General features: G+C 69.7%; 47 protein-coding genes (2 of these 47 running past the window's edge). 28 read left to right on the forward strand and 19 right to left on the reverse strand.

What is annotated here, in order from left to right; all coding sequences use genetic code 11:
- Window positions 1–371: the 3' portion of a hypothetical protein gene (locus ACFWNN_RS05005; RefSeq protein ID WP_382438552.1), read on the forward strand. Its footprint begins 85 nt before the window's first position; only the last 371 of its 456 coding nucleotides appear in the window; its start codon lies off the left edge, out of view; it ends in the stop codon at window positions 369–371.
- A gap of 4 nt (window positions 372–375) precedes the next feature.
- Here ACFWNN_RS05005 and ACFWNN_RS05010 read toward each other — a convergent pair whose 3' ends face one another.
- From ACFWNN_RS05010 to ACFWNN_RS05045, 8 genes are read right to left on the reverse strand one after another with little or no spacing between them, the layout of a single operon-like run.
- Window positions 376–1,674, reverse strand: a complete 1,299-nt coding sequence (locus tag ACFWNN_RS05010; RefSeq protein WP_382438553.1) for a rhamnulokinase family protein — start codon at window positions 1,672–1,674, stop codon at window positions 376–378.
- The gene (locus ACFWNN_RS05015) at window positions 1,671–3,695 is read right to left on the reverse strand and encodes a bifunctional aldolase/short-chain dehydrogenase (protein WP_382438554.1); all 2,025 of its coding nucleotides are present in this window, start codon (window positions 3,693–3,695) and stop codon (window positions 1,671–1,673) included. The genes ACFWNN_RS05010 and ACFWNN_RS05015 overlap by 4 nt, the downstream gene beginning before the upstream one ends.
- A complete protein-coding gene (gene rhaI / locus ACFWNN_RS05020; protein ID WP_382438555.1) occupies window positions 3,695–4,849 on the reverse strand; it encodes an L-rhamnose isomerase in 1,155 nt (384 codons plus the stop codon). Before rhaI ends, ACFWNN_RS05015 begins: the two co-directional genes overlap by 1 nt.
- 16 nt (window positions 4,850–4,865) lie before the next feature.
- On the reverse strand, window positions 4,866–5,177 hold the full coding sequence (locus tag ACFWNN_RS05025) for an L-rhamnose mutarotase (protein ID WP_382438556.1): 312 nt from the start codon (window positions 5,175–5,177) through the stop codon (window positions 4,866–4,868).
- A gap of 2 nt (window positions 5,178–5,179) precedes the next feature.
- Window positions 5,180–6,241, reverse strand: a complete 1,062-nt coding sequence (gene rhaS / locus ACFWNN_RS05030; RefSeq protein ID WP_382438557.1) for a rhamnose ABC transporter substrate-binding protein — start codon at window positions 6,239–6,241, stop codon at window positions 5,180–5,182.
- A complete protein-coding gene (locus ACFWNN_RS05035; RefSeq protein WP_382438558.1) occupies window positions 6,238–7,197 on the reverse strand; it encodes an ABC transporter permease in 960 nt (319 codons plus the stop codon). The genes rhaS and ACFWNN_RS05035 overlap by 4 nt, the downstream gene beginning before the upstream one ends.
- On the reverse strand, window positions 7,190–8,239 hold the full coding sequence (locus ACFWNN_RS05040; RefSeq protein ID WP_382438559.1) for an ABC transporter permease: 1,050 nt from the start codon (window positions 8,237–8,239) through the stop codon (window positions 7,190–7,192). Before ACFWNN_RS05040 ends, ACFWNN_RS05035 begins: the two co-directional genes overlap by 8 nt.
- Window positions 8,240–8,285: 46 nt before the next feature.
- Window positions 8,286–9,788: a sugar ABC transporter ATP-binding protein gene (locus tag ACFWNN_RS05045; RefSeq protein ID WP_382438560.1), complete on the reverse strand. Its 1,503-nt coding sequence runs from the start codon at window positions 9,786–9,788 to the stop codon at window positions 8,286–8,288.
- Between the two features lie 125 nt (window positions 9,789–9,913).
- Here ACFWNN_RS05045 and ACFWNN_RS05050 point away from each other — a divergent pair, with 125 nt between their 5' ends.
- Window positions 9,914–10,921, forward strand: a complete 1,008-nt coding sequence (locus tag ACFWNN_RS05050; protein WP_382438561.1) for a LacI family DNA-binding transcriptional regulator — start codon at window positions 9,914–9,916, stop codon at window positions 10,919–10,921.
- Here ACFWNN_RS05050 and ACFWNN_RS05055 read toward each other — a convergent pair.
- Complete coding sequence (locus ACFWNN_RS05055) at window positions 10,918–11,328, reverse strand: hypothetical protein (protein WP_382438562.1); 411 nt, start codon at window positions 11,326–11,328, stop codon at window positions 10,918–10,920. The genes ACFWNN_RS05050 and ACFWNN_RS05055 overlap by 4 nt on opposite strands.
- Before the next feature lie 196 nt (window positions 11,329–11,524).
- Between ACFWNN_RS05055 and ACFWNN_RS05060 the strand changes: the two genes are divergently transcribed.
- The gene (locus ACFWNN_RS05060) at window positions 11,525–12,697 is read left to right on the forward strand and encodes a serine/threonine-protein kinase (RefSeq protein ID WP_382438563.1); all 1,173 of its coding nucleotides are present in this window, start codon (window positions 11,525–11,527) and stop codon (window positions 12,695–12,697) included.
- Window positions 12,698–12,700: 3 nt separating this feature from the next.
- On the opposite strand, the gene ACFWNN_RS05065 is transcribed toward ACFWNN_RS05060, so the two are convergent.
- The 3 genes from ACFWNN_RS05065 to ACFWNN_RS05075 all read right to left on the reverse strand — a co-directional run bounded on the left by ACFWNN_RS05065 (window position 12,701) and on the right by ACFWNN_RS05075 (window position 17,080).
- Window positions 12,701–13,696, reverse strand: coding sequence for a TerC family protein (locus ACFWNN_RS05065; RefSeq protein WP_382438564.1), 996 nt, complete (start codon window positions 13,694–13,696; stop codon window positions 12,701–12,703).
- Between the two features lie 68 nt (window positions 13,697–13,764).
- Complete coding sequence (locus ACFWNN_RS05070) at window positions 13,765–16,056, reverse strand: glycoside hydrolase family 3 N-terminal domain-containing protein (RefSeq protein WP_382438565.1); 2,292 nt, start codon at window positions 16,054–16,056, stop codon at window positions 13,765–13,767.
- Between the two features lie 10 nt (window positions 16,057–16,066).
- A complete protein-coding gene (locus ACFWNN_RS05075; protein WP_382438566.1) occupies window positions 16,067–17,080 on the reverse strand; it encodes a LacI family DNA-binding transcriptional regulator in 1,014 nt (337 codons plus the stop codon).
- 122 nt (window positions 17,081–17,202) lie between these two features.
- On the opposite strand from ACFWNN_RS05075, the gene ACFWNN_RS05080 reads away from it, so the two are divergent.
- The 5 genes from ACFWNN_RS05080 to ACFWNN_RS05100 are packed head-to-tail and all read left to right on the forward strand — an operon-like array spanning window position 17,203 to window position 22,787.
- Window positions 17,203–18,480: an extracellular solute-binding protein gene (locus ACFWNN_RS05080; RefSeq protein ID WP_382438567.1), complete on the forward strand. Its 1,278-nt coding sequence runs from the start codon at window positions 17,203–17,205 to the stop codon at window positions 18,478–18,480.
- Entirely contained in the window at window positions 18,480–19,451 is a 972-nt protein-coding gene (locus ACFWNN_RS05085; protein ID WP_382438568.1) for a carbohydrate ABC transporter permease, read from the forward strand. Before ACFWNN_RS05080 ends, ACFWNN_RS05085 begins: the two co-directional genes overlap by 1 nt.
- Before the next feature lies 1 nt (window position 19,452).
- A complete protein-coding gene (locus tag ACFWNN_RS05090) occupies window positions 19,453–20,268 on the forward strand; it encodes a carbohydrate ABC transporter permease (RefSeq protein WP_382438569.1) in 816 nt (271 codons plus the stop codon).
- 4 nt (window positions 20,269–20,272) lie between these two features.
- Window positions 20,273–21,268, forward strand: coding sequence for an endo-1,4-beta-xylanase (locus tag ACFWNN_RS05095; RefSeq protein WP_382438570.1), 996 nt, complete (start codon window positions 20,273–20,275; stop codon window positions 21,266–21,268).
- 13 nt (window positions 21,269–21,281) lie between these two features.
- Window positions 21,282–22,787, forward strand: coding sequence for a glycoside hydrolase family 43 protein (locus tag ACFWNN_RS05100; RefSeq protein ID WP_382438571.1), 1,506 nt, complete (start codon window positions 21,282–21,284; stop codon window positions 22,785–22,787).
- Here ACFWNN_RS05100 and ACFWNN_RS05105 read toward each other — a convergent pair.
- From ACFWNN_RS05105 to ACFWNN_RS05125, 5 genes are all read right to left on the reverse strand, one after another.
- Entirely contained in the window at window positions 22,774–23,586 is an 813-nt protein-coding gene (locus tag ACFWNN_RS05105; protein ID WP_382438572.1) for an expansin EXLX1 family cellulose-binding protein, read from the reverse strand. The two genes, ACFWNN_RS05100 and ACFWNN_RS05105, sit on opposite strands and share 14 nt — an antisense overlap.
- The gene (gene yjfF / locus ACFWNN_RS05110) at window positions 23,583–24,539 is read right to left on the reverse strand and encodes a galactofuranose ABC transporter, permease protein YjfF (protein ID WP_285632479.1); all 957 of its coding nucleotides are present in this window, start codon (window positions 24,537–24,539) and stop codon (window positions 23,583–23,585) included. The genes ACFWNN_RS05105 and yjfF overlap by 4 nt, the downstream gene beginning before the upstream one ends.
- Complete coding sequence (locus ACFWNN_RS05115) at window positions 24,536–25,519, reverse strand: ABC transporter permease (protein WP_382438573.1); 984 nt, start codon at window positions 25,517–25,519, stop codon at window positions 24,536–24,538. The genes yjfF and ACFWNN_RS05115 overlap by 4 nt, the downstream gene beginning before the upstream one ends.
- Window positions 25,516–27,045: a sugar ABC transporter ATP-binding protein gene (locus ACFWNN_RS05120; RefSeq protein WP_382438574.1), complete on the reverse strand. Its 1,530-nt coding sequence runs from the start codon at window positions 27,043–27,045 to the stop codon at window positions 25,516–25,518. The genes ACFWNN_RS05115 and ACFWNN_RS05120 overlap by 4 nt, the downstream gene beginning before the upstream one ends.
- Window positions 27,046–27,252: 207 nt before the next feature.
- Complete coding sequence (locus ACFWNN_RS05125) at window positions 27,253–28,218, reverse strand: ABC transporter substrate-binding protein (RefSeq protein WP_382438575.1); 966 nt, start codon at window positions 28,216–28,218, stop codon at window positions 27,253–27,255.
- 164 nt (window positions 28,219–28,382) lie between these two features.
- Between ACFWNN_RS05125 and ACFWNN_RS05130 the strand changes: the two genes are divergently transcribed.
- The 6 genes from ACFWNN_RS05130 to araA all read left to right on the forward strand — a co-directional run bounded on the left by ACFWNN_RS05130 (window position 28,383) and on the right by araA (window position 37,745).
- Window positions 28,383–30,848: an alpha-L-arabinofuranosidase C-terminal domain-containing protein gene (locus ACFWNN_RS05130; protein ID WP_382438576.1), complete on the forward strand. Its 2,466-nt coding sequence runs from the start codon at window positions 28,383–28,385 to the stop codon at window positions 30,846–30,848.
- Window positions 30,845–32,278, forward strand: coding sequence for a family 43 glycosylhydrolase (locus tag ACFWNN_RS05135; RefSeq protein WP_382438577.1), 1,434 nt, complete (start codon window positions 30,845–30,847; stop codon window positions 32,276–32,278). The genes ACFWNN_RS05130 and ACFWNN_RS05135 overlap by 4 nt, the downstream gene beginning before the upstream one ends.
- 108 nt (window positions 32,279–32,386) lie before the next feature.
- Window positions 32,387–33,373 carry a LacI family DNA-binding transcriptional regulator gene (locus ACFWNN_RS05140; protein ID WP_382438793.1) on the forward strand — a complete coding sequence of 329 codons (987 nt, stop codon included), beginning with the start codon at window positions 32,387–32,389 and terminating at the stop codon, window positions 33,371–33,373.
- Between the two features lie 525 nt (window positions 33,374–33,898).
- Entirely contained in the window at window positions 33,899–35,572 is a 1,674-nt protein-coding gene (araB, locus tag ACFWNN_RS05145; protein WP_382438794.1) for a ribulokinase, read from the forward strand.
- On the forward strand, window positions 35,572–36,225 hold the full coding sequence (locus ACFWNN_RS05150; protein WP_382438578.1) for an L-ribulose-5-phosphate 4-epimerase: 654 nt from the start codon (window positions 35,572–35,574) through the stop codon (window positions 36,223–36,225). The genes araB and ACFWNN_RS05150 overlap by 1 nt, the downstream gene beginning before the upstream one ends.
- Window positions 36,226–36,242: 17 nt before the next feature.
- The gene (gene araA / locus ACFWNN_RS05155; RefSeq protein ID WP_382438579.1) at window positions 36,243–37,745 is read left to right on the forward strand and encodes an L-arabinose isomerase; all 1,503 of its coding nucleotides are present in this window, start codon (window positions 36,243–36,245) and stop codon (window positions 37,743–37,745) included.
- Here the strand turns inward: araA and ACFWNN_RS05160 are convergent.
- The gene (locus ACFWNN_RS05160; RefSeq protein WP_382438580.1) at window positions 37,715–38,545 is read right to left on the reverse strand and encodes an alpha/beta fold hydrolase; all 831 of its coding nucleotides are present in this window, start codon (window positions 38,543–38,545) and stop codon (window positions 37,715–37,717) included. The two genes, araA and ACFWNN_RS05160, sit on opposite strands and share 31 nt — an antisense overlap.
- Window positions 38,546–38,738: 193 nt before the next feature.
- Between ACFWNN_RS05160 and ACFWNN_RS05165 the strand changes: the two genes are divergently transcribed.
- The 3 genes from ACFWNN_RS05165 to ACFWNN_RS05175 all read left to right on the forward strand — a co-directional run bounded on the left by ACFWNN_RS05165 (window position 38,739) and on the right by ACFWNN_RS05175 (window position 42,664).
- Window positions 38,739–39,455 carry a hypothetical protein gene (locus tag ACFWNN_RS05165; protein ID WP_382438581.1) on the forward strand — a complete coding sequence of 239 codons (717 nt, stop codon included), beginning with the start codon at window positions 38,739–38,741 and terminating at the stop codon, window positions 39,453–39,455.
- Between the two features lie 157 nt (window positions 39,456–39,612).
- Window positions 39,613–41,583, forward strand: coding sequence for an RICIN domain-containing protein (locus ACFWNN_RS05170; protein WP_382438582.1), 1,971 nt, complete (start codon window positions 39,613–39,615; stop codon window positions 41,581–41,583).
- Window positions 41,584–41,635: 52 nt separating this feature from the next.
- Window positions 41,636–42,664 carry a cellulose binding domain-containing protein gene (locus ACFWNN_RS05175; protein ID WP_382438583.1) on the forward strand — a complete coding sequence of 343 codons (1,029 nt, stop codon included), beginning with the start codon at window positions 41,636–41,638 and terminating at the stop codon, window positions 42,662–42,664.
- Here the strand turns inward: ACFWNN_RS05175 and ACFWNN_RS05180 are convergent, their stop codons facing one another.
- Window positions 42,665–43,648 (reverse strand): LacI family DNA-binding transcriptional regulator, encoded by a 984-nt coding sequence (locus ACFWNN_RS05180; protein ID WP_382438584.1) that lies wholly within the window; start codon window positions 43,646–43,648, stop codon window positions 42,665–42,667. It lies immediately after the preceding gene.
- 74 nt (window positions 43,649–43,722) lie between these two features.
- Between ACFWNN_RS05180 and ACFWNN_RS05185 the strand changes: the two genes are divergently transcribed.
- The 11 genes from ACFWNN_RS05185 to ACFWNN_RS05235 form a co-directional block, all read left to right on the forward strand.
- A complete protein-coding gene (locus ACFWNN_RS05185; protein ID WP_382438585.1) occupies window positions 43,723–44,898 on the forward strand; it encodes an MFS transporter in 1,176 nt (391 codons plus the stop codon).
- Between the two features lie 307 nt (window positions 44,899–45,205).
- Entirely contained in the window at window positions 45,206–46,441 is a 1,236-nt protein-coding gene (locus ACFWNN_RS05190) for a polysaccharide lyase family 1 protein (RefSeq protein ID WP_382438586.1), read from the forward strand.
- Window positions 46,438–47,310 (forward strand): carbohydrate ABC transporter permease, encoded by an 873-nt coding sequence (locus ACFWNN_RS05195; RefSeq protein WP_382438587.1) that lies wholly within the window; start codon window positions 46,438–46,440, stop codon window positions 47,308–47,310. Before ACFWNN_RS05190 ends, ACFWNN_RS05195 begins: the two co-directional genes overlap by 4 nt.
- Window positions 47,307–48,122 carry a carbohydrate ABC transporter permease gene (locus ACFWNN_RS05200; protein ID WP_382438588.1) on the forward strand — a complete coding sequence of 272 codons (816 nt, stop codon included), beginning with the start codon at window positions 47,307–47,309 and terminating at the stop codon, window positions 48,120–48,122. The genes ACFWNN_RS05195 and ACFWNN_RS05200 overlap by 4 nt, the downstream gene beginning before the upstream one ends.
- Before the next feature lie 10 nt (window positions 48,123–48,132).
- A complete protein-coding gene (locus ACFWNN_RS05205) occupies window positions 48,133–49,401 on the forward strand; it encodes an ABC transporter substrate-binding protein (RefSeq protein WP_382438589.1) in 1,269 nt (422 codons plus the stop codon).
- Window positions 49,398–50,543 carry an enolase C-terminal domain-like protein gene (locus ACFWNN_RS05210; RefSeq protein WP_382438590.1) on the forward strand — a complete coding sequence of 382 codons (1,146 nt, stop codon included), beginning with the start codon at window positions 49,398–49,400 and terminating at the stop codon, window positions 50,541–50,543. Before ACFWNN_RS05205 ends, ACFWNN_RS05210 begins: the two co-directional genes overlap by 4 nt.
- A gap of 127 nt (window positions 50,544–50,670) precedes the next feature.
- Window positions 50,671–51,582 carry a polysaccharide lyase family 1 protein gene (locus ACFWNN_RS05215; protein WP_382438591.1) on the forward strand — a complete coding sequence of 304 codons (912 nt, stop codon included), beginning with the start codon at window positions 50,671–50,673 and terminating at the stop codon, window positions 51,580–51,582.
- A 243-nt stretch (window positions 51,583–51,825) separates the two neighbouring features.
- Window positions 51,826–54,702, forward strand: a complete 2,877-nt coding sequence (locus ACFWNN_RS05220) for a glycoside hydrolase family 48 protein (protein WP_382438592.1) — start codon at window positions 51,826–51,828, stop codon at window positions 54,700–54,702.
- A gap of 11 nt (window positions 54,703–54,713) precedes the next feature.
- Complete coding sequence (locus ACFWNN_RS05225) at window positions 54,714–55,985, forward strand: lytic polysaccharide monooxygenase (RefSeq protein WP_382438593.1); 1,272 nt, start codon at window positions 54,714–54,716, stop codon at window positions 55,983–55,985.
- A 35-nt stretch (window positions 55,986–56,020) separates the two neighbouring features.
- A complete protein-coding gene (locus tag ACFWNN_RS05230) occupies window positions 56,021–56,437 on the forward strand; it encodes a hypothetical protein (RefSeq protein ID WP_382438594.1) in 417 nt (138 codons plus the stop codon).
- Window positions 56,438–56,457: 20 nt separating this feature from the next.
- Window positions 56,458–57,671: the 5' portion of a glycoside hydrolase family 6 protein gene (locus ACFWNN_RS05235; RefSeq protein ID WP_382438595.1), read on the forward strand. The gene runs 529 nt beyond the window's last position; the window shows 1,214 of its 1,743 coding nt (coding positions 1–1,214); it begins with the start codon at window positions 56,458–56,460; its stop codon lies off the right edge, out of view.

Genomic DNA, 57,671 nt, shown 5'->3' on the forward strand with positions numbered 1-57,671 from the left:
CGTCCGCCGGGGCCGCCGCGCAGGAGTTCATCTACTCCGGCCAGGACTACGGGTACGCGGGGGCGACGTTCGACTGGACCGGGCGGAGCTCGGTCGGCAACATCGACCTGATCGTGTCCGACTGGGGATGCGACGCCAAGCCGGTGTACGCGTACTTCCTGTTCTACAACGGGTCGTTGACGCCTGACTCGACGCCCACGCGGCGGTACGACTACTCCGGTTGCGACAAAGAGGACTACTCGACGTACAACAACCTGACGTGGTCGATCAGCGGCGACTCGATCACGTACATGGGTGTGGTCGTGTGTCGTGACGCGTTCAACGGGCCCTGCAAGGTCGGTGGGCTGTCCGGGCGCAACCCCTACGCGTGACGCGTCACCGCGGGAGGTAGCGCCGCAGTGGCTGGGACTCCCGCACCAGTTTTCTGAGGTCCGCGAGCGTGCCGTGAGCTGCCCCCACGGCACGGGCCTGCACGAGGACGTTGCCCAGCGCGGTCGCTTCCGCCGGGCCGGCGATCACGGGCAGGCCGCACGCGTCGGCGGTGAGCTGGCACAGCAGTTCGTTGTGCGAGCCGCCGCCGACGACGTGCACCGCGTCGATCTCCTTGCCGGACAGGCTTTGCGCGTCGACGATCGCGTCCCGGTGGGCCAGCGCCAGACTGTCCAGGATGGACCTCACGGTCTCCGGACGGGTCAGGGGCCTGCCGCACACCCGTTCGATGCGGCCGGGCATGTCGCCGGGCGGGAGGAACGCCGGGTCGTTGGCGTCGAACACCACGCCCTCGGCGACAGCGGCCTCGTGCAGCAACGGGGCCAGGTCGGCGTTCCAGGTGCGCAGGCACTCCTGGAGCAGCCAGAGGCCCATCACGTTGCGGAGGTAGCGGATCGTGCCGTCCACGCCGCCCTCGTTGGTGAAGTTCGCGGCTCGGCTCGCCTCGGTGAGCACGGGGGCGTCGAGCTCCACGCCCACCAGGGACCAGGTGCCGCACGAGATGTAGGCGAAGCGGTCGTTCTCGGCGGGCACGGCGACGACGGCGGAAGCGGTGTCGTGCGACCCCACCGCCGTCACCGGGATGCCCTTGAACGTGCCGGCCGGGTCACCTGGACGCCGCAGGTCCGGGAGCAGGCCTGGTGGGAGGTCCCGGGTCAGGGCGGGCGACCACTGTCCTGTCCGGACGTCGATCAGGCCCGTCGTGGTGGCGTTGGTGTACTCGGTGCCGCACTGGCCGGTCAGCCAGTAGGAGAGCAGGTCGGGGACCAGCAGGAGCCGGGACGCCTGGGGGAGCAGGGGTTCGGCCATGAGCTGGAACATCGTGTTGAACGGCTGGAACTGCAGGCCGTTGATCTCGTACAGGCCGGGCCTGGGCTCGATGCCGTCGGTGCGGGAGTCCCGGTACGCCACGGGGTTGGCCAGGAGCTCGCCGGACGCGTCCAGCAGGCCGTAGTCGACCGCCCAGCTGTCGATGCCGATGCTCGACACGGTTCCCGCGCGTCTCAGGCCGGTCAGGACCTCGTGGTAGAGCGCGGGCAGGTCCCAGCGCAGGTGGCCGGCCCGGTGCACCGGGCCGTTGGGGAACCGGTGCACCTCCTCGATGTGAACGTTGCCATCGGCGATGGCGCCGCGCACGACGCGGCCGCTGGACGCGCCCAGGTCGACGGCCGCGACCGTTCTCATCGCAGGAACGCCGCTGCGACACCGGCGTCGACCGGCACGTGCAGGCCGGTCGTCAGGGACAGATCGCCCGCTGTGAGCGCGAACACCGCTGCCGCGACGTGTGAAGGCAGCACCTCGCGCTTGAGCAGGGTGCGCTGGGCGTAGAACTCGCCCAGCTTCTCCTCGGGGACGCCGTAGACGGCGGCTCGCTGGGCGCCCCAGCCTCCCGCGAAGATGCCGGAGCCGCGGACCACGCCGTCGGGGTTGATGCCGTTGACGCGGATGCCGTCCTCGCCCAGTTCGGCCGCCAGCAGGCGGACCTGGTGGGCCTGGTCGGCCTTGGCCGCGCCGTAGGCGACGTTGTTCGGGCCGGCGAAGACCGCGTTCTTGCTGGAGATGTAGATGATGTCGCCGCCCATGCCCTGGTCGCGCATGACCTTCGCGGCCCGCTGGGAGACCAGGAACGAGCCCTTGGCCATCACGTCGTGCTGGAGGTCCCAGTCGGCCTCGGTGGTCTCGGCCAGCGGCTTGGAGATGGACAGGCCGGCGTTGTTGACGACCAGGTCCACGCCGCCGAACGCCAGCGTCGCCGCTTGGAACGCCTCCAAGATGCCCTCGGCCGAGGTGACGTCCACGGTCACCGGTACCGCGACGTCGGCGGAACCGATGCCTTCGGCGACCTCACGGGCGCTGTCGGCGTTGCGGTCGGCCACGACGACGCACGCGCCCTCGGCCGCCAGGCGCTCGGCCACCGCCCGGCCGATGCCCGAGCCACCGCCGGTGACCAGCGCGACGCGGGTGGCGAGGGGTTTCGGCTTCGGCATGCGCTGGAGCTTGGCCTCTTCGAACGACCAGTACTCGATGCGGAACTTCTCCCGCTCGTCGATCGGCGCGTAACGGGAGACCGACTCGGCGCCCCGCATCACGTTGATGGCGTTCACGTAGAACTCTCCGGCCACGCGCGCTGTCTGCTTGTCGCGGCCGAAGCTGAACATGCCCACACCTGGGACCAGCACGATCGCCGGGTCCGCGCCGCGCATCGGCGGACTGTCGGGCGAGGCGTTGCGTGCGTAGTACGAGCGGTACTCCTCGCGGTACGCGTCATGGAGTTGCTCCAAGCGCGTGACGACGTCCGTCAGGGGAGCGGTCGGGGGCAGGTCGAGGACCAGCGGCCGGACCTTGGTGCGCAGGAAGTGGTCGGGACAAGACGTGCCGAGCGCCCCGAGTTCTGGATGCCGTTGCCGGGACAGGAAGTCCAGCACGACGTCCGAGTCGGTGAAGTGGCCCACCTGCGGGCTGTCGGTGGAGGCCAGGCCGCGGATCACCGGTGCCAGGTCGGCGGCCCGCGCCCGTCGTTCGCTCCCGGACAGCGGCTCGTGCACCACCGGCCCGAACGGCTCGGCGCGGCCGTGCTCGTCCAGATACCGCTGCGCGGATTGGATGATCTCCACCGAGTGCGCCTCGCACTCCTCGCTCGACGCGCCCCACGCCGTGATGCCGTGCCCGCCGAGGATCACGCCGATCGCCTGCGGGTGGTCGCGCCGGATCGCCGCGATGTCCAGTCCCAGCTGGAAACCGGGGCGCCGCCACGGCACCCACGCCACGCGGTCGCCGAAGCACGCCTTGGTCAGCGCCTCGCCGTCCGCCGCCGTCGCGAACGCGATGCCCGCGTCCGGGTGCAGGTGGTCGACGTGCGGGGCGCCGACCAGGCCATGCATGGCCGTGTCGATCGACGGCGCCGCGCCTCCCCTGCCGTGCAGGCAGAAGTCGAACGCGGCGACCATCTCGTCCTCGCGGTCGACCCCCGGATACACGTCCACCAGCGCGTGGAGGCGGTCCAATCGCAGCACCGCGAGCCCGGCCTCCCGCAACGTGCCCAGGTCACCGCCCGATCCCTTGACCCACATCAGGTCCACGGGCTGCCCGGTCACCGGGTCGACAGCCGATCCCTTGGCCGAGGTGTTGCCGCCCGCGTAGTTCGTGTTGCGCGGGTCGGCACCGAGCCGGTTGCTTCGCCCCAGCAACGCTTGGACCTGCTCCATCACGCACCCCACCCGGCGGCCTCGCCACCGACTCGTTCCGCGACGATCCGCTCGGCGTACCCGGACCGCCGGTACGCGGCCGTCGGGTCGGGATCGAGGCCCATGTCCTCCCGCAGTTCGCGCAGGAGCGGCCGCACATCGGTGTTGTACGCGTCCATCAGCACGGCGTTGGCCTCCAGCACGTCACCGGCCTGTTGGGCGGCGTCCAAGGCGTTGTGGTCGACGAGCAGGGCCTTCGCGGTGGCCTCCTGGACGTTGAGCACCGACCGGATGATCGCCGGGATCTTGGGCTCCAGGTTGTGGCACTGGTCGAGCATGAACGCGATGCCGGCGGCGGGCTTCAGCGCGTCCGCCAGCACGATCTCGTGCATGATCCGGAACAGCTGGAACGGGTCGGCCGCGCCCACCATCAGGTCGTCGTCGGCGTAGAAGCGCGAGTTGAAGTCGAACGCGCCGAGCTTCCCCGCCCGCAGCAGGAACGACACGATGAACTCGATGTTCGTGCCGGGCGCGTGGTGCCCGGTGTCGATCACGACCTGCGCCTTCTCGCCCAACTGCTGGCAATGAGCGAACGCCGTGCCCCAGTCCGGCACGTCGGTCACGTAGAACGCGGGCTCGAAGAGCTTGTACTCCACCAACATCCGCTGGTCCGGTCCCAGCCGGTCGTAGGTCGCGGCCAACGCCTCGGCGAGCCGGTCCTGACGGGCGCGGATGTTGTCCTGACCGGGGTAGTTCAGGCCGTCCGCGAACCACAGCTTGAGGTCGCGCGACCCCGTGGCGTCCATGATGTCGACGCACTCGAGCAGGTGACCGAGAGCCTTGCGCCGCACGGCCGCGTCGGGGTGGCAGACGCTGCCGAGCTTGTAGTCGTCGTCCTGGAACACGTTGGAGTTGATGGCCCCCAGCGAGACCCCGCGCTCGCGGGCGTGCTCCGCGAGCTTGCCGTAGTCGTCGACCCGGTCCCACGGGATGTGCAACGCGACCGTCGGCGCGACGCCAGTGAGCTTGTGCACCACCGCCGCGTCGTCGATCTTCTCGTACGGCGTGCGCGGAACTCCCTGCTGTGCGAACACCTTGAAGCGGGTGCCCGAGTTGCCGTACGCCCACGACGGCGTCTCGATCCGCTGCTCGCGCAGCGCGTCCTTCACGCTCATTTCGTTCTCCCCAAACTCAATCGAGGTGGAAGACCTCGTCGAGGGGCCGCATCCGTTCGTCGGCGTTGCCGTCACCGACGAAGAACTCCGCCATCTCGTGCTGCCAGCGCGCGTTGACCTCGGTGCGGGCCATCTCCGCGAGCGCCGCGTCGAAGTCGTCGCACTCGAGGTAGCCGACGAGCAGGCCGTCCTCGGCGAGGAAGAGTGAGTAGTTGTGCCAACCCGCCTCGGTGAGGGCAGCCCGCATCTCCGGCCACACCTCGCGGTGCCGCGCCCGGTACTCGTCGAGCCGGTCGGCGCGGACCCGCAAGGTGAAACAGACGCGCATGGTCAGAAGTCGAACTGGTCGATGTTGTCCTTCGTGAACACCGTCGGCGGGCCGAGCACGACCTCGCCCTTGGCGCCGATCGTGTAGTCACCGAGGTCACCCGCCTTGTACTTCTCGCCCTCGGCGCCGGTGATCTGCCCGGACGCGAGCGCGGCGGCGGTGTAGGTGGCGAGGTAGCCGAGCTTGCTCGGGTCCCACAGCGCGAACGACTTCACCGTGCCGTCCTGCACGAACTTGCGCATCTGGTTCGGCGTCCCCAGGCCCGTGAGCTGGACCTTGCCCTTGTACTCGCTGGAGCTCAGGTACCGGGCGGCGGCCGCGACACCCACCGTGGTCGGCGAGATGATGCCCTTGAGGTTCGGGTGCGCCTGCAGCAGGCCCTGCGTCTTCTGGAACGACGTCTGGTCGTCGTCGTTGCCGTACGCGGTCTCGACGAGCTTGAGCCCTGAGTACTCGGGCTTCGCGAGCTCGGTCTTCATGACCTCGATCCACGCGTTCTGGTTGGTGGCGTTGGGGGTCGCGGACAGGATCGCGATCTCCCCGCTGCCGCCGACCGCCTCGGAGATCAGCTTCACCTGACCGGCCGCGATTTCGTTCGACGTGGCCTGGTTGATGAACACGTCACGCGCGTCCGGTGCCGCGTCGGAGTCGAACGTGACGACCTTGAGGCCTTGTGAACGCGCACTCTTCAGCGCGGGAGCCACGGCGTTGGCGTCGTTGGCGGAGATCACCAGCGCGTCCTGCTTCTGCTGCGCGGCGGTGTTGATGTAGGTGACCTGGCTGCTCGCGGCCGCGTCAGACGGCCCGGTGGGCTTGACCTCGGCCTTGATCGCCGTGCCCGCCTGCTCCGCGCCCTTCTGCGCCACGGTGAAGTACGGGTTGTTGACCTGCTTGGGCAGGAACGTGATCTTCAGGCCTTCCTTGAGGGGCGCGTTGGGGTCGCCCTTCGCGGCGTTCGTCGCGCCACCGGTGTCGTTGTTAGCGCTCTCCTTCGTGGTGCCACCGCAGGCGGTGAGCGCGACGGCCCCGGACATCACCAGGGCGAGCACTAGGCGTGTTTTCATGTCGAGGCCTTTCGCAGAGTTCCAACGCGGCGGGTGATGGAAGGGGCGAGAACGCTCACAAGAAGCAGCAGTCCGGTGACGATCGTGAGGACCTCGGTCGAGGTGTCCCGGAGGATCAGGAGGTTGCGCAGCCCGCCCAGCAGCAGCACGCCCGCGAGCACGCCGAAGAGCGTTCCCCGGCCGCCGAAGATGGACACGCCACCGAGCAGCACGGCGGCGACGACGGCCAGTTCGAGCCCGAGGCCGTTGTCCGCGCGGGCGCTGGAGAAGCGGAACGTGTAGACGATGCCGGCGATCGCGGCCACCGCCCCGGCGAGCACGAACAGCGTCAGCTTCACGCGCTTGACCCGGATGCCGGAGAAGCGCGCGCCCTCCTCGTTCGCGCCGATCGCGTAGACGGACCGGCCGAACGAGCTGGCGTGCAGCGCGACGCCGAACAGGATCGCGAGGGCCACCGCCAGCACGATCGGGTACGGGATGTCGGTGCCCGGCACGGGCGTGGTGCCGAACGACGTGTAGCTGGCCGGGAAATCGGCGACGGCGGTGTCACCCAGGACCACCAGGGCGAGGCCGCGGTAGAGGGCGAGCGTGCCGATCGTGACCGCGAGGCTCGGCAGGCCGAGTCGCGTTACCAGCAGGCCGTTGAACGCTCCGGCCAGCGCGCCGACCACGATGACGGTCGGCAGGATGGTCTCGAGCGACCAGCCCGCGTTCCACAGCCAGCCGATCAACGCGCTGGAGAGGCCCAGCACCGACGCGACGGACAGGTCGATCTCACCCGCGACGATCACCAAGGTGAGCGGCAACGCGATCAGGGCGATCTCGCCGATGTCGAGGCCGAGGTAGAAGAGGTTGCCGCCGGACAGGAACGACCCGTCAGTGCTGATCTGGCCTGTTAGCGCTACCACGATCAACAGGAACACCAGTGCGGTCTCCCACCGCAGGAGGTTACGCATGGCTGGTCCCTTCCGTGCGGCGCAGGGCTTTCGCCAGCCGCAGCGCGAGGAGCCGGTCGACGGTGATAGCGCTCAACAGGAGCGCGCCCGCGATGGCCTGCTGCCAGAACGCCGGGATCTGGAGCACCACCAGGCAGCTGGTGATCGTGCCCAGCAGGAGCGCGCCGAGCGCGGCGCCGGTGACCGTGCCCGAGCCGCCGAAGATCGCGACACCACCGACCACGACGGCGGCGACCACCTGGAGCTCCAGTCCGGTGCCCGCGGCGGCGTCGACCGTGCCGTAGCGGGCTACCCAGAGCGCGCCGGCCAGGCCCGCGATCGCTCCGGACAGGACGAACGTGGTGAGCGTTCGCCTCGCCACCGGGATGCCGGCGAGAGTGGCGGCCTCGGGGTTGGAGCCGATGGCGTAGAGCTCCCGACCCGAGCGGTAGGAGCGCAGGTAGACGGCGGCGACCGCGATGACCACGACGGTGATCAGCACGAGGATCGGGATGCCGAGGATCCGGGCGCTGCCGAGGTTCAGCAGGGCGTCGGGGAGGTTGGAGGCGTTGACCTGCTTGCCTTGGGCCAGCGCGAAGTCGACGCCGCGGAACACGTAGAGCGTGCCGAGGGTGACCACGAGGCTGGGGACGTTGCCCAGCGCCACCAGCAGGCCGTTGAGCAGGCCGCAGGCCAGGCCGACCGCGACGCCGAAGCCGATGCCCAGCAGCAGCGGGGTTCCGGGGTTGTCGGCGAAGTGCTGGGCGGTGAGGAACGCGGACAGGCCGAGGACCGAGCCGACGGACAGGTCGACGTTGCGGGTGACGACGACGAGGGTCTGGCCGACGGCGAGCAGCGCGACGATCGAGGCGTTGAGGAGGAGGTCGCGCAGGCTCTGGGGCTGGATGAAGCGCGGGTTGACGATCGCCGTCGGGATGACGACTAGGGCCAGGGCGACGACGATGCCGAGTTCGCGGACGCGGCCGACGCGGGTGGAGAGGCGGCGGGCGGCGGTGCGGCGCGAGGTGGGTGGGGTGGAGGTGGGGGTGAGTTGGGTGGTCATGAGGTCACCGCCGGCTGGGCGGTGGCGGTGCTTTCGAGTCGTGTGGTCATCCGGCCGCCACCTGCCCTGCCGCTGCCAGTGCCACTCGTTCCTCGGTCGCTTCGGCCCGTTCCAGTTCCTCCACCAGGCGGCCCTCGTGCATCACCAGAACGCGGTCGGCCATGCCGAGCACCTCCGGCAGTTCCGAGGAGATCATCAGCACCGCGACGCCCTGCCCGGCGAGGTCCGACAGCAGGCGGTGCACCTCGGCCTTGGTGCCGACGTCGATGCCGCGCGTGGGTTCGTCGACGATGAGCACGGAAGGGTTGCGCGCCAGCCACTTCGCCAGCACGACCTTCTGCTGGTTGCCGCCGGACAGCACACCCACCGGGTCGCTCAGCCGGGCGAACTTCAGCCGCAGCTTCACCGCCCAGTCCTGGGCCAGGGCGCTTTCCGAGCGGCGGCGCAGGAGGCCGAACGTCGACAGGCGGCCCAGCGAGGCGAGGGCGGTGTTGCGTTCGATGGACGCGTCCATGACCAGGCCCTGCTGGCGGCGGTCCTCCGGCACGAAGCCGATGCCGGCGGCCATCGCGGCGGTGGGGGAGCCGGGCTTCAGGCGGCGGCCGTGGACGTGCACGGAGCCGGCGTCGGGGCGGTCGATGCCGAAGATCGCGCGGGCCACCTCGCTGCGGCCCGCGCCCACCAGGCCGGACAGCGCCACGATCTCGCCCGCGCGGACGTCGAACGACACGTCGGTGAAGACACCTTCTCGCGTCAGGCGTTGGACGGACAGCAACGTCTCGCCCGCGGTGGTGTCCTCCTTGGGGTAGAGCTGGGAGAGTTCGCGGCCGACCATGCGGCGCACCAGGGAGTCCGGGCTCTCGCCGTCCAGGGGGCCGGACCAGACGAACTCGCCGTCGCGCAGGACCGTGGCGCGCTGGCAGAGCTCGAAGACCTCGTTCAGGCGGTGGGAGACGAAGAGGACGGCGGCATCCTGTGCGCGAAGTGCTTGTACGACGCCGAAAAGCCGGTGGACCTCGTGGGCCGACAACGCCGCGGTCGGTTCGTCCATGACGATCACGCGGGCGTCGAACGAGAGGGCCTTGGCGATCTCGACGAGTTGCTGGTCCGCAATGGACAGTCCACGGGCCGGGCGGGCCGGGTCGAGGCGGACTCCCAGGCGGGAGAACAGGTCCGAGGTGCGGGCGTGCATCTCGGCGACGTCGATGCGGCGGCCGAAACCGAGGGGCTGGCGGCCCATGAAGACGTTCTCGGCCACGGAGAGGTCACCGAAGAGGGTCGGTTCCTGGTAGATGATCGCGATGCCCGCGGCCAGGGCGTCGGCGGGGCCGGAGAAGCGGTGCGGAGCGTCGTCGACGAGCACCTGACCGGCGTCCGGGCGGTGGACTCCGGCCAAGGTCTTGATCAGGGTCGACTTGCCGGCGCCGTTCTCGCCGAGCAACGCGTGGGCCTCGCCCGGCAGCAGTCGCAGCGACACCCCGGACAGCGCGCGGACGGCGCCGAAGGACTTGCTCACCTCGTCCAGTGCCACCACGGGAGGTCGGTCCACGTCCGTGTCTCCTCGATGTTGAAACGTTTTAACACCTGAGTTACGTGCACTCTGGGTGCGGCGAAGCGGCATGTCAAGATGCAGGAGGTACGATTCGTTGTCACGTTTCAACAAAGGAGCCGCCCGTGAAGCCGTCAGTGGGCATCCGCGAGGTCGCGCAGCACGCCGGCGTCTCCAACGCGACCGTGTCGAACGTGCTCAACCGGCCCGACGTCGTCGCTCCCGCCACCCGGCAACGGGTGCTGGCGGCGATCGAGGAGCTCGGGTTCGTGCGCAACGAGTCGGCGCGCCAGCTCCGCGCGGGCCGCAGCCGGGTGCTCGCCTACGTCGTGCTCGACGCGGCGAACCCGTTCTTCACGGACGTGGCGCGCGGGGTGGAGGACGCGGCGCGCGAGGCGGGCTTCGCGTTGTTCCTGTGCAACAGCGCCTCGGACGGGGGACGGGAACGCGAGTACTTGGAGCTGCTCCAAGAACAACGCGTCGAGGGCATCCTGATCACGCCCGTCGACGCCGACAACGCCCAGCTCGCCGAACGCGGCACGCCCGTCGTGCTGGTCGACCGCGAGGCGACGGACGGCAGCAGGTGCTCGGTCGCCGTGGACGACGTCCTCGGCGGTGAGCTCGCGGTGACCCACCTGATCGAGAACGGCCACACCCGCATCGCGATGGTCGGCGGGCCGTTGTCGATCCAGCAGGTGCGAGACCGGCGGGAAGGCGCGATGCGAGCGCTCACAACCGCAGGGCTCCCCGCAGACGCGCTGACGTTCCTGGAGACGCGCGGACTGCAGGTCGCCGAGGGCCGAGGGGCGGGGGAGCGGCTCGTCGGGCTGCCGGCGTCCCGGCGGCCCACCGCGGCGTTCTGCGCGAACGACCTGCTCGCACTGGGCCTGCTGCAGTCGATGACCCAGCAGGGGCTGCGCGTGCCGGACGACCTGGCCGTCGTGGGCTACGACGACATCGAGTTCGCCGCGGCCGCCGCCGTGCCGCTCACGTCCGTGCGCCAGCCACGCGACCAGCTCGGCCGCACGGCCGCCCAGCTGCTGCTCGCGGAGAACGAACCGGACCACGAGCACCGGCACGTGAAGTTCCAGCCGGAGCTCGTGGTCCGCGCGTCGACCGCGATCAAACGTTAACGGACGAGCATCATTTCGCGGTCTTCCTCGACGGCATTCGAACTGTCCGGCGCGAGGAACACGTTCAGCGACGCGGAAGTGAACGCGACGCCCTGGCGAAATGCTTTCGTGCGCGACACCACGGTCACGTCGACCTTGTGGTAATCGCCGGTGCACGGAACGCTCGGCGTGTACTTGTCACCCACCGCCAGCTCGCCGCGCACGTTCTGCGTGACCTGCACCCACAGCGACCCGGTCGCGCCGTTTGCGCACATCACGCGGGTGGGCACGACGACGGCGACCCCGCGCGCCTCCAGTCTGGCCTGCGGCTGCAACGCCACCGCGGCGTCGACCTGAGCCGCGGCCGCCGGCAAAGCGGTGGCCAGTATCGCGGTCGCGGCCAGGACGATCGCGGAAATTGCACGCACGATTCTTCACCTCGTTCTCGTGGAAGGGCGGATGCGGCCGCAATCCGACATTAACGAGAACGACCGAAACGTGGCGAGGGGCCATTGATCGCCGTCCTGCCCGGCACCGGTTTCCCGGCTCGGCGACTTCTCGCGGTTGGATCACCGAGCGGGTGGGCACCCCTGTGCAGTCCTGCCCGCGCCGAAAGGTCCAGCCATGCCGACGGACAGTGTTCTGCTCGCCGACCGGTACCGGCTGGGCGAAGTGCTCGGCACGGGCGGCATGGCCGTGGTGCGCCGCGCCACCGACACCCTCCTCGCGCGCGACGTGGCCATCAAGCTCTTCACCCACCCGGCAGACGCCCGCCGGTTCGACAGCGAGATCCGCACCCTCGCCGGCCTCTCCCACCCGGGCTTGATCGCGATCTACGACGCGGACCTGGAGGCCGAGACCCCGTTCGTGGTGCTGCAACTCGTCGAAGGCCGCACTGTGCGCGATCACATCGACAGCGGCCCGCGCTCGGCGGACGAAGTGCGCCAGCTGGGCGCGGCACTGGCCGACGCACTTGCGCACGTTCACACCCGAGGGTTCGTCCACCGCGACATCAAGCCCTCCAACATCCTGCTGGACGACGAGGCCCTCCCGCGGCTGGCCGACTTCGGCCTGGCCCGAGCCACCGGGGGCGCTCACATCACGCTGACCGGCCAGGTCGTCGGCACCGCCGCCTACCTGGCACCGGAACAGGTGCGCGGCGAGGAGGTCACGGCCGCGGCGGACGTGTACGCGCTGGGCCTGGTGCTGCTGGAATGCCTGACCGGCCGCCGCGAGTACGAGGGCGCGGAGATCGAGGCGGCCGTCGCCCGCCTGCACCGCCCGCCCGTGATCCCCGACGACCTGCCGTTCGGCCTGGTGCGCCTGCTGTCCCTGATGACCTCGCTGTCCCCGGCCCGCCGCCCGACCGCGCTGGAGTGCGCGGAAGCCCTGCGCGCCGAAGAAGAACCACCGACCGTCGTGACCGAACCGCCGACGGTGATCACCGAGCCCCCGACCCTGGTCACGGAGCCGGTGTCCCGCCGCCCGCGAGGAATGACCGCGCTGGCGGTGGGCGCCGTGCTCGTCGCCACGGTCAGCACAGGACTCCTGGCGATGGACCGGACTTCAGCACCGGCCTCGGAAGCACCAGCCCAGGCGCCCGCGACGTCCGCGCCGAGCACTACCGAGCAGGCGGTGGTGCCGGTGGTCAACGAGTCGACGGTGCCGCCCGCGCAGGCAGTGCCACCCGCGCCGGCCGGGAGCAAGGGCGACAGCGGCAAGGGCAAACCGCCCGAGAACAAGCCACCCGAGATCAAGCCGCCCGACAAGGGGAAGGGCGGCAAGGGCCACGGCTGACGGTCAGTGCTTGTCCTCCCGGCTGCCCCGCAGCGAGCCGGGGTGGGCCTTGGCCGACGGGTCGTTGCGGGTCTTGACGAGGCTGGCGACCGTCACGACGACCAGGATGCCGATGATCACGCCCAGGCTGAGCGGCGTCGGCACCTCCGGCACGCTGGCCGAGATGTCCACGTGGGCCCAGTGCAGGATCAGCTTCACACCGATGAACGCGAGGATGATCGCGAGTCCGGCCGACAGGTAGACGAGACGGTCGAGCAGGCCCTTGACCAGGAAGAACAACGCGCGCAGGCCGAGCAGGGCGAACGCGTTGGCGGTGAAGACGATGTAGGGCTCCTCGGTCACGCCGAACACCGCGGGGATCGAGTCGAGGGCGAAGAGCAGGTCGACGCCGCCGATGGCGACCAGCACCACGAACAACGGCGTGGCGAGGCGCCGGCCGTCGACGCGCGTGAAGATCTTGCCGCCGACGTAGTCGTCGGTGACGGGGATGAGCTTGCGCGCGGTCTTCACCACGACGTTGTTCTCGACGTCCGGGTCCTCGTTGCGGTGCCGGAACAGCTGCACGGCCGTGAAGATCAGCAGCAGGCCGAACAGCAGGAACATGAAGGAGAACAACGAGAGCAGCGTCGCGCCCACCGCGATGAAGATGCCGCGCATGATCAGCGCGAGGACGATGCCGAACGTCAGCACCTTGTGCTGGTGCTCCTCCGGCACGAGGAACGTCGTCATGATGATCACGAAGACGAAGAGGTTGTCGACCGAGAGGCTCTTCTCGACGATGTAGCCGGCGAAGTACTCCGCGCCGAAGCCGCCGCCGTACGCGCTCGCGAACCACACGCCGAAGCCGATGGCAACGAGGATGTAGAACACCGACCAGAGCGTCGCCTCGCGGAACCCGATGCGGTGCGGCCGCCACGCCGCCAGCACCAGGTCCACCGCCAGCAGCGCGACGATCACGCCGATCGTCAAAGCCCACGTCAGTCCGCTGATCTCCAGCACCACGAACACCCCTCCGGCGGCCCGATCCGTCCGCAGTGGACGCTACCGGGCCGGGACGGGGGAATCCGCTAGGCGAAGTCGGGTGTCGTCACCCGATCGAAGCCGACCAGACGCGCAGGGCCGGTCATGGCGAGCTTCAAAGCGGTGTGGATGGTGGCGCTCGACGTGCCGACGTGCAGTTCGACGTCGCCGGGGTCGACCTGGCGGTGGCCCGCGCGGCCGGTGTACGAGACCAGGTCGGCGTGCAGGCGGGCGGTGACCGTCCTGGTCCGGCCGGGCTCCAGGTCCACCTTGAGGGCGCCGATCAGCTGCCGGACCGGGCGTGCGACCTCCGCCACCGGGTCGTGCAGGTAGATCTGGACGACCTCGGTGGTGGCGATGTCCATGTCGTTGCGCAGGACCACGTGCACGCGGGCGTGGCCGTCGGTCGGCCACTCGCGTTCCTCGCAGCCGGCGGTCACCCAGGTGGCCGGGGCGTAGGAGAGGCCGTGCCCGAACGGGAACAGCGGCGTCGGGTCGACCGTGCTGACCTCGGTGCGCCTCGCCAACTGGGCCGCGAGGTACGTCGAGGGCTGGCTGGAACCGGCGCCGGGGAAGCTGACCGGCAGCCGGCCCGACGGGTTCACGCGTCCACTGAGGACGTCCGCGAGCGCCTTCCCGCCCTCCTGGCCGGGGTAGAAGCCGCACACGACGGCGGCGAGCCGGTCGACCTGCCGGGACAGGTCGTAGGGGCGGCCCGAGAGCAGCACGAGCACGACCGGCATGCCGGTGCCGAGCACCGCTTCGAGCAGTTCCTCCTGCCGGCCGGGCAACGTCAGGTCGGCGGCGTCGCAGCCCTCGCCGGACGTGCCGTTGCCGAACAGGCCTGCCTGGTCGCCGAGCACGACCACGCACACGTCCGCCTGGCGGGCCGCCTCGACGGCCTCGGCGATCTCGTCGTCGGTGCCGCCGAGCACCGGGCAGCCGCGAGCGAACACCACGTCGTGGTCCGCGCGCAACGCCTCCAGCACCGTCACCACCTCGACGCCCATCTCGACGTCCGGGTGGTGCACGCCGACGTGCATCGGGAACGAGTAGCAGCCCATCATCGCGCCGGCCTCGTCCGCGCGCGGGCCCACGACGGCCAGGCGCTTGCGGGCCAACGGCAGCACGCCGTCGTTGTGCAGCAACACGATCGAGCGTTCGGCGACCTCGCGGGCGAGCGCACGGGACTCGGCGTCGTCCAGGTCGAGGTCCGCGGCGGGCGCGGGGGAGTAGCCGGGGTCGAGCAGGCCCAGCTCGATCTTCTGCGTCAGCACGCGGGTCAGCGCCCGGTCGACCAGCGCCGCGTCCACGCGGTCGAAGTACATGCCCTCCAGCAGGGGCTCGCCGTAACAGTCCACAGTGGGCAGTTCGACGTCGATCCCGGCCGTCAGCGCCTGCGCGGCCGCGTCCTCGCGCCCGGCGGCCACCCCGTGCAGCTTGTGCAGGAACGCCACCGAGAAGTAGTCGGACACCACGGTCCCGGTGAAGCCGTACTCGTCGCGCAGCCGGTCCGTGAGCAGCCCGGCGTCGGCCGCGGCGGGCACGCCGTCGTTGTCCGCGTAGGAGTTCATGACCGAACGCGCACCGGCCCGCAGCGCCATCTCGAACGGCGGCAGGACCACGTCGGCGAACTCGCGCGGCCCGATCGAGACGGGTGCGTGGTTGCGTCCGGCGCGAGAGGCCGAGTAGCCCGCGAAGTGCTTGAGGGTGGACACGATCCCGGCCGACTCGAGTCCCGCCACGTACGCGGCGCCGATGGTGCCGACCAAGTGCGGGTCCTCGCCGATGGTCTCCTCGACCCGTCCCCACCGCAGGTCGCGCGTGACGTCGAGGACCGGCGCCAGACCCTGGTGGACGCCGAGCCGTCGCATCGAGCCACCGAACCGCTCCGCCATGCGCCGCACCAGGTCCGGTTCGAACGTCGCGCCCCAGCACAACGGCGACGGGTAGACCGTCGCCTGCCACGCGGCCAGCCCCGTCAGGCACTCCTCGTGCGCGATCGCGGGAATCCCGAACCGGCTCGACTCGATGATCTGCCGCTGGGTGCGGGCGAGCGTGCGGGCGCCGACCTCCGGCGCGATCGGCCGTGTGCCGAACACGCGGGTGAGCTGGCCGAGGCCGTGCCGGGTCAGGACGTCGAAGTCCTGTGGTGCCACCGCGAACTCGTGCTGGTGCGGTGCCATCTCGCCGGCGGCGTCGATGCCGGCCCAGATCCCTTGCAGCTGCGCGATCTTCTCCTGCGGCGTCATGCGCGCGACGAGGTCGCGCACGCGGTCGGCCACGGGGGCGTGCGGGTTGCGCCAGACTTCGTCCGGCGTGGTGGCTTCTGTCGTCACAGGAACAACCTCAGGGTGTCGGTGGACGTGTCGACTGCCGGACGACCAGATCGGTGCCCAGGGTGATGTGGGTGTCGGCCGGTTCCTCGTTCTGGATGAGCTTCACCAGCAGTTCGAGGGCGCGGTGCCCCATCTCGCGGATCGGCTGCTGCACCGTCGTCAGCGGCGGCGAGCACAGCGCGGACTCGGGGAGGTTGTCGAAGCCGACCACCGACAGGTCCTCCGGCACCCGCAGGCCGAGCTCGCGGGCGGCCTCGATGGCCGCGATGGCGGAGATGTCGTTGGCGGCGAACACGGCGGTCGGCCGGTCGGGGCGCGCCAGCAGCTCACGGGCGGACGCGGCGGCCACGTCCGCGACGTAGTCACCCCGCACCACCAGGGACTCGTCCACCGGGACGCCCGCGCTGGCGAGCGCGCCGCGGTAGCCGGTCTCGCGCTGCTGGGCGGACTTCAGGTCGGCGCGGCCGGTGAGCATCGCGATCCTGGTGTGCCCCAACGAGAGCAGGTGCTCGGTCGCGAGCCGGCCGCCGTGCAGGTTGTCGGAGTCGACGGTCGGCAGCGCCGCCCGTCCGGTGTGCGGGTCGACCGCGACGACCGGTGTGCCCGGGATGCCTTCGAGGTCGACGGCCGGGGTGACCAGCACGGCGCCGTCGACGAGGGTGCCGCTCAGCCGCGACAGGTACCGCAGCTCCCAGCCGTGCGGGTCGGTGGTCCGCCCGCCCGCCGAGTACACGACCAGTTCGAAGCCCGTGCCGCGGATGGCGTCCGCCGCGCCCTTGAGCAGTTCGGTGCTGAACGGCTCTATGTCGGCGACGAGGATGCCGATGACGTTCGTCCGGCGGTTGCGCAGGCTCTGCGCGACGAGGCTCGCCTCGTACCCGAGATCCTTGATCACGGCCGTGACCCGCGCGAACGTGTCGGCGGAGACGCCGTACCGGTTGTTGAGGACCTTGGACACGGTGGCGACCGAGACGCCGGCTTGAGCGGCGACGTCCCTGATCGTGACGCGAGGGCTTGGAGGCACTCGGACAGGCTAGCCGTGTAAAACGTTATCGACAACGATTGACACGAGGCCGACCAGCGCGAGAGTCTCTGGCCCCAACACAGGCAGTCCAACTCGGCCGACGTCGTCAGGAGTGGACCCCCATGCGTTCGAGAAAGCCCCTAGCGTTGTTCGCCGCCGCGGCGTTCGTGCTGGCCGGGTGCAGTGGTGGCGGCGGTGACGCCTCCACCGACGGACCAGTCACGCTCACCTGGTGGCACAACCGGACCACCGAGCCGATGAAGTCGAAGTGGCAGCAGATCGCCGACGACTTCACCAAGACCCACCCGAACACGAAGTTCACGATCGAACCGCTGCAGAACGAGCAGTTCCAGACGAAGGTGCCGCTCGCGTTGCAGGGCAACACCCCGCCGGACCTCTTCCAGCAGTGGGGCGGCGGCGCGCTCGCCGACCAGCTGAAGTCCGGCAAGATCGCCGACATCACGCAGGCCTCGTCGGGCTGGATCGGCCCGCTGGCCAAGAACGCCGACGGCTGGAAGGTCGGCGGCAAGCAGTACGGCGCGCCGTACCTGATGCACGCGGTCGGGTTCTGGTACCGCAAGGACATCTTCACGTCGGCGGGCATCACCGCGACGCCGACCACGATGGACGAGCTCAACGCGGCCGTCGCGAAGCTGAAGACCGCTGGTGTCACGCCGATCGCCCTGGGCGGCAAGGACCGCTGGCCCGACGCGTTCTACTGGGCCTACTTCGCGGTGCGCCAGTGCTCGGTCGACACGCTGAAGAAGGCGGTCGAGAAGACCGAGCTCAGCGACCCGTGCTTCCTCAAGGCGGGCGAGAACCTCAAGAGTTTCCTGGACACGAAACCGTTCCAGGACGGGTTCGTCGGGACGCCCGCTCAGCAGGGGGCGGGCAGCTCGGCGGGCCTGATGGCCAACGGCAAGGCGGCCATGGAACTGCAGGGCGACTGGAACCCCGACGTGATGCAGGCGCTCACGGAGGACAAGGAGATCGGCTCGAAGATCGGCTGGTTCCCGTTCCCGAGCGTGCCGGGAGGCCAGGGCGATCCGACCGTGCTGCTCGGCGGCGGTGACGGGTTCTCCTGCACCACGCGTGCGGCCACGGCCTGCGCGGAGTTCCTCGGGCACCTCGTCGGCGACGACGTGCAGAAGATCCTCGCCGAGACCAACTCCGGTCTGCCGGTGACCCCTGCCGGGGTGGCCGCGCTGAAGAGCGAACCGCACAAGACGATCGCCGATGCCATGACCAAGGCGTCGTTCGTGCAGTTCTACTTCGACACCGCGTTCCCGACGAAGGTCGGTCAGGCCCTGAACGACGCCATCGCGAACTTCTTCGCGGGCCAGGGCGGACCCGACACCATCGTGAAATCGGTGAGTGAAGCAGCTGCCGGGAACAAGTGATGAGTGCCGCGATCACCACGCGGCCGCCGACCGCCCCCGTGCCGCACGCGCCAGCGGCCGGGGGCACCCGGCGGCGGTCCCGCCTCCGCACCCGGCTCGAGCTCGCCCTGCTGCTGACTCCGGCACTGGTGCTGTTCACCGGGTTCGTCCTGATCCCCATCGGCGTCGCCGCGTACTACAGCCTCTACTCGTGGAACGGCTTCGGGCCGCTCACCGAGTTCGTGGGGCTGGACAACTACGTCGACGCCTTCTCCGGTGAGGTCTTCCAGGGCGCCATCGGGCACAACCTGATCATCGCCGTGCTGTCCGTCGTCGTGCAGCTGCCGCTCAGCATCGGCCTGGCCGTGCTGCTCAACCGGAAGCTGCGCGGCCGGACGTTCCTGCGCATGGTGGTCTTCGCGCCGTACGTGCTGTCCGAGGCCGTGACCGCGGTGATCTGGCTGCTCATGTTGCAACCGGGCGGCTTCGTCGACGAGATCCTGCGCGCCGCCGGCCTCGGCGGGCTGGTGCAGCTGTGGCTCGCCGACCAGTCGATCGTGCTCTACACGCTGTTCGTCGTGATCACCTGGAAGTACATCGGCTTCGGGGTGATCCTGCTGCTGGCCGGGTTGCAGGGCGTCCCGGCGGAGCTGCGCGAGGCGGCCGCGCTGGACGGCGCGAGCGCCTGGCAGACCACCCGGCACGTCGTGCTCCCGTTGCTGGGACCGACGATCCGCGTGTGGATCTTCCTGTCGGTGATCGGGTCGTTGCAGCTGTTCGACCTGGTCTGGATCATGACGCTGGGCGGGCCGGCCAACGCGTCGACGACGATGGCGACCTACCTGGTGGACCACGGGTTCAAGCGCTACGAGTTCGGGTTCGGCAGCGCCGTCGCGGTGATCCTCTTCATCATCTGCTTCGTGTTCGCGTTGTTCTACCAGCGGTTCGCGCTGCGCCGGGACACCGAGGGCGCCTTGACGGGGGTGCGCTGAGATGGCACGTCGCAACGCTGTCGGCTACCTCGCCGCGTTCGCCGTCATCGGCATGACGGTGGTGCCGCTGCTGTTCGTGGTGCTGGGCGGTTTCCGGACCACGGCGCAGATCAACGCCTCGCCGGCCGGCTTGCCCGGCCCGTTCGTCTGGGACAACTACGCGGAGGTCGCGACCTCCCCGGTGTTCTGGCGCCTGCTCGGCAACAGCGCGCTGATCGCGGTGATCGCGACGACGCTGGCGGTCGTGTTCGGTTCGATGGCGGCGTTCGCGTTGTCCCGCTACCGGTTCTGGGGGCGCGAGGGGTTCTACACCCTGTTCACGCTCGGGCTGCTGTTCCCGTTGGGCGTGGCCACGCTGCCGTTGTACCTGTGGCTGCGTCAGCTCGGGCTGCTGGAGAACCCGCTCGGCGTCGCGATCCCGGAGGCGGCGTTCTCGCTGCCGGTGACGATCGTGATCCTGCGGCCGTTCATGAACGCGATCCCCGGTGAGCTGGAGGACGCGGCGCTGCTCGACGGCGCGGCCAAGCTCGGGTTCTTCTGGCGCATCCTGCTGCCGTTGTCCCGGCCGGCGCTGATCACGGTGTCCGTGCTGGCGTTCGTCACCAGCTGGAACTTCTACCTGTTGCCGTTGCTGGTGTTCAACGACTCCACCAACTTCACGCTCCCGCTCGGGGTGGCGATGTTCCAGTCCGAGCACACCCAGGACACCGCGAAGGTGCTCGCCTTCACGGCGTTGTCCATGATCCCCGCGCTCGCGTTCTTCGTGCTCGCCGAACGCCGGATGGTCGGCGGACTGACCGGCTCCGTGAAGGGATGAGACCGTGCGAACCCGATTAGCCGTTGGCCTGGCCGTGCTCGTCGTGCTGGTGCAAGGAGTGCCCGCCTCGGCCGCGGGACCGTTGAAGAGCATCACGAAGAGGTACGTGGGCAGTGCGGTGGCCGTCCAGCACCTCGACGCCGAACCCGACTACCGGGCGGTGCTGACCCGCGAGTTCGACAGCGTGACGCCCGAGAACGAGATGAAGTGGGGCACCGTCGAGGCGGTGCGCGGCCAGTACGACTGGTCCGGCGCGGACGCGATCGTCGACTACGCGCGCCGGACCGGGAAGTCCGTCCGCGGGCACACCCTGGTGTGGCACAGCCAGTTGCCGGACTGGGTCGGCGGCCTGGAAGCGCGCGAGCTGCGCGACGTCGTGCGGAAGCACGTCTTCACCGAGGCAGGGCGGTACCGCGGCCAGATCCGCGCCTGGGACGTGGTCAACGAGGCGTTCAACGAGGACGGCACGCGCCGGCCGACGGTGTTCCAGGAGAAGCTCGGCGACCGCTACATCGCCGACGCGTTCCGGTGGGCGCACCAGGCCGACCCGAAAGCGAAGCTGTACATCAACGACTACAACATCGAGGGGCTCAACGCCAAGAGCGACGCGACGTACGAGCTGGTGAAGTCGTTGAAGCGGCAGGGCGTGCCGATCCACGGCGTCGGCATCCAGGGGCACCTGTCGTTGCTGTACGGGTTCCCGTCGGGGATGAAGGAGAACATCGCCCGGTTCGCCGCGCTCGGCGTGGACGTGGCGATCACCGAGGCCGACGTGCGGATCCCGGTGCCCGTGACGCCGGAGAAGCTGGACGCGCAGGCCGACTACTTCGAGCAGGTCTGGGACGCGTGCCACGCGGTGCGGCGGTGCGTCGAGTTCACCACCTGGGGCTTCACCGACCGGCACTCGTGGGTGCCCGGCGTGTTCCCCGGTGAGGACGCGGCCTGCCTGTTCGACGCCGACCTGCGGCCGAAGCCCGCGTACACCCGGCTCAACCCGTAACGGGAGAGTCCACTTGGGACAGTTCGAGAACCCGATCCTGCCCGGCTCGCACCCCGACCCTTCGGTGTGCCGGGCGGGGTCGGACTACTACCTGGTCACCTCGACGTTCGAGTACTTCCCCGGGCTGCCGATCTACCACAGCCGCGACCTCGTGCACTGGCGGTTGCTCGGTCACGTGCTGGACCGGCCGTCGCAGCTGCCGTTGCGCGGTGTGCGGCCGTCCGGTGGGCTGTACGCGCCGACGATCCGGTATCACTCCGGGGTGTTCTACGTGGTGTGCACGCTGGTCGACGGGGTGGAGCGCAGCGGCAATTTCGTCGTGACCGCGGCGGACCCGGCCGGTCCCTGGTCGGAACCGCACTGGCTGCCCGAGGCGTCCGGGTTCGACCCGTCGTTGTTGTTCAGCGACGGTCGTGCGTGGTGGACCGCGACGCGCGAGACCGACGAGCCTGGACGCACCGAGGTGTGGCTGCGCGAGTTCGACCCGGTGGAGCTGGAACTGGTCGGCGACGAGCACGTGCTGTGGACGGGCGCGTTGCGCGACTCGGTGTGGCTCGAAGCACCGCATCTGTACGAAGTGGACGGACGGTACGTGCTGCTGTGCGCGGAGGGCGGCACGGACTTCGAGCACTCGGTGGTCGTGGCGACGGCCGACGAGGTCACCGGTCCGTACCGGGGGTCGCCGCTCAACCCCGTGCTGACCCACCGCCACCTGGGCCGCGACCACCCGATCGCCGCCACCGGGCACGCCGACCTCGTCCGCACGCACCGCGGGGAGTGGTTCGCGGTGCTGCTCGCGACCCGGCCGTACGGCGGCTACGTCTACAACCTGGGCCGCGAGACGTTCCTCGTGCCCGTGCGGTGGGAGGCGGGCGGGCCGGTGTTCAGCCCCGGCACCGGCCGGGTCGAGATGGCGTACGACCTGCCGGACCTGGAGCCGCACCCGTGGCCACCGGAGGAGCACGACTCGTGGATGGTCCTGCGCACCCCGGACGAGGAGTTCTGGTCGGCGCCCGAGCCTGGGCTACTCCGGCTCCGGCTGCGTCCGGACTCGATCACGGGGCTGGGCACGCCGAGCGCGGTGTTCCGGCGTCAGCAGCACCAGAGCTTCCAGGCGTCCTGCGAGCTCGCCTTCGCGCCGGCCGGGCCGTCCGAGGTGGCCGGGATGGTGTTGTGGCAGAACAACGACCACCACGTGCGGCTCCTGCTCGGCGCCGGACGTGAGGTGGTGCTGGTGCGGCGCGCTGCCGGACGGGAGGAGGTGCTCGCCCGGCAGACGGTGGGGGAGGGCGTGGTGCGGCTGTGCTTCGAGGCGACCGGGCAGGAGCACCGGGCCCTGGTCGCCGGTGCCGGTGAGTGGCAGCCGCTGGGGGAGCCGTTCGACGGCCGGATGCTCAGCACCCAGGCGGCGGGCGGGTTCACCGGTGTCCACATCGGACTGATGGCGTCCAGCGAAGGTGCGCCGAGCACGTCCTCGGCGGACTTCGTGCACTTCAGCTACCGGGCTAAGCACGCCTGAACTGGAGGTTCGTGGCCTGGACGACGTCGGGCCGCACCGGGAGCGCGTCGACGACGAGGCGTTCGCCGTGGACGTCGGTGATCGCGATCGCCCCGCCGCACCCGGCGCCGTTCTCGGACAGGAAGTAGTTGTACTCGGCGCGGTCGAGCCGCCGCCACTGTCCGCCGGCCTGCACTTCGAGCCGTGCCACGGGGTTGCGGTGGTCGAGGACCTGGATGCCGCACCAGTACTGGCTCGACCCAGACTTGTAGCGCAGCGCGATCTTCTTCGGCGTCTCCGGGCTGACCAGTGTCCAGGTCACCGGGATCTCACCCCGGACCGGCGGCGCGAGCTGCGCGAAGGCCTCCGCGCTGAGGTCGAGCTGCCCCGGTTTGCACGGCGCGGGGCACAGGTTCGTGACGCGCACGGTGATCCGCTTCCCGCCCGACTCGACCAGCAGGTGCGCGCCGCACGCGGCTGAGCCCTCGTAGTCAGACTCGTTCATGGCGGCGGTCAGCGGGTCGGGTCCGGGGTCGAACGAGCAGGCTCCGCCGCCGTCGGAGTCGTAGAACGTCGTCACTCCCTGCCGGGGCTCGCCCGGTTTGATCTTCCCGGCCAGGGAGACCGCGGGAGTCGTGGTCGGAGGTGCGACGGTCGTGGTCGGGACAGGCGTGCTGGGAACAGTCGTGGTCGGAACGGGCGAGGTGGCAGCGGCGGCAGGGGTGCCCGCGACGCTCTCGTCGCCACGCAGCACCACCACGCCGACGACCGCGCCCACCAGGGCGACCAGGACGACGAGCAACGGGAGGGTCCGTCTCACCGCCGAACCATAGTCCGCTGCACCGCGATGAACACCAGCAGCAGGACGCCGATCACGATCTTCGTCCACCACGAGCTGAGCGTGCCCTGGAACGAGATCAGCGTCTGGATCGTGCCGAGCACCAGGACTCCGGCCAACCCGCCCAGCACGTACCCGACCCCGCCCGCGAGCAGCGTCCCGCCGATCACCACGGCCGCGATGGCGTCGAGCTCCATGCCGACGGCGTGCAGGCCGTAGCCGGAGAGCATGTAAAGGCTGAACAGCAGCCCCGCGAGCGACGAGCAGAGGCCGCTGATCACGTACACGCCCACCTTGACGCGTGCGGCCGGCAGGCCCATGAGCAGCGCGGACGACTCGTTGCCGCCGACGGCGTAGACGGTGCGGCCGAAGCGGGTGCGGTGCAGCACGTACATCGCGGCGGCGACGACGAGCAACGCGATCACGACGTTGTAGGTGATGGTCACGCCGCCGGGCAGTTCGATGGCGGCCGTGGCGACGTCGCGGAACGTCCTGTCCTTGATGGACACCGACTCCACGCTGATCAGGAAGCACAGACCGCGCGCGAGGAACATGCCGGCGAGCGTCACGATGAACGGCTGGACGTCGAACTTGTGGATCACCAGGCCCATCAGCAGCCCGAGCGTCGCGCCGATCAGCAGCACGGCGAGGACGACGAGCGGCACCGGCCACCCCGCCCGCAGCCCCGAGGCCGTGACCATGGTGGACAGCGCGACGACCGAACCCACGGACAGGTCGATGCCGCCGCTGAGGATCACGAACGTCATGCCGGCGGCGAGCACGATCAGGAAGGCGTTGTCGATGAACAGGTTCGCGACGACCTGGCCGGACGCGAAGCCGTCGTAGCGCGCCGAGCCGATCCCGAACGCGAGGACGAACAACCCGACGGTGGCGAGGACCGGCAGGAACCGCGACGGCGGAGCGAGAGTGGTCATGACGGGACGGCCACCTTCCGGAAGCTGAACGCGGCACGGGCTTTCGGCGCCTGCACCAGGCAGACGGCGATGACGACGACGGCCTTGAACACCAGCGTCACCTCCGGGGCGACGCCGATCGTGTAGACGGTGGTGGTGAGGGTCTGGATGATCAACGCGCCGAGCAGCGTGCCGGTGAGCGAGTAGCGGCCGCCGGCGAGCGAGGTGCCGCCGATGACGACGGCGAGGATGGCGTCCATCTCGATCCACAACCCGGCGTTGTTGGCGTCGGCCGCGCTCACGTTGGAACTGATCATCAGCCCGGCGATGCCCGCGCACACGGCGGCGAACACGTAGACGGTCCAGATGATGGTCGTCGTGCGCACGCCGGCGAGGCGCGAGGCCTGCGGGTTCACGCCGACGGCCTCGATCAGCATGCCGAGCGCGGTCTTCCTGGTCGCGAACGCCACCAGCCCGAGGACGAGCAGGCTGATCAGGATCGCGGTCGGCAGCACCACGAACCCGGCGCCGACCTGGCGGTACGCCGAGTTGTTGACCGTGACGATCTGGCCCTCGGTCACCAGCATCGCGATGCCGCGTCCGGCCGTCATCAGCACCAGGGTCGCGATGATCGGCTGGATGCCGAGCTTCGCGACCAGGAACCCGTTCCACAGTCCGAGAACCGCGCACAGCACGAGCGCGAGCGCCATGCCGGCGAACGCCGTGCCCGCGTCGGCGGACCCTCCGATGTGGACGCACGTGACGGCGCCCGCGATGGCCGCCACGGCGCCGACGGAGAGGTCGATGCCGCGGGTGGCGATCACCAGCGTCATGCCGAGCGCGATCAGGAGCGTCGGCGCGCCGTTCTTCAGCACGTCGACCAGTCCGCCGTAGAGGTGGCCGTCCTGCATGCGCAGCGCGAAGAACTGAGGTGTCACAACGAGGTTGAGCGCTAACAGCGCGACGAGCGCGACCAGGGGCCACAGCAGCCGGTTCTTCACGAGACCACCTTCTCCGGCGCGGCTCCGCCCGCGATCAGCTCCACGACCTCGTCGACGCCGGTCGACCCGTCCAGCTCGGCGATCTTGCGCCGGTCGCGCAGCACGACGATCCGGTCCGCGATCCGCACGACCTCCTCCAGTTCCGCCGAGATGAACAGCACGGCCGTGCCGTCCGCGGCGAGGGTGGTGACGAGCTGCTGGATCTGCGCCTTCGCGCCGACGTCGATGCCCCTGGTCGGTTCGTCCAGGATCAGCAGCCTCGGTTCGGTGACGAGCCAGCGCGCCAGCAGCACCTTCTGCTGGTTGCCGCCGGAGAGCGTGCGGACCAGCGCGTCCGGGTTCGCGGGCCGGATGTCCAGCGCCTTCAGGTACTTCTCGACGAGCTGGTCCTTGGTGCGGCGGGGCAGCGGGCGGGTCCAGCCGCGTGCCGCCTGCATCGCGAGCACCAGGTTGTCGCGGATCGAGAGGTCCGCGACCAGGCCCTCGCCCTTGCGGTCCTCCGAGCTGAACGCGATGCCGGCGGCGACCGCCGACCGAGGTCCACGCAGTTTGAGCGGCCTGCCGTCCACCGACAGCCTGCCTGTGTCCGCGCGGTCGGCGCCGAACAGCAGCCGTGCCAGTTCGGTGCGGCCGGAGCCCAGCAGACCGGCGAGACCGACGACCTCGCCCGCCCGGATGTCGAGGTCGAACGGCTCGATCGCGCCGCGCCTGCCGAGCCCCGCCGCCTGGAGCAGCACAGGGCCGTGGGCCGTGCGCTTCTCCGCCGCGTCCTCGATCGCCTCCAGCGCGCCGAGGTCGCGGCCGATCATCTGCGCGATCAACGACCTGCGGTCGACGTCCGCGGTGAGGTGCTCGCCGACGAGGGCTCCGTTGCGCAGCACCGTCATCCGGTCGGAGATCTCGTAGACCTGGTCGAGGAAGTGGGACACGAACAGGATCGCGACGCCCTCGTCGCGCAGCACCCGCATGATCCGGAACAGCTCCGCGACCTCGCCCGCGTCGAGGCTCGACGTCGGTTCGTCGAGGACGAGGACCCGGCAGTCGACCGCGATCGCCCTGGCGATGGCCACCAGTTGCTGCACGGCGATCGGGTGCTCGCCCAGGCTCGACGCCGGGTCGATGTGCACGCCGATGCGCGACAGCACCTCGGACGCCCGCCGCCGCATCGCCGGGAAGTCGATGCCGCCGAGTTTGCGCGGTTCGCGGCCCAGCAGGATGTTCTCCGCGACCGTGAGGTTCGCGCAGAGGTTGACCTCCTGGTACACGGTGCTGATGCCCGCGTGCTGAGCTTCGCCGGGGGAGGAGAACGCGACCTCGGCGCCGGCGAGCACGACCCGCCCGGAGTCGGGGCGGTGCACGCCGGTCAGGGTCTTGATCAGGGTGGACTTCCCGGCGCCGTTCTCGCCCATGAGGGCGTGCACCTCACCGGGGAACAGCCGGAAGTCGACGTCCTGCAACGCCTTCACGCCGGGAAACGCGAGACTGATGCCCCGCATCTCGACGACGGGTGGCGGCGACTCGGTCATGGGCACTGGCTTTCGTCGCTGGGTCCGCGGGGCCCGTCACCCGGATGCGCGTCCACGACGGGCCCCGCGGGGCTTGGGGGTTCAGGACTGGCGGACGCGGGCTGGTGCGCCCGCCAGTCCTGAAGAATCAACTCAGCACCGGTGGGCGCGGCGGCCGGAGGCTGGTGTGCCCACCGGTGCTGAGGCAGTTCGCTTGAAGGAATCGACTCAGTACTGGCGCTTGGGGAGCGCTTCCTTGGCCTGTTCCTGCGTGAACGTGCCCTCCACGGTCACGACCCGCGCCGGCACGTCCTCGCCCGCCACGACCTTCTTCGCGAGCTCCATCAACTGCTTGCCCAGCAACGGGTTGCACTCGACGATGAAGTTGATCTCGCCGTTCGCCAGCGCCTGCATGCCGTCCTTGACGGCGTCCACGGTGATGATCTTGATGTCCTTGCCGGGCACCTTGCCCGCCGCCTTGATCGCCTCGATGGCGCCGAGGCCCATGTCGTCGTTGTGCGCGTACACCACGTCGATCTTCGGCTGGGACTTGAGGAACGCCTCCATGACCTGCTTCCCGCCGGAGCGGGTGAAGTCACCGGACTGCGACGCGACGACCTTGATGTCGGGCTTGGCCGCGATCTTCTCCTCGAAGCCCTTCTTGCGGTCGATCGCGGGTGCCGCGCCCGTGGTTCCCTGCAGTTCCACCACGTTCGTCGGGCCGGAGGCGTTGGCCACCATCCAGTCACCCGCCTTGCGACCCTCCTCGACGAAGTCGGAACCGAGGAACGTCTTGTAGAGCGAGGTGTCGTCGGAGTCGATCGACCGGTCGGTGAGGATCACGGGGATGTTGGCGCGCTTGGCTTCCAGCAGCACGGTGTCCCAGCCGGTCTCGACGACCGGGCTGAACGCGATCACCGACACCTTCTGCTGGATGTAGGAGCGGATCGCCTTGATCTGGTTCTCCTGCTTCTGCTGCGCGTCGGAGAACTTCAGGTCGATCCCGGCGGCCTTGGCCTCGTCCTGGACCGACTTGGTGTTGGCGGTGCGCCAGCCGCTCTCGGCACCCACCTGGGCGAAGCCCATCGTGATGGTGTCACCGGACGAGCCGGTGCTCCCACCGCCTCCCGAACCGCACGCGGTGAGCACGCTCAGCAGGACCACGCTGGCGGCTGTCGTGATCTTCTTCAGCACTGGGGTTCCTCCGGAGTGACGACGGTGTCGCGGAGCTCGACCGCGTGTCCGCGGCTGTCAGGCTGCCAAGAGTGAACGCTCACAACTGCGCCGTCAAGGGGTTGCCCGTAACGAGTACGCAGCCCTATGTTAACGCTCACTTCCGAGCTTGGGAGGGAACCCCTGTGTCCCGCAAGCACGTTCTGCTGAGCGCTGCACTCGCAGCCAGCCTCCTGGTCGCGGTCCCCGGATCCGGCGCGGCCGCCGAGGCCGACTACACGCTCAAGATCGACGCCTCGAAGAAGGGCCCGTCGATCGACGACTCGATGTACGGCGTGTTCTTCGAAGACATCAACCGCGCCGCGGACGGCGGCCTGTACGCCGAGCTGGTGCAGAACCGCTCGTTCGAGTACGACCCTGCTGACAACACGAGCTACCACGGCCTCACGTCGTGGGCCCCGCACAGCGGCACGGTCGACGTCGTCGACGACAGCGGCCGCCTCAACGAGCGCAACCGCCGTTACCTCAAGCTGGGCCTGCCCGCCGGCGTCATCAACTCCGGCTACAACAGCGGGATCGCCGTGCAGAACGGCCAGCGCTACGACTTCTCCGTCTGGGCACGCGCCGACCAGTCCACGCAGGTCACCGCTACGATCACCGACCCCGCCGGAACCGCGCTGGGCGACCCGGTGAAGATCCAGGTGAGCGGTGGCTGGACCCGGTACACCGGAACGATTCGCGCCCGTCAGACCAGCACCACCGGACGGCTCCTGGTGACTGGGGCGGGGTCCGGAACGCTCAGCCTCGACATGATCTCGTTGCTGCCGCAGGACACCTTCAAGGGCCACGGCCTGCGGCGCGACCTGGCCGAGAAGATCGCCGCCCTGAAGCCCGGCTTCGTCCGGTTCCCGGGCGGGTGCCTGGTCAACACCGGCAGCCACTACGGCTACGAGGCGCCGAACTTCGAGCGCCGCCGTTCGTACCAGTGGAAGGACACCATCGGGCCGGTCGAGCAGCGCGCCACGAACTCGAACTTCTGGGGCTACAACCAGTCCTACGGCCTCGGCTACTTCGAGTACTTCCAGTTCTCCGAGGACATCGGCGCCATGCCGTTGCCCGTCGTGCCCGCGCTGGTCACCGGCTGCGGCCAGAACCGTGCCACCAACGACCCCGTGCTGCTGCAACGGCACATCCAGGACACGCTCGACCTGATCGAGTTCGCGAACGGTCCCGCCGACTCCGTCTGGGGTCGCAAGCGCGCGGAAATGGGCCACCCCAAGCCGTTCAAGCTCACGCACGTCGCCGTCGGCAACGAGGAGAACCTGCCCGACGAGTTCATGGCGCGCTTCACGCAGTTCCGCGACGCGATCAACGCGCGCTACCCGGAGATCACCGTCGTCAGCAACTCCGGCCCCGACGACGCGGGCGGCACGTTCGACCGGCTGTGGCAGCTGAACCGGCAGGCCGGCGTGAAGATGATCGACGAGCACTACTACAACAGCCCGAGCTGGTTCCTGGAGAACAACAACCGCTATGACACCTACGACCGCAACGGCCCCAAGGTGTTCCTCGGTGAGTACGCCTCGCAGGACAACAGGTTCCACAACGCGTTGAGCGAGGCGGCGTTCATGACTGGCCTCGAACGCAACGCCGACGTCGTGAAGCTCGCCTCGTACGCGCCGTTGCTGGCCAACGAGGACTACGTCCAGTGGCGCCCGGACATGATCTGGTTCAACAACCACGCGTCATGGGGCTCGGCGAGCTACGAGATGCAGAAGCTCTTCATGACGAACGTGGGCGATCACGTCGTGCCGAGCACCGCGTCCGCCACGCCGTCGACGCAGACGCCCATCACCGGCGCGATCGGGTTGTCGACCTGGGCGACCGCCGCGACCTACGACGATGTGAACGTGACCAACGCGGCCGGGGAGACGCTGTTCAGCGACGACTTCTCCGGCGGCGACTCGCGGTGGACCAAGTCCGGCCGCGGCGCGTGGAACGTCGTCAACGGCGCGTACGTGCAGTCCGACGCGGCCGCCGAGGACACGCTCGTCACGGCGGGGGACCGGACCTGGCGCGACTACACGCTGAACGTCAAGGCGGTGAAGCAGTCCGGGCGCGAGGGCTTCCTCGTCGCGTTCGGCGTGCAGGACACCGGCAACTACTACTGGTGGAACCTCGGCGGCTGGAACAACACCCAGTCGGCGGTCGAGAAGGCGGTCGGTGGCGGCAAGAACACCTTGCTGAGCAACGGAACCCGCATCGACACCGGCCGTGTCTACGACGTGCGGGTCGAGGTGCGCGGACGTCATGTCGCGCTGTACCTCGACGGCCAGAAGTGGGGCGAGTTCACCGACGACAAGGTCGCCGAGCCGTTCCGGCAGGTCGTCACCCGCGACCTCGCGACCGGTGAGCTGATCGTCAAGGTCGTCAACGCCCAGCCCGACGCGGCCCGCACGCGCATCGACCTCGGCGTCCCGGTGGCCTCGACGGCGCGGGCGACCGTGCTGCAGGGCCGTCCCGACGACGTGAACACCGAGTTCACCCAGCCGATCCGTGCTGTCGCGTCGCAGGTCCGCGTGGCGAGCAGTTTCACGCACACGTTCCCGCCCCACTCCGTCACGTTCCTCCGGATCAGGAGCCGCTCGTGATCACCCGACGTTCCCTGCTGGCCTCGGGCGGCGTGCTCGCCGCCGGCACCGCTCTGACCTCCGCCGCGCCTGCTCTCGCTGCCGAGACCGCGGCGGAGCTGCCGACCCGCAACCCTCTCGTCGAGCAGCGTGCTGACCCGTTCATCACGCCGCCGACCGACGGCATGTACTACCTGACCGGATCCGTGCCCGAGTACGACCGGGTGGTGATCCGCGGAGCGTCCACACTGGACGGTCTGGCGGCTGCTCGTGAGCGCACCATCTGGCGGCGCCCTGCCTCGGGTGTCATGGGTGGGTACATCTGGGCGCCGGAGCTGCACCGCATCGACGGCAAGTGGTACGTGTACTTCGCCGCCGGGGACAAGGACGAGCCGTTCCGCATCCGCACCTACGTGCTGGAGTCGCCGCACTCGGACCCGCGTGAGGGCGGATGGGTGCTGCGCGGGCAGATGGTGACGGCGTGGGACACGTTCACACTGGACGCGACGACGTTCGCGCACCGCGGCAAGCGGTACTTCCTGTGGGCGCAGAGCGAGCCCGGCATCGCCACGAACTCGAACCTGTACATCGCGGAGATGGCCTCACCGCTGGCGTTGAAGACCGCGCCGGTGCGGATCGCCGTGCCCACGCTGTCGTGGGAGGTGCAGGGCTTCAAGGTGAACGAGGGTCCGGCGGTGCTGATCCGCAACGGGCGGGTGTTCGTGACGTACTCCGCGAGCGCCACCGACGCGCGGTACTGCATGGGCCTGCTGACCGCGGATGAGAACGCGAACCTGCTGGACGCGCGGTCGTGGACGAAGTCACCTTCGCCGGTGTTCGCCACTTCCGCGGCCACCTCGCAGTACGGGCCGGGGCACAACTCGTTCACCACCGCGGGGTCGTTGGACGTGCTCGTTTATCACGCGCGCGACTATCGCGACATCGTCGGTGATCCGTTGTTCGACCCGAACCGGCACACGCGCGTGCAGCGGTTGCACTGGAATGCCGACGGCACGCCTTCGTTCGGCGTGCCGGTGGGACGGGGCGGGCCGGTGGTGCGGTTGTCGCCGTTGGACGCGCCTTCGCTCGTGCTGCGGCATTACGAGTACCGGTTGCGGGTGGACGGCAACGTCCGTGAGCTCGCGGACTCCCAGTTCCGGTTCGTGCCGGGGTTCCTGGGGGCGGGCACGGTGGCCGTGCAGTCGGTGAACTTCCCCGACCGGTACGTGCGGGTGGACGGGGACGCGTTCCGCATCGACCCGTTCGAGGACACCGACGCCTACGGGCGGGCGGCGAGCTTTGTCCGGGTGCCGGGACTATCGGACAGCGGGGCGGTTTCGCTGCGTGTCGGAACGGACACATATCTCGCTCACGACAATGGCCGGGTGGTGTTGTCGCGTCCCGGGAATGACCGCGACGCGCGACGACGTGCCACATTTCGCCTCGAATGAGTGGACAATGAGCACTGCATCGAAGCCGACCTGGTGTTATCGCTAACATCACCGGCGCAGATCAAGGATCGGAGACCGCTCGTGGAGAAGACCTCGCGTGACCCCGCGATGACCGATGTCGCACGACTCGCCGGGGTGTCGCACCAGACGGTCTCGCGTGTGCTCAACAACCACCCGAACGTCCGCGAACAGACCAGGCTGCGCGTCCAGGCGGCCATCAAGGAGCTCGACTACCGGCCCAACAAGGCAGCGCGTGCGCTCGTCACCGGCAAGTCGCAGCTCATCGGCGTCGTGGCGCAGAATTCGACGCTCTACGGTCCGGCCTCGCTGCTGTCGGCCTTCGAGGAGGCGGCGGGCGCGGCCGGGTTCGCGGTCAGCGTCGGCAGGGTGAAGGTGCTCGACCGCGACTCGATCGCCGCCGCCGTGGAACGGCACCGCGACCAGCGCGTGGCGGGCATCGTCGTGATCGCCCCGAACTCGGGCGCCGCCGACGCCCTGGCCGACGTGCCGGCGGTCGTACCGCTGGTGACCGTCGACGGCGACCCGTCGCGCCCGACCCCGCTGGTGACCGTTGACCAGGCGCTGGGCGCGTTCGAGGCGACGAAACACCTGCTGGCCATGGGCCACGAGACGGTGTGGCACGTCTCCGGCCCCGCCGACTGGTTCGACGCGGCGGGCCGGGTGGAGGGCTGGCGCGCCGCCCTGGACACCACCGGCGCCGAGATGCCGCCGGTCGTGGCGGCGGACTGGAGCGCGGCCTCCGGCTACCGCGCAGGGCAGATGCTCGCGAGGATGCCCGAGGTCACGGCCGTGTTCTGCTCCAACGACCACCTCGCCCTCGGCGTGCTGCGGGCGATGAGCGAGCGCGGCAGGCGGGTCCCGCACGACGTGAGCGTGGTGGGCTTCGACGACGTGCCCGAGGCCGCCTACTTCATCCCGCCGCTGACGACCGTGCGCCCGGACTTCGCCGCGGTGGCGCGGGAGACGCTCGGGCTGCTGCTCGAGCAGGTCAGCGACGGCGAGACCACCCAGCCGAGGCGGACGGTGGCGCCGACGCTGGTGAAGCGCGAGAGCGTGGCGCCGCCGCCGAAGTGACCTGCCGCCGGGGTGGCGGGGCCGCAGCCGGGGGAGATTCGCTGAGGGCGGGTCGCCGACGGTCAGGCTGCCGCATGGCTGCCGGCGCGCGGTTTGTTGCTGGTCGGGGCGGTGTCAGGGTGCGGGCCGCAGCCAAGCGGGCCCGCGGCTGACGGCGGGTTGTGGCTGGGTGAGGGTTCGCGACGGGCTGGTCGCGCGGGATGGCGGGGCTTGGAGCCGGTCGGCCTTGCGAGGCACCCACGGGCGTTGCGTCTTGCGTCGCTCGGAACAGGTGTCGGCCGCGCGTCCTGCCGGTCCGTCCTCCCCGCCTGCGGCTTGTTCACTCGGCCGCCCTCGCCGCGGCCCGTCCTTCCGACCGCCCTTGCTCCGGCCGGTCCTCCCGGCCGCGCGGTGCGCCCCTCAGCGTGGGTCGCGTTGTCGTGCGTTCACGTTTGGCCCATTTCGCGCGCTCCCAACGGAATCACGATGTATCGGGCACATCTTGACTCGTGGAATGTTAGCGATAACACTCAGGTCGTGACTGACATGACGATCGGCCGGGACGCGTGCGTGGTGGGTGTCGACTTCGGCACGCTGTCCGGTCGCGCCGTGGTCGTGCGCGTTCGCGACGGGGCCGAGCTGGGCACCGCTGTCCACGAATACCGGCACGGTGTGGTGGATCGGGTGCTGCCCGCGACGGGCCAGGCGTTGCCGCCGGAGTGGGCGTTGCAGGTGCCGGCCGACTACCTCGACGTCCTGCGGACCGCCGTCCCGCAGGCCGTCGAGGCGGCCGGGATCGGCGCTGACCAGGTGATCGGCATCGGGACCGACTTCACCGCCTGCACGATGGTGCCGGTGACGGAGGACGGCACGCCGTTGTGCGAGTTGCTGGAGTTCGCGGAGGAGCCGCACGCGTACGTGAAGCTGTGGCGTCATCATGCCGCGCAGCCGCAGGCGGATCGGATCAACGCGCTCGCCCGGCAGCGCAAGGAGCCGTGGCTCCCGCGGTACGGCGGGCTCATCTCGTCGGAGTGGGAGTTCGCCAAGGGGTTGCAACTGCTGGAGGAGGCGCCCGACGTCTACGCGGCGACGAGGCACTGGGTCGAGGCCGCCGACTGGATCGTCTGGCAGCTCAGCGGCACGTACACCCGCAACGCCTGCACGGCCGGGTACAAGGGCATCCACCAGGACGGCGGCTACCCGAGCGCGGAGTTCCTCGCGCAGCTCAACCCCGCGTTCGAGCGGTTCGTCGAGGACAAGCTCGACCACCCGCTGTCGGCGTTGGGCGCCAGGGCGGGCACGCTCACGAAGCGGGCCGCGGAGTGGACCGGGCTCAGCGAGGGCATCGCGGTCGCGGTCGGCAACGTCGACGCGCACGTCACGGCACCGGCCGCGCAGGCCGTCGAGCCCGGCCAGATGGTCGCGATCATGGGCACCTCCACGTGCCACGTGATGAGCGGCGCGGAGCTGAGCGAGGTGCCGGGCATGTGCGGCGTCGTCGACGGCGGCATCGTGCCGGGACTCTGGGGGTACGAGGCCGGGCAGAGCGGCGTCGGCGACATCTTCGCGTGGTTCCTGCGCAACCAGGTGCCGCCCGCCTACCACCAGGAAGCCGCAGAACGCGGCGTCGACGTGCACGAACTGCTGACAGAGCTGGCCGCGCACCAGGCCGTCGGCGAGCACGGGCTCGTCGCCCTCGACTGGCACAGCGGCAACAGGTCGGTGCTGGTCGACCACGAGCTGTCCGGGGTGATCGTCGGCCAGACGCTCGCCACCAAGGCCGAGGACGTCTACCGCGCGTTGCTGGAGGCGACGGCGTTCGGCACCCGCGTCATCATCGACACCTTCACGAAGGCGGGCGTCCCGGTCACCGAGCTGGTGATCGCGGGCGGCCTCACCAAGAACGCCCTGCTCATGCAGATCTACGCCGACGTCGTGAACCTGCCGCTGTCGGTGATCGGCTCGGCGCAGGGCCCCGCGCTCGGGTCCGCGATGCACGCCGCCGTAGCCGCCGGTGCGCACGTGAACATCCGGGAAGCCGCCCACGCGATGGGCTCGGTGCACCGGAACGTCCACCGGCCGATCCCGGAGAACGTCGAGGCGTACCAACGGCTCTTCGACGACTACCTCGAGCTGCACGACTACTTCGGCCGCGGTGCCAACGATGTCATGCACCGGCTGCGCGGCTACCGGCGCGCCGCCCTGGAGGGGAAGAGCTGATGTCACCCACGGCAGAGCTGCGCCGCACGGTCGCCGACCTCCACCGCGAGCTGACCCGCTACGAGCTCGTGAGCTGGACCGCCGGCAACGTGTCGGCACGGGTTCCCGGCCACGAGCTGATGGTCATCAAGCCGTCCGGGGTGTCCTACGACGAGCTGGGGCCGCACGCGATGGTCGTGACGGACCTGCACGGCAAGCTCGTCGAGGGCGAGCTGGCGCCGTCCAGTGACACGGCGGCGCACGCGTACGTGTACCGGCACATGCCCGACGTCAACGGCGTCGTGCACACGCATTCTCCTTACGCCACGGCGTGGGCGGCGCGCGGCGAGCCCATCCCGTGCGTGCTCACCATGATCGCGGACGAGTTCGGCGGCGACATCCCCGTCGGCCCGTTCGCGCTGATCGGCGACGACTCGATCGGCAAGGGCATCGTCGACACGCTGAGCACCAGCAGGTCGAAGGCCGTGCTGATGCGCAACCACGGCCCGTTCACCGTCGGGGAGACGGCGGTGAAGGCGGTCAAGGCAGCGGTGCTGCTGGAGGACGTCGCCCGCACCGTCCACTTCGCACTCCAGCTCGGCACGCCCGACGTGATCGACCCGCGGCACGTCGACCGGCTCTACGAGCGCTACCAGAACGTTTACGGCCAGTGAGCCCAGAAGGAGAGCACATGCCGGACAAGCCCCAGATCTGGTTCCTCACCGGCAGCCAGCACCTCTACGGCCCCGAGACGCTCGACCAGGTCGCGGCCCAGTCCCAGCAGATCCGGCGGATGCTCGCCGACTCCGGCCGGGTCAGCGCGGAGATCGTCTGGAAGCCGGTGCTGACCGACTCAGGCGCGATCCGCGCGGTCATGCAGGAGGCGAACGCCGACCCGTCGTGCGTCGGCGTGATCGCGTGGATGCACACGTTCTCACCGGCGAAGATGTGGATCACCGGGCTGGACCTGCTGCGCAAACCGTTGCTGCACCTGCACACGCAGCTCAACGAGGCGCTGCCGTGGTCCAGCATCGACATGGACTTCATGAACCTCAACCAGGCCGCGCACGGCGACCGCGAGTTCGCCTACGTGCAGACGCGGATCGGGGTGGCGCGCAAGACCGTCGCGGGCCACGCGAGCGACCCGGTCGTGGCCGAGCGGATCGACGGCTGGGTGCGCGCGGCCGCGGGGCTCGCCCACCTGCGCGGGCTCCGGCTCGCGCGGTTCGGCGACAACATGCGCGACGTCGCCGTGACCGAGGGCGACAAGGTGGAGGCGGAGCTCAGGTTCGGCGTCTCGGTCAACACCTACGGCGTGAACGACCTGGTGGCCGTGGTCGACGCGGTGCCGGACGCGAGCATCGACCTGCTGGTCGCCGACTACGCCGACGCCTACCGGCTCGGCCCGGAGCTGGCCCGCGGGGGAGAGCGGCACGAGTCGCTGCGCTACGCCGCCCGGATCGAGATCGGCCTGCGGTCCTTTTTGGACGACGGCGGGTTCGGCGCGTTCACCACGAACTTCCAGGACCTCGGCGGGCTGCGGCAGCTGCCGGGCCTCGCCGTGCAACGGCTGATGGCGGACGGCTACGGCTTCGGCGGCGAGGGCGACTGGAAGACGTCCGCGCTGCTCGCGGCCGTGAAGGCGATGGGCACCGGAACGGGCCGCGGCACGTCGTTCATGGAGGACTACACCTACCACTTCGGGCCTGGCACGCCGAAGATCCTCGGCGCGCACATGCTGGAGGTCTGCCCGACGATCGCCGCCGACCAGCCGTCGTGCGAGGTCCACCCGCTGGGCATCGGCGACCGCGAGGACCCCGTGCGGCTGGTGTTCGACGCGGCACCCGGACCCGCCGTGGTGGTCGGCCTCGCCGACATGGGCGACCGCTTCCGCCTGGTGGCCAACGAGGTCACGGTCGTGCCGCCGGACGAGCCGTTGCCGAAGCTGCCGGTCGCGCGGGCCGTGTGGCAGCCCGCGCCGTCGCTCTCGACGTCCGCGGAGTGCTGGCTCACCGCAGGCGGTCCGCACCACACGGTGATGACGCAGGCCCTCGGCGCCGAGGTGCTGCGGGACTTCGCGCAGATGGCCGCCACGGAGCTGGTGCTGATCGACTCCGCGACGACCCCGGCGTCGTTCGCCGACCGCCTGCGCTGGAACTCCGCCTACCACCGCCTGGCGGCGGGAATCAGCTGACGGGCGTGGAACTCGCCGATCTGCCGCCACATCGCGACGGGGTTGGAGTACATCGGGAGCTGCCCGCTGTGGGGGATCTCGGCGAGCTCCACCCCGTTCGCGTCGAGCAGCGGCAGGTAGGACAGACCCGCGCACTGCTCGCCGTAGAGGTACATCCGCGGGCACGGCAAGGCGAGGAACTTCTGCAGCAGGTTGCCGTGGTCGGCGAGTTCGACCATGGAGCGGAACAAAGACGGGATGGCGCCGCGCCGGACCTTGGCCGGGACGTTCGCGGCGTACAACCCGCCGCCGTAGCAAGGGGTCTCGCGGCTGCGTTCGGCGAGCGCGAACACGAACTCGCCGGGGTCGCGGTGGTGCAGCGCCTCCCTGCTCAGCACGCAGTCCTCGGGGGCCAGGATGCCCTTGATGTTCACGAAGCTCAGAACACGGGTCGGTTCGGCGTGGGCGAGCAGGAGCGCGGTGAGCGCGCCGGTCAGGTGCCCGACGACGTGGAACCGGCCGATGCCCGCCCGGTCGAGCAGGGCGCGGGCGGTGTCGGCGAGGAACGGCAGGTCGACCTGCCCGAGGTCCGCGCATTCGGTGGCGCCGGCGCCGGGTGCGTCGTAGGCGAGGAACGAACGCCCGGTGAAGTCGTGCCGCTGGAGGACGTCGAGGTAGTCCTCCTTGCTCGTGCCGAACCCGTGCAGGAAGACGACGGGGGCGTCGGAGCCCTCCCGGCGCAGGACCGACGCGACCCGGAGGTTCACCCCCTGGACGCGCAGCGGGATCTGCTCGTGGACGACTCTGGCGGCCGTTGGCATGGCTGTTCCCCGGTTCTTCGCAGGTGCAGGGACTGCGGAATGAATCGTGAGCATGCCACTCGGTGTGAGCGCTCACAAGTAGTTGAACCTTTCACTTTCCCGGTACGTATCCCGGAATGCCGGCACAAACGTCCCCTAGTCGTGAGGTTCGAACATGTCGAGAGCTCATGCACTACCGCAGCGGAACAAACGGGTGATCCTCGCCGGAATCGCTGTCGCCGCCACGCTGACGGCGGTGACCGCGGCCGTCGCATTCGCCGGCGGGGAGACCGCCACGGGCGCGATCGTGTGTCCGCAGCCGGTCGTGCCGGCGGTGCCGGCCGCCGCGCAGGCCGAGGTGCAACGCGAACTGGCCAACCTCGACAAGCAGATCGCCGAGGCGAACGAGCGGCTGCGCACGTCGGCCGGCGAAGGCGGCCCGAACTTCGTGCAGAACGCGATCCTCGGCCCGTTGGCGAGCAAGCGGGTCGCGGCGCTGAACCGCATCGAGACGGCCATCGGCCGGGTCGCGGTGAAGCCGGAGGGCCTGGAGAGGTTCGCGACCTGCGGACTCGGGCAGGCTCCCACCGTCCCGGCGCCGCCGAGCACCTCGCAGCCGGTCGCCGCGAGCACCCCGGTCGCGGCCCGGGGTGTGATCGAATGCCCGCTTCCCGTGCTGCAGGACGTTCCCGCGGCCGCGCGGTCCGAAGTGGACCGTGAGCTCGCCAACCTCGGCAAGCAGCTCGCCGAGGCGAACGACCGGTTGCGCACGTCGGCCGGTCAGGGCGGGCCGAACTTCGTGCAGAACGCGATCCTCGGTCCGCTGGCGAGCAAGCGGACCGCGGCTCTGGACCGGATCGCGATCTCCATCGGCCGCGTGCAGGCGCGGCCCCAGGGGCTGGAGCGCTTCGCCACCTGTTCGCTGCGGTAACTCTCCTCGGGGTTCGAGCGGGCAGGCCCGTCTCCTCGGAGGCGAGCGTTCCCAGGGGACCTGCCGGGCGGGCGCGCCCCCGTCCGGCAGGACCTTGACTCGTCAGTAGGTTGGCGCTAGATGTTAGCGTGAACATCGCCTGTTCAACGGAGAACCGATGACCAGACTCGTTGCGCTGCTCGCCGTCTCGACGCTCCTGATCTCCACCGCGGCCCCGGCTGTCGCCGCCGCTGAGACCGTCACGGTGAGACCGGATCCGACCTACCAGCAGGAGCCGTTCCAGGGCTGGGGCACGAGCCTGGTGTGGTTCGCCAACGCGACCGGCGGCTACCCGGACGAGATCCGCGACCGGTTGGCGGAGCTGCTGTTCGGCGCGGACGGGCTCGACCTGAACATCGCGCGGTACAACATCGGCGGCGGCAACGCTCCGGACGTGCCGCCGTACCTGCGGGCCGGCGCCGCGGTCCCCGGCTGGTGGAAGGCTCCGGCCGGCACCACGCGCACGGACACCGACTGGTGGCGGCCGGACGACTCCCGCTTCTTCGACGCCGCCGCCGATCCCCGGCAGCGGTGGTGGGTGGACCGGATCAAGCGCGACGTGACGCGGTGGGAGGCGTTCAGCAACTCCCCGCCGTGGTTCCAGACCGTGAGCGGGTACGTCTCCGGTGGCTTCGACCCCAACGCGGACCAGCTGCGGGAGGACCGGATCGGCGACTTCGCCGCCTATCTCGCCCAGGCCTCGGCCGAGCTGGAACGCTCACACGGCATCAGGTTCGCGACGGTCGACCCGTTCAACGAGCCCAACACCCCGTACTGGCGCACGACGCTCGGCGCGGACGGCAACCCGACGGGTGGACGCCAGGAGGGCGCCCACCTCGGTCCCGGCCTGCAGGCGAAGGTGGTGCCCGCGATGGCGGAGGCGTTGCGGGCGCGTCGCGTCGGGGCGGTCGTCTCCGCGCCGGACGAGACCAATCCCGGGCTCTTCGCCGACGACTGGGCGGGCTATCCGGCCTCGGTGCGCGCCCAGGTCAGCCAGTTGAACGTGCACACCTACGGCACGGGCCGCCGGACCTCCGCGCGGGACATCGCCAAGGGCTCGGGCAAGCCGTTGTGGATGAGCGAGGTCGACGGGCACTGGGGGACCGGCCAGAGCTTCACCAGCATGGACCCCGGCCTGGGCATCGCCGAGCGCGTGATCGACGACCTGCGCGAGCTGGAACCGCGCGCCTGGCTGCTGTGGCAGGCCGTCGAGGACTACGACAACATGAAGCCGGGCGCCGAGTCGCCGGACGGGATGAACTGGGGCGTGATCCAGATCCCGTTCGACTGCGGGCCTCAGGACACGCTGGCGACGTGCCCTGCGCGCGTCAACACGAAGTTCCACGCGCTGCGCAACTTCACCCACTACGTGCGGCCCGGTGACCGGCTGATCAAGGTCGACACCACCACCGACGTGGCGGCGGTGCGCGGCGACGAGCTGAAGTCGTTGGTGCACCTGAACAAGAGCACTCAGGCGCAGTCGGTGGTGCTGGACCTGTCGGCGTTCGCGTCGGTGCGGCTGGGGGCGTCCGTCCGTCCTGTCGTGACGGACGAGCACGGCGCTCTGGTGAAGGGTGCCGCTGTGCGCGTGCAGGACCGCAAGGCCACGCTGTCCGTGCCGCCGCGGTCGGTCACGACCTTCGAGGTGAGCGGTGTCGGTGGTGTGGATCCTGCGGCCGCGCTCGGTGGTTCCGCTCGGCTGACCGGGGTGCAGAGCGGCAAGTCCCTGGCGCCGTCGGGCACTTCGCTCGTCCAGCGCACCACCTCGTCGGCGGCGGACCAGGTGTGGCGGGTGGAACGCCGGAGCGGTGGCTACGACAGCCGTGCCCAGTTCTCGATCGTCAACGCCGCCACCGGGCAGCGGATCGCGGCCAGTGGCGGTGACGTCGTGCTGAGTTCGGTGGACGGTCCTGCTGCCAGATGGGTGTTGTCGTCCACAGGGGACGGAACCTGGACGTTCGTCAACGCGCAGAACGGGAGTTTGCTCGACGTGATCGGTGAGTCGCGTGAGGACGGTGCCCGAATCGGGCTGTACCACGCCACTTCGGGGGCGAACCAGCGCTGGTCGGTGTCCGTTGCGCGCGGCTAGCGGGTTACTAGTGGTGGTTCTGCTCGTGGGAGCGTGCACGGCAGAACCACCTGTGTCGGCGCCGGTCGCCACCACGATGCCCAGGAAGCCGCCCACGCTCGTCAACGAGCAGGTGCCCTACGAGGGGGTGCTGCACGTCGTGCGGGACGTGGTCGACGGGCGGACCGTCGAGCTGGCGGACGGCAGGAAGGTGCAGATCGCGCAGCTCGCGGCGCCTGTGGGGTGCTGGGCGGAGGGTGCGCTCGCGTTCGCGCGGACGACCTTGCTGGCGAGCACCGTGCGGATCAGCCCGGTGCGTTCCGGTGATGTCAGGCTGGAGTTGGAGGACGGCACGGACTACGCGGTGCTCGCCGTGCGGCAAGGGGTGCTGCGGGTGGAAGGGGTGGACGGCGGTGGGGTGCCGACCGCCGAACCTGGAGCGTCCACGAACGCTCGGCCGGTGCTGACTGCCGAGTCTGGGCCTGCCGGGAACGCTCGGCCCTTGCTGACCGCCGAATCCGGGGCCGCTGCGACTGTTCGGCCTCTGTCGACCGCCGAATCCGGGGCGGTCGGGAACGCTCGGCAGCTGCTGGTCGCCGAGGCCGAAGCGGCGGCAGCGGGCAGGGGAGTGTGGGGGCCGTCCTGCGACACCTCCACCACCACCCCTGGACCCACCACCCCCGGCGACTCGACCGTCGGCCACCCCACTCCTGGCCGCACCACTTCGGTGGCTCCCGCGCCGACGAGCGCCCGTCCTCCCGCCGTCCCCGCACCGCCCGCGCCGGCCTGCGCGGTGGCCTACCGCGTCACCGGTCAGTGGCCGGGCGGGTTCCAGGCGAATGTGAGCGTGCGCAACACCGGCTCCGTGCCGCTCGACGGCTGGACGTTGCGGTGGAGTTTCGCGAACGGCCAGGCCGTCACCGACATGTGGAACGCGCGGGCACGGCAGTCCGGCGCCGTTGTGAGCGCGCTCAACGCCGACTACAACCCCAGAATCGCTCCCGGTGGCGAGGTGGTGATCGGGTTCAACGGTGCGGTGCGTTCCGGGAACGCCGCTCCCGGCGCGTTCACGCTCAACGGCCAGCCCTGCGCGGTCGGATGATCAGGCGCTCTCCCGCACGACGAGCGAGGACGGGTAGAACGTCGTCCCGGAGGTGTCGCGCCGGTCGAGGACCGAGCGCGCCGCCGCCGTGGCGATCTCCTCCACCGGGTGCGTGCTGGTCGTGAGCGCCGGGCGGCTCAGGCCGGCGAACGCGATGTCGTCGAACCCGGCCACCGCCACGTCGCCCGGCACCCGCACGCCGAGCGAGTTCAGTCCGTCGAGGACGCCCAGCGCGGTCAGGTCGCTCAACGCGAACACGGCGTCGGTGTCGGGCCAGCGCGCCATGATCTCGACGGCCGCCTGGGCGCCGCGCACCGCCGTGAAGTCGCCGACCACGACCCGCGGCTCGGCGCCGCTGTCGTGCAGGACCTTCCGGTACGCCTCGACGGCGCGGTCGCCGCACGGCAGCCACGACGGCCCGGTGACCATCGCGATGCGCTGCCGCCCGGTGCGCACGAGGTGCCGCACGACGCCGTCGGTGCCGGAGCGGTTGTCCACGTCGAACGACGGCACGTGCCGCGCGCCGACCCCGACCGCGGCGACCCGGCCGCGCAGGGACCGGGGCACGGTCTCGAGCGCCGGGCGCGTCGGGTTCACCACGACCAGCCCGCCGAGGCCGCGGCTGTCGGCGAGCCGTGCGAGTGAACCGGGGTCGTTGAGAGGCAGCCAGTGCAGGGACACGCCGACCTCGCGTTCGGCGGCGACGTGCGCGGCGGAGGTGAGTACGCGGCCGACGTACGGGTCGTCGAGCACCGCCGCCGTGTGCCCGATGACGGCGATCGCGAGCCGGGTGCCCGTTCGGGTGACCAACGCGCGGGCGGAGGCGTCCGGGACGTACCCGAGCGCGGTGACCGCCGCGGCGACCCGGTCCCTGGTGTGTTGTGATGCCGGTCCGTGTCCCGTGACGACACGTGAGGCGGTCGCCCGGGACACGCCTGCGGCCCTGGCCACGTCGTCCAGCGTCGCGGTGCGTTCTGCCGTCATCTGAACAGTATTGCGGTGGAAGCGCTTCCATGTGTGGGGTAAGAACTTCAGTATCGAGAAAGGGAGGGACCGGGATGTCGGTCACGGTGCCACGCGGTCAGATCCGAGCCGCCGCGGCGGGGGTCGCGGTCACGTTCGGGCTCAACGGCGTGGCGGTGGCGACGTGGTTCGCCCGAGTCCCCGCCGCCCGTGACGCGCTGGCCCTCACCCCGGCCGCGCTGGGCCTGCTGCTGCTCGCGATGTCCGTGGGCGCCTGCCTGGCGATGCTCACGGCGGGCGAGGTCACCCACCGCCTGCGCCCCCGCCGCACGGTCTCCGTCGCGGCCGTCACCGTCGCATGTGGCCTCGCGCTGGCCGGCGTGGGCATCGGCGCGAGCCCCTCGCCGTGGCTCACCGCCCTCGGCATCTTCACGCTCGGCTACGGCTCGGGCCTGTGCGACGTGGCGATGAACGTGGAGGCCGCCGAGGTCGAACGCGCCCTGGACAAGACGGTGATGCCGCGCTTCCACGCCATGTGGAGCCTCGGCACCGTCGCCGCCGCGGGCCTCGCGTCGTTCGCGGCCTGGGCGGTCCTGCCCGTCACCGCCCACCTCCTCGTGGTGGCACTGGTGGTCGCCGCGGGCACGCTGGTGGCGGCCCGCACGTACCGGTTCGCGGACGCGTCCTCGGACCACGGCGCCGGCAGCGGCGTCATGGCCGCCTGGCGCGAACCCCGCACCCTGCTGATCGGCCTGCTGGTGCTGGTGCTCGCGTTCACCGAGGGCACGGCGAACGACTGGGTCGCGGTGGCGTTCATCGACGGCCACGCGTTCGCCCCGGCGATGGGCGCGGTGGTGTTCGGCGTGTTCGTCACGACGATGACGTTCGGCCGCATCTTCGGCACCATCGCCCTGGACCGCTGGGGCCGGGTGCCGGCGATCCTCGTGTCCATGGTGCTGGCGGCGTCCGGGGTGACGCTGGCAGTGTTCGCCGGGTCGCCCGCGGTCGCCGTCGTCGGCGTCGCGGTGTGGGGTCTGGGGACGGCGCTGGGCTTCCCGGTCGGGATGAGCGCCGCCGCCGATGATCCGGCTCGGGCGGCCGCGCGGGTCAGCGTGGTCGCGGTGATCGGGTACACGGCGTTTCTCGCGGGGCCGCCGTTGGTCGGGTTCCTGGGGAACGAGGTGGGGGTGCTGCGAGGGCTGCTCGTGGTGCCGTTGCTGTTGTTGCCCGCACTGCTGCTCGTGCCGATGTTGAGGCCGGTCAAGGACTGACGCTTGTAACCGCTCGGCCTCGATGAAGGACACCGGCCGCGACCGCTGGCTGGACTACCGGCTCACCCCGGCCCAACTCGCGCCACGGCTGCTGGCACGCCTGCGCGACCTCGACCGCACCGACTGATCAAAGGCTGATCGAACCGCCCCGGCATTCGACGGCATTCGATTCGAACAAGCGTCGAATTCCGGATCGAATCGTCGAATGAATTCACTTCGTTGACGCGTGGCGAACACATTCGTATTCTCGGTTCACGATCGTGGACCCTGTTCAAGAATGTGAATCCTTTCCGAAGGGTATTTCGCCATGCGGCTTTTCGCCTGCGGGCTGGTTCTCGCCTGCGCGTTCACCGGTACAGCGCACGCCGGCCACGACCCGGCGAGGCAGGTGCTGCCGGCGGGTGACGGGTGGGCGTCGGCCGGGCCGGGCACCACCGGGGGATCGGCGGCGACCACGGTGCACGAGGTGCGCACGAAAGCGCAGCTCGTGGCGGCGCTTGCGGCACCAGCGCCGCGGATCATCAAGGTCAGAGGCGTGATCGACGCGAACACCGGCGTCGACGGGAAGCCGTTGCGGTGCACGGACTACGCGACGGACGGGTACACCTTCGCCGGGTACCTCGCCGCCTACGACCCCGCCACCTGGGGATGGGAGAAGGAGCCCGAAGGGGCGTTGGAGGAGGCGCGGAAGGCGTCGGCGAAGAAGCAGGAAGCGGCCATCGCGCTCACCGTGAACCCGGACACGACGATCATCGGGGTCGGGAAGGGCGCCGGGATCACGGGTGGGAGCCTGCGGATTCACGGCAGCCGCAACGTGATCGTGCGCAACCTGACGTTCCGGGACACGCACGACTGCTTTCCGCAGTGGGATCCGACGGACAACAGTCCCGGTGCGTCGCCGGGGAACTGGAACTCGCTCTACGACTCCGTGTCGATCCAGCGGTCCGAGAACGTGTGGGTGGACCACAGCACGTTCACCGACGCGCCGAACGTCGACAGCCGGCAACCCGTCCACTTCGGACGGCCCTACCAGGTGCACGACGGGCAGCTCGACATCACGAACGGCGCCGACCTCGTCACGGTGTCGCGCAACCGCTTCGAAGAGCACGGCAAGACGATGCTGATCGGCTCGTCGAACACCTCCACCACCGACCCGGGCAAGCTGCGGGTGTCGGTGCACCACAACGTGTTCCGGAACGTGCTCGAACGCGCGCCGCGGGTGCGGTTCGGGCAGGTGCACGTCTACAACAACCTCTACGAGGGCGCGCAGACCTACAGCTGGGGCGTCGGCGTGCAGTCCCAGATCTACGCGCAGAACAACTACGTCAAGGGCATCGACCCCGCGAAGATCGTCTACAACTGGGGCGGCACGGCCCTCACCGACGTCGGCAACCTGCTGGACGGCAGGCCGCACAGCTTCGTGGGCACCTACAACGCGGCCAACCCCGACAAGCAGCTCGCCACCGATGCCGGGTGGACGCCGACGCTGAACCGCGGTCTGGAGCCCGCTCACCGGATCAGGCACCTGAAGGCAGGCGCGTGAAGAGCCGTTGGGCGCCGTACGCCCTGATCGCCCCGACGCTCCTGCTGATGGCCGTGTTCCTGGTGTACCCCATCGCGAGCGTCGGGTGGTTCAGCCTTCGCCAGCACACGATGACGCAGCCGTGGAAGAACGGCTTCATCGGGTTCGCGAACTTCGAGAAGATGCTCACCGAGGACCCGCTCTTCTGGCAGAGCCTGGTGTTCAGCGCCAAGTGGGTCGTGGTCGAGGTGGGGCTGCAGCTGGTCCTCGGGCTGGTCCTGGCGTTGATCGTCAACGAGACGTTCGTCGGGCGCGCCCTCGCACGCGCCCTGGTGTTCTCGCCGTGGGCGGTGTCCGGGGTGCTGACGACCGGCATCTGGATCCTGCTCTACAACCCGTCGACCGGGATCTTCCAGCAGCTCGCGCAGTGGGGGATCGGTGATCCGGGGACGTCGGTGCTCGGCAACCCCGCGACCGTCTTCGAGGCCACCGTGGTCACCGAGCTGTGGCGCGGGGTGCCGTTCTTCGCGATCTTGCTGCTCGCCGACCTGCAGACCATTCCGAACGACCTGTACGAGGCCGCTTCGGTGGACGGGGCCGGGCGGTGGCGGAGGTTCCTCAGCGTCACGCTCCCGCACCTGAGGGACGCCATCGTGCTGTCGACGCTGCTCAGGGCCGTGTGGGAGTTCAACAACGTCGACCTCATCTACACGCTCACCGGTGGCGGACCGGCGAACCAGACCACGACGTTGCCGCTCTACGTGGCGCGCAAGGCCGTCGACTCGCACGACTTCGGCTACGGCTCGGCGCTGACGATGGCGGGCTTCGTGATCTTGCTGTTCTTCTCGATCCTCTACCTGAGGCTGTCCAAGTTCGGGAGCCGGGCATGACCCACACGCTCAGCCGGATCGCGCGGCTGCACCTGCCGTTGGCGCTGTACCTGTTGTTCACGCTCATCCCGTTCTACTGGATGCTCGTCTTCGCTCTCAGGCCACCGGGAAACACGTCGCTCGTGCCGTGGCCGATCACGTTCGAGCACTTCGACACGGTGTGGAACGGCGTCGGGTTCGGCCTGTTCTTCCAGAACAGCCTGATCATCGGCATCGGCACGCTGGTCACCGTCACGATCTTCGCGCTGATGGGCGGCTACGCCCTGGCGCGGTTCAGGTTCAGGGGACAGCGGGTCTTCCTGCTGGCGTTGCTGTGCACGCAGTTCATCCCCGGCGCGATGATGCTGATCCCGTTGTTCGTGATCTTCAAGAACGCCGGGCTGCTGAACAGCCTCACCGGGCTGGTGATCGCGGACACCGCGTTCCAGCTGCCGCTCGCGCTGATCCTGATGAGCGGGTTCGTCCGCAACGTGCCGGTGGAGCTCGAAGAGGCCGCGATGGTCGACGGCTGCACACGGTTGCGCGCGTTCTTCGCGGTGACGTTGCCACAGCTGCGACCCGCGCTCGTGGCCGTCGGGTCGTTCGCGTTCATCGGTGCCTGGAACAACTTCCTGTTCGCGCTCATGTTCGCGAGCAGGCAGGACAAGTTCACCCTGCCGGTCGGGCTGAGCTACGCGCTCGGCGAGTTCAACACCGACTTCGGTGCGCTCGCCGCGGGCGGGGTCGTCGCCGCCGTACCGGTCGTGCTGGTTTTCGCCGTGGTGCAGCGGTTCCTGGTGCAGGGGCTCACCGCCGGTGCCGTCAAGGGATGAGGAGAGACGAATGAGAAGACTGCTGGTCGTGCTCGCGCTGATGCTGAGCGCGTGTTCCGCCGCTCAGGACGGACCGACGACGATCACGTTCTGGGACAACAACGGTGGCCCCGGCCGCACGCCGATCTACCAGGAGCTGATCAAGCGGTTCGAGGCGGCGAACCCGGACGTCAAGATCGAGTACGTCGGCATCCCCAGCTCGTCGGTGCAGCAGAAGTACGACACCGCGATCGCCGGCGGCTCCACGCCGGACGTCGGCGGCGTCACGACCTCGTACCTCGCGCACCTGGTCGGGCAGGACGCCCTGGAACCCGCCGACGACCGGATCGACAACGGAGTGCTCAAGGGCAAGCTCCTGAACAGCCTGCTGGAGACCGTCAAGCAGACCGCTCCCGACGGCAAGCTCTACGCCGTCCCGGCCTCGGGCAACATGGACGTCATCTGGTACCGCTCCGACCGGTTCGAGGAGAACAAGATCCCCGAACCGTCCACCTGGGACGACCTGGCGAAGGCCGCCGCCCAGCTCACGAACCCCGCCGCCAACCAGTACGGCTTCACGATCCGCGGCGGCGCCGGATCGATCTTCCAGCTGCTCGCCGAGGCCTACTCCTACTCCGCCGTCGACAAGTTCTACGACGGCGGCAGGAGCACGGTGGCCGACCCGCGCAACGCCGAGCTCGTGCGCAAGGTCGCCGAGCTGTACAAGAAGGCCACGCCCGAGGCCGACGTGAACAACAACTACACCCAGATGGTCGCCCAGTTCACCGGCGGCACGGTGTCGATGATGCACCACAACCTCGGCTCGACCGGCGACGTCATGAAGGCCCTCGGCCCGGAACGGGTGAGCGCCATGCCGTTGCCCAAGGGCCCGTCCGGCAAGCGGACCGTGGTGCCGAACCCGACCGACGGCTTCGCGGTGTTCAAGGGCTCGAAGAACCGCGACGCGGCCTGGAAGTTCGTCGAGTTCCTGACCTCGGCGGAGAGCAATGGCTACTGGAACGAGAAGGTCGGCCAGATCCCGGCGAACACCGACGTCCGCGACGCGCAGTGGATCAAGGACAACCCCGCGGTCAAGATGGCGCTCGGCGTGCTGGAGGACCCGGCCACCGTGCTCGTGCCCGCGCCGGTCTACCTGCCCGAGTACTCGTCGATCACCAAGACCGACACCGAACCGCTGTACCAGAAGGTGTTGCTGGGCCAGATGTCCGCGCAGGAGTTCCTCGACCAGCTCGCGGCCAAGCTCACCACCGCCCAGCAGGACTGGGAGAAGCGCAAATGATCGAACGCGTGGTCGTGCGGACGTTCAAGACGACGGCGGCCACGGCCGTCGACGAGGAGGGCCACCGCCACCCGGCGCCCGAGCACGAGGTGGTCGAGGCGCTGCTGGAGATCACCGACACCGACGGCGTCACGGGCTACTGCCAGGTCCAGCCCGACCAGCTGCGGCCGTCCGTGCTGGACAGGCACGTGCGGCCGGTCCTGCTGGGACAGGACCCGTGGGACCGCGAACGGCTGTGGCGCCTGCTCGCCCGACGGCAACGAGGCTCGCACGGCGGCTTCACGGACCGGGCGCTGGGGTTCGTCGACCAGGCGTTGTGGGATCTGGTGGCGCGCAGGGTGAACCTGCCGGCGTGGAAGCTCGCCGGAGGTGCCCGCGACCGGATACCGGCCTACGCCAGCACGATGTGCGGCGACACGGACGGCCTCGCGACCCCGGCCGACTACGGCGACTTCGCGAAACACCTCGTACAGCTGGGATATCGGGCGATCAAGCTGCACACCTGGATGTCACCGGTACCGGGCGCGCCGAGCGTGAGCAGGGACGTCGAGGCGTGCGCGGCGGTGCGGGACGCGGTCGGCCCGGACGTCGACCTGATGCTCGACGCGAGCCACTGGTACTCGCGGACCGAGGCGCTGAGACTCGGCAGAGCGTTGCAGGAGCTGGACTTCTACTGGTTCGAGGAACCGATGGAGGAGGCGTCCCCGAGCTCCTACCGGTGGCTCGCCGAGCAGCTGGACATCCCGGTGATCGGCCCGGAGGTGGCGTGGGGCAAGCACCACACCAGAGCCGAGTGGATCAGCTCGAAGGCCTGCGACATCCTCAGGGCCGGCCCGGCGGGCAGCGGCGGCATCACGCCGGTGCTCAAGACCGTGCACCTCGCCGAGGCGTTCAACGTGGACTGCGAGATCCACGGCAACGGGACGGGCAGCCTCACCGTGCTCGGCGCGACCGACGCCGGCCGGTGGTACGAGCGCGGTCTGCTGCACCCGCACGTCGACTTCGACCGCGTCCCACCGCATCGCAACACCATCGCCGACCCGCTCGACGAGAACGGGAACGTAGTGCTCCCCGCTATTTCGGGAATCGGCGACGACTGGAATTTCGAACACATCGGAGTTCACACTCTTGAAGTGCGGTGAGAATTCAGGAATGAGTCAGTCGAATATCTTCGAATTGGTTGACCGACCGTTTCCCGGCTGGTTTCGTGAGTACTACCGCCGCTCACCCTGAAACGGGAGTGGATAAATGATTGGAAAACGAACGGCATTGATTTCCGCGGTCGCGCTCGTGGTCGGCGCGGTGTCCGCACCCCAGGCGGCCGCCGCCCCGTTCGGGCTGGTCGGCTGGGCCACCCAGGGAGGGGGCACGACCGGAGGCGGCAGCGCCTCCCCGGTCACCGTGACCACGGCGTCCGCGTTCGTCGCGGCCGCGAAGTCGTCGAGCGCGGCCGTGATCCGGGTGTCCGGCACCATCTCGCTGTCGAGCATGACGAAGGTGGCCTCGAACAAGACGATCGAAGGCGTCGGATCCTCCTCGGCGATCACCGGGCAGGGCCTGAACATCGCCAACGCCTCGAACGTGATCGTGCGGAACCTGAACTTCCGCAGCTGGGGCGACGACGCGATCAACGTCCAGTACTCGACCCGCGTCTGGATCGACCACAACACCTTCTCCAGCGGCTACGACGGCGCGGTCGACGTCAAACGCGCCTCGGACTACGTCACGGTGTCGTGGAACAAGTTCACCAGCCACAACAAGACGATGCTGCTGGGCCACAGCGACGACAACGGCTCGGAGGATCGCGGCAAGCTCCGGGTGACCTACCACCACAACTGGTTCGACGGAACGCAGCAGCGGCACCCGCGCGTGCGGTTCGGCAACCCGGTGCACGTCTACAACAACTATTACGGCGGCGTGACGTCCTACGGCGTCGCTTCCACCATGGAGGCCGGCGTCCTGGTCGAGGGCAACTACTTCGAGAACACCAAGGACCCGTTCCACCGCGGTGAGGGCAGCTCGCCCGGCGGGTCGCTGGTCGCGCGGAGCAACCACTTCGTCAACTCCGGCAGCGGTGACCAGGGCGGTTCGGTCAAGAGCCTTCCCTATTCGTACCCGCTGGACGGCGCGAGCAGCGTGAAGAGCGTGGTCACGTCCGGTGCCGGAGCCGGCCGGGGCTGATCGGACCAGGGGGCGCCCCGAGTGGCGGGGGCGCCCCCACCCGTTCCTGGGACCGCTCCCAGAATTCCACTCGAAGGGAGCAGTAAGAGGAACTGTGGGAGCAGGACCTCTTGCGCTGCAAGCACCAATGCCGAGGGCTGATCGGTCCTGCTCGGCTTGCGCCTGTGACCGGTTGGTCGCTGTGGGCCACGTTACAGTGCCGTGAACTCTGGGAGCGCTCCCAGTTGTCGAGAGGGCGGCGGCATGACTCGACGAACAACGGCGTTGTCGGTTGCGGCGGTGGTGTTGATAGGCGGAACCCCCGCCGTCGCGGCACCACTGGCGGTGGCCTGCACCGTCACGTACCAGATCACCAACGAGTGGAACACCGGATTCGGCGCGGCCGTGTCGATCCGCAATGACGGGGAGGCGCTCAACGGCTGGAACCTGACCTGGACGTTCCCGGACGGCCAGCGCGTCACGCAGGGCTGGAGCGGCAACTTCACGCAGAACGGCGCGGTCGTGAGCGTGACCAACCCGGCCTGGGCGCCGAGTCTGCCCAGCGGTGGCACCGCGCAGGTCGGCTTCAACGGCAGCAAGGGCTCGGCCAACCGGCCCCCGACGGACTTCGCCGTGAACGGCGTGTCCTGCACCGGTCCTAACCAGGCCCCATCGGTGGCGCTGACGGCACCGACGAGCGGCAGCAGCTACACCCTTCCCGCACAGATCCCGCTGGCGGCGACGGCACAGGACACCGACGGCACGGTCGCCAAGGTCGACTTCTACGCCGGCACCACGCTGATCGCGACCGACACCAGCGCGCCGTTCACCGGCACGTGGACGTCGGCGACCGCGGGCGACCACACCATCACCGCACGGGCCACGGACAACCGCGGCGCCACCACCACTTCGGCCCCGGCGACCGTCAAGGTCCTCTCCGGGCCGGCGGTCCTCGCGTCACCGGGCACGATCTCGGTGAAGCAGGGCCAGACCGCGACGTTCGACGTCTCCCTGGCCACGGCGCCCAGTTCGCCGGTCACCGTCACGATCGCCCGCAGCGGCAGCAGTGACCTGACCGCGAGTCCGGCCACGCTCACGTTCACCAGCGCGGCGAAGCAGACCGTCACGGTGACCTCGGCGAACAACGGCGGCGCGTTCGGCACGGCGACGTTCACCGCGTCCGCCACCGGGTACAGCCCGGCGAGCGTGACGGCCACCGAGATCGACCCGTCCACATCGGACTTCAACAAGGCGTTCCTCGACCAGTACAACAAGATCAAGGACCCGGCCAACGGCTACTTCCGCAGGTTCGGCGACCTGCTCGTGCCGTACCACTCGGTCGAGACCCTGATGGTCGAGGCGCCGGACCACGGTCACCAGACGACGTCCGAGGCGTTCAGCTACTACCTGTGGCTGGAAGCGAGCTACGGCCGCGTCACCGGCGACTGGGCGCCGTTCAAGTCCGCCTTCGCGTCGATGGAGAAGTTCATCATCCCGGCGAAGGCCGACCAGCCCACGAACGACAAGTACGACCCGTCGAAGCCGGCGACCTACGCGCCCGAACACCCGCGGATGAACCAGTACCCGTCGGTGCTCGACAGCGCGGTCCCGGTCGGCCAGGACCCGCTCGCGGCGGAGCTCAAGGCCGCGTACGGCAACTCGGACGTCTACGGCATGCACTGGCTGATCGACGTCGACAACACCTACGGCTTCGGCCGGTGCGGCGACGGCACGACGACCCCCGCGTACATCAACACCTACCAGCGCGGCTCGTCGGAGTCGGTGTGGGAGACCATCCCGCAGCCGTCCTGCGACACGTTCAAGTACGGCGGCCCCAACGGGTTCCTCGACCTGTTCACCAAGGACGCCTCCTACGCCCGGCAGTGGAAGTACACCAACGCGCCGGACGCGGACGCCCGCGTGGTGCAGGTGGCGCTGCTCGCCCAGCAGTGGGCGACGGCGCAGGGCAAGGCCGGCGACATCTCCGCGGAGATCGGCAAGTCCGCGAAGATGGGCGACTACCTGCGGTACGCCATGTTCGACAAGTACTTCAAGCGCATCGGCAACTGCACCGGCGCCTCGGCGTGCCCCGGCGGGAGCGGCAAGAGCAGCGCGCACTACCTGATGTCCTGGTACTACGCGTGGGGCGGCGCGACCGACACGTCCGCCGGCTGGGCGTGGCGCATCGGTGACGGCGCCTCGCACCAGGGTTACCAGAACCCGCTGGCGGCGTACGCGCTGTCGAACGTGGCCGCGCTCAAGCCGTTGTCCGCCACCGGGCAGCAGGACTGGGCGACGTCGCTGAGCAGGCAGCTCGAGATGCTCCAGTGGCTGCAGTCGGCCGACGGCGGTCTCGCCGGCGGTGTGACGAACAGCTGGGAGGGCCAGTACGGCACCCCGCCGTCCGGCACGCCGACGTTCTACGGCATGTACTACGACGCTCACCCGGTGTGGCGCGACCCGCCGAGCAACCGGTGGTTCGGCTTCCAGGTGTGGGGGATCGAGCGGACGGCCGCGCTGTACCGGCTGACCGGCGACGCGCGGGCCAAGAAGATCCTCGACAAGTGGGTGCCGTGGGCGATCGCGAACACCACGACGGGCACGAACTTCCAGATCCCGTCGGACCTCGAGTGGTCGGGCGCGCCGGACACGTGGAACGCCACCAACCCCGGCACGAACGCGAACCTGCGGGTGCGCGTGCTCAACCACAGTCAGGACGTCGGCGTGGCCGCGTCCTACGCCAAGGTGCTGCTGAACTACGCGGCGCGGTCGGGCAACGCCTCGGCCAAGACCACGGGTGAGGCGCTGCTGACGTCGCTGTTGTCCAAACAGGACAGCCTCGGCATCGCGACGCCGGAGACCCGCACGGACTACAACCGGTTCGACGACGTCTACAACACCAGCACGCTCGAAGGCCCGTACGTGCCGAGCGGCTGGACCGGGCGGATGCCCAACGGTGACCAGATCGGGCAGGGCAGCTCGTTCCTGTCCATGCGGTCGATGTTCCGCAACGACCCGCAGTGGCCGAAGGTGCAGTCCTATCTGGACGGTGGACCGGCACCGACGTTCACCTATCACCGCTTCTGGGCGCAAGCCGAGATCGCGACGGCGTTCTCCCTGCACGCCGAGATCTACGGGTGAGGAGTCCCGAGATGAGGAAACGACTAGCTCTGCTGGCGGTCGCGGCCACGGTCGGCGCGATCCTCGTGCAGACCGGCGGCACGGCCGTCGCGCACGGATCGATGGTGTGGCCCGGCAGCCGCACGTACCTCTGCTACGAGGACGGCCGCGCGGGCGGCGGTGGCGGCGATCTCAACCCCACCAACCCCGCGTGCGCCGCGGCCGTGGCCCAGGGCGGCAAGCAACCGCTGTGGGACTGGTTCGGCAACCTGATCAGCAACGCGGCCGGGCGCCACCGGGAGATCATCCCCGACGGCAACCTGTGCGGTCCCACCACGAAGTACGCCGCCTACAACCTGACGCGGGCCGACTGGCCGACCACGCAGGTGCAGGCGAACAGCACGGTCACGTTGCGGTACAACGCGTGGGCGCCGCACCCCGGCACCTGGGAGCAGTACGTCACCAAGGACGGCTTCGACGTCACGAAGCCGTTGAAGTGGTCGGACCTGGAGTCGACCCCGTTCAACTCGATCACGAACCCGCCGCTCGCGAACGGTGAGTACGCGTGGCAGGCCCGGCTGCCCAACAAGAGCGGCCGGCACGTCATCTACTCGCTGTGGCAGCGCTCGGACAGCCCCGAGGCGTTCTACAGCTGCTCGGACGTCGTGTTCGGCGGTGGCACCGGCACCCCGGACACCACGGCGCCCTCGACGCCCGGCACCCCTGTCGCCTCCGGCGTCACGAGCAGCACGGTGAAGCTCGACTGGAGCGCGTCGACGGACAACGTCGGGGTCTCGGGCTACCGCGTCCTCAGCGGTGGCCAGGTGGTCGCGACGTCGTCGACGAACTCGGTGACGGTCAGCGGCCTGAGCGCGGACACCTCGTACTCGTTCACCGTGGTGGCGACGGACTCCGCGGGCAACGCCTCCACGGCGTCCTCGGGCGTCACGGTCAGAACCTCGACGGGCGGTGGCACCCCCACGGGTTCCTGCACGGTGACGTACTCGCGGCCGAGCACGTGGAACGGCGGCTTCACCGCGAACGTGACGGTGGCGAACACCGGCACCAGCACGATCAGCGCCTGGCAGCTCGGCTGGGACTTCCCGTCCGGGCAGACACTGTCGCAGGCCTGGTCGTCGACCATCACCGTCGCGAGTGGACGCGCCACGGCGAAGGGCGTGTCGTACAACGCGGACATCCCGGCCGGCGGCACGGCGTCGTTCGGCTTCAACGCGGCCACGTCGTCCACACCCGTGGACCCGACGGCCTTCACGCTCAACGGTTCGGCGTGCGCCGTCCGGTGACGAGGGCGCTCCTCGCCCTTCTGGTGGTGGGTTCGGTGACGTTCGCCCTCCTCGTGGGACGCGCCGAACCCTCCCCGGACCTCAGCAGAGGCGTCGACGGCATCGCCGCGTGGCTGCACGACCTGACCGACGAGTGCGCGGACGTCAAGCGCGACAACGACTTCGCGGACTTCGCCGGTCCGGTGCGGTCGAAGGTCTACGCCCCGTTCATCGCGGAGTGGGGGACCTGCGCGAAGCAGCCGTACGAACGGCTCGGGCTGCTGGTCCTCAAGCCCGGCCTGGAGCAGGCCTGGCTCGCGGCGGTCGCGAACGGCGAGGTGCGGGGCGACCCGGACCTCGCCTTCGGGGACGGGTTCGCGCTCACCGGCTCGATCGGCATGGAGTACCTCGGCCTCAAAAGACTTGAGTGCACGCCCACCGCGTGTTCGCTCATGGAGATCAAACATCATTGAGAGACAGGAGATCCGGAGCAATGAAGCTCAACGGACAGAGGCGGTGGGCCGCGGCGGGAGTCGTGGTCGCCACTGCCGTGGCAACGTTCGGGGTGGCGATGAGCGCACCCGCGGGCGCCGCACCGGGCTGTCGTGTCGACTACTCGGCGAACGGGTGGGGAGGCGGCGGTTTCGGCGCCTCGGTGAAGATCACCAACCTCGGTGATGCGATCTCGGGTGGCTGGACCCTGAAGTTCTCGTTCCCCGGCAGCCAGCGCGTGGCACAGGGCTGGAGCGCGAACTGGTCGCAGTCGGGCAAGGACGTGACCGCGACGAGCATGTCGTGGAACGGGAACCTGGGCACGAACGCGTCCATCGACATCGGTTTCAACGGCAGCAACGCCGCGACCGGTGACGCGAACCCGTCGACGTTCACCCTGAACGGCACGACCTGCACCGGTCAGCCGGGAACGACGACGACCACGACCACGACGACCACCACGACGACCACGAGCGGCAACCCGAACCCCGGGACCCGCGCCGACAACCCGTACGCGGGCGCCAAGGTCTACGTGAACCCGGACTGGGCGGCCAAGGCGAACGCCGAGTCGGGCGGCAGCCGGATCGCGAACCAGCCCACCGGCGTGTGGATGGACCGGATCGCGGCGATCACCGGCACGACCGGTGCGCGCGGACTGGCCTCGCACCTCGACGAGGCGGTGCGCCAGGCGGCGGGCTCACCACTCGTCATCCAGCTCGTGATCTACAACCTGCCGGGCCGCGACTGCGCGGCGCTGGCGTCCAACGGTGAGCTCAAGGCCACCGAGATCGACCGCTACAAGACCGAGTACATCGACCCGATCGCGTCGATCCTCGCCCGGCCCGCGTACGCGAACCTGCGCATCGTGACCGTCGTGGAGATCGACTCCCTGCCGAACCTGATCACCAACGTCACGCCTCGGCCGACGCAGACGCCCAACTGCGACGTGATGAAGGCGAACGGCAACTACGTCACCGGTGTCGGCTACGCGCTCGCCAAGCTCGGCGCGGTGCCGAACGTCTACAACTACATCGACGTCGGCCACCACGGCTGGCTGGGCTGGGACGACAACTTCGGCCCGTCCGCCGAGCTGTTGTTCCAGGCCGCCAACGCGTCCGGCAGCACGAAGGCGAACGTGCACGGCTTCATCGCCAACACCGCCAACTACGGCATCCTGACCGAGCCGAACTTCTCGATCGACGAGTCGATCAACGG

The organism is Lentzea sp. NPDC058450, from assembly GCF_042721395.1.
Classification (GTDB): Bacteria; Actinomycetota; Actinomycetes; order Mycobacteriales; family Pseudonocardiaceae; genus Lentzea.

Coding starts and splice junctions, on each gene's coding strand:
- ACFWNN_RS05010 (WP_382438553.1), bottom strand. CDS start 1,674: ATGAGAACGGTCGCGGCCGTCGACCTGGGCGCGTCCAGCGGCCGCGTC.
- ACFWNN_RS05015 (WP_382438554.1), bottom strand. CDS start 3,695: ATGGAGCAGGTCCAAGCGTTGCTGGGGCGAAGCAACCGGCTCGGTGCC.
- rhaI (WP_382438555.1), bottom strand. CDS start 4,849: ATGAGCGTGAAGGACGCGCTGCGCGAGCAGCGGATCGAGACGCCGTCG.
- ACFWNN_RS05025 (WP_382438556.1), bottom strand. CDS start 5,177: ATGCGCGTCTGTTTCACCTTGCGGGTCCGCGCCGACCGGCTCGACGAG.
- rhaS (WP_382438557.1), bottom strand. CDS start 6,241: ATGAAAACACGCCTAGTGCTCGCCCTGGTGATGTCCGGGGCCGTCGCG.
- ACFWNN_RS05035 (WP_382438558.1), bottom strand. CDS start 7,197: ATGCGTAACCTCCTGCGGTGGGAGACCGCACTGGTGTTCCTGTTGATC.
- ACFWNN_RS05040 (WP_382438559.1), bottom strand. CDS start 8,239: ATGACCACCCAACTCACCCCCACCTCCACCCCACCCACCTCGCGCCGC.
- ACFWNN_RS05060 (WP_382438563.1), top strand. CDS start 11,525: ATGCCGACGGACAGTGTTCTGCTCGCCGACCGGTACCGGCTGGGCGAA.
- ACFWNN_RS05080 (WP_382438567.1), top strand. CDS start 17,203: ATGCGTTCGAGAAAGCCCCTAGCGTTGTTCGCCGCCGCGGCGTTCGTG.
- ACFWNN_RS05085 (WP_382438568.1), top strand. CDS start 18,480: ATGAGTGCCGCGATCACCACGCGGCCGCCGACCGCCCCCGTGCCGCAC.
- ACFWNN_RS05090 (WP_382438569.1), top strand. CDS start 19,453: ATGGCACGTCGCAACGCTGTCGGCTACCTCGCCGCGTTCGCCGTCATC.
- yjfF (WP_285632479.1), bottom strand. CDS start 24,539: ATGACCACTCTCGCTCCGCCGTCGCGGTTCCTGCCGGTCCTCGCCACC.
- ACFWNN_RS05120 (WP_382438574.1), bottom strand. CDS start 27,045: ATGACCGAGTCGCCGCCACCCGTCGTCGAGATGCGGGGCATCAGTCTC.
- ACFWNN_RS05140 (WP_382438793.1), top strand. CDS start 32,387: ATGACCGATGTCGCACGACTCGCCGGGGTGTCGCACCAGACGGTCTCG.
- araB (WP_382438794.1), top strand. CDS start 33,899: ATGACGATCGGCCGGGACGCGTGCGTGGTGGGTGTCGACTTCGGCACG.
- ACFWNN_RS05150 (WP_382438578.1), top strand. CDS start 35,572: ATGTCACCCACGGCAGAGCTGCGCCGCACGGTCGCCGACCTCCACCGC.
- araA (WP_382438579.1), top strand. CDS start 36,243: ATGCCGGACAAGCCCCAGATCTGGTTCCTCACCGGCAGCCAGCACCTC.
- ACFWNN_RS05160 (WP_382438580.1), bottom strand. CDS start 38,545: ATGCCAACGGCCGCCAGAGTCGTCCACGAGCAGATCCCGCTGCGCGTC.
- ACFWNN_RS05170 (WP_382438582.1), top strand. CDS start 39,613: ATGACCAGACTCGTTGCGCTGCTCGCCGTCTCGACGCTCCTGATCTCC.
- ACFWNN_RS05180 (WP_382438584.1), bottom strand. CDS start 43,648: ATGACGGCAGAACGCACCGCGACGCTGGACGACGTGGCCAGGGCCGCA.
- ACFWNN_RS05185 (WP_382438585.1), top strand. CDS start 43,723: ATGTCGGTCACGGTGCCACGCGGTCAGATCCGAGCCGCCGCGGCGGGG.
- ACFWNN_RS05190 (WP_382438586.1), top strand. CDS start 45,206: ATGCGGCTTTTCGCCTGCGGGCTGGTTCTCGCCTGCGCGTTCACCGGT.
- ACFWNN_RS05200 (WP_382438588.1), top strand. CDS start 47,307: ATGACCCACACGCTCAGCCGGATCGCGCGGCTGCACCTGCCGTTGGCG.
- ACFWNN_RS05205 (WP_382438589.1), top strand. CDS start 48,133: ATGAGAAGACTGCTGGTCGTGCTCGCGCTGATGCTGAGCGCGTGTTCC.
- ACFWNN_RS05210 (WP_382438590.1), top strand. CDS start 49,398: ATGATCGAACGCGTGGTCGTGCGGACGTTCAAGACGACGGCGGCCACG.
- ACFWNN_RS05220 (WP_382438592.1), top strand. CDS start 51,826: ATGACTCGACGAACAACGGCGTTGTCGGTTGCGGCGGTGGTGTTGATA.
- ACFWNN_RS05225 (WP_382438593.1), top strand. CDS start 54,714: ATGAGGAAACGACTAGCTCTGCTGGCGGTCGCGGCCACGGTCGGCGCG.